The organism is Algoriphagus sp. CAU 1675 (assembly GCF_029222925.1).
Lineage (GTDB): Bacteria > Bacteroidota > Bacteroidia > Cytophagales > Cyclobacteriaceae > Algoriphagus.
Map to the genome: position 1 here is coordinate 288,358 of NZ_JARHUI010000002.1, position 57,671 is coordinate 346,028.

41 protein-coding genes (2 of these 41 only partly in view) are annotated in these 57,671 nt (G+C 43.7%); 24 read left to right on the forward strand and 17 right to left on the reverse strand.

Going from position 1 to position 57,671, the window contains the following annotated elements:
• From P2G54_RS05265 to P2G54_RS05295, 7 genes are all read right to left on the reverse strand, one after another.
• Positions 1-946, reverse strand: partial view of a SulP family inorganic anion transporter gene (locus P2G54_RS05265; protein WP_275868935.1) — the 5' portion only. 650 nt of this gene lie to the left of the window's left edge; 946 of the gene's 1,596 nt are visible here — the first part of the coding sequence; it begins with the start codon at positions 944-946; its stop codon lies off the left edge, out of view.
• 216 nt (positions 947-1,162) lie between these two features.
• Complete coding sequence (locus tag P2G54_RS05270; protein WP_275868937.1) at positions 1,163-1,426, reverse strand: hypothetical protein; 264 nt, start codon at positions 1,424-1,426, stop codon at positions 1,163-1,165.
• Between the two features lie 198 nt (positions 1,427-1,624).
• Positions 1,625-2,314: a class I SAM-dependent methyltransferase gene (locus P2G54_RS05275; RefSeq protein WP_275868939.1), complete on the reverse strand. Its 690-nt coding sequence runs from the start codon at positions 2,312-2,314 to the stop codon at positions 1,625-1,627.
• Between the two features lie 107 nt (positions 2,315-2,421).
• A complete protein-coding gene (locus P2G54_RS05280) occupies positions 2,422-2,994 on the reverse strand; it encodes an XRE family transcriptional regulator (protein ID WP_275868941.1) in 573 nt (190 codons plus the stop codon).
• Positions 2,995-3,167: 173 nt separating this feature from the next.
• Positions 3,168-4,304, reverse strand: a complete 1,137-nt coding sequence (locus P2G54_RS05285) for a TIGR03364 family FAD-dependent oxidoreductase (RefSeq protein WP_275868944.1) — start codon at positions 4,302-4,304, stop codon at positions 3,168-3,170.
• A gap of 1 nt (position 4,305) precedes the next feature.
• Positions 4,306-5,622 (reverse strand): DUF5690 family protein, encoded by a 1,317-nt coding sequence (locus tag P2G54_RS05290; RefSeq protein WP_275868946.1) that lies wholly within the window; start codon positions 5,620-5,622, stop codon positions 4,306-4,308.
• A 1-nt stretch (position 5,623) separates the two neighbouring features.
• Positions 5,624-6,334, reverse strand: coding sequence for an HAD hydrolase-like protein (locus tag P2G54_RS05295; protein WP_275868948.1), 711 nt, complete (start codon positions 6,332-6,334; stop codon positions 5,624-5,626).
• Between the two features lie 312 nt (positions 6,335-6,646).
• On the opposite strand from P2G54_RS05295, the gene P2G54_RS05300 reads away from it, so the two are divergent.
• A complete protein-coding gene (locus tag P2G54_RS05300) occupies positions 6,647-7,225 on the forward strand; it encodes a phosphonate degradation HD-domain oxygenase (protein WP_275868951.1) in 579 nt (192 codons plus the stop codon).
• 131 nt (positions 7,226-7,356) lie between these two features.
• On the opposite strand, the gene P2G54_RS05305 is transcribed toward P2G54_RS05300, so the two are convergent.
• Positions 7,357-10,113 carry a carboxypeptidase-like regulatory domain-containing protein gene (locus tag P2G54_RS05305; RefSeq protein WP_275868953.1) on the reverse strand — a complete coding sequence of 919 codons (2,757 nt, stop codon included), beginning with the start codon at positions 10,111-10,113 and terminating at the stop codon, positions 7,357-7,359.
• Positions 10,114-10,865: 752 nt separating this feature from the next.
• Here P2G54_RS05305 and ssb point away from each other — a divergent pair.
• Positions 10,866-11,216, forward strand: a complete 351-nt coding sequence (gene ssb / locus P2G54_RS05310) for a single-stranded DNA-binding protein (RefSeq protein ID WP_275868956.1) — start codon at positions 10,866-10,868, stop codon at positions 11,214-11,216.
• Between the two features lie 81 nt (positions 11,217-11,297).
• On the opposite strand, the gene P2G54_RS05315 is transcribed toward ssb, so the two are convergent.
• From P2G54_RS05315 to P2G54_RS05335, 5 genes are all read right to left on the reverse strand, one after another.
• Positions 11,298-12,980 (reverse strand): metallophosphoesterase, encoded by a 1,683-nt coding sequence (locus P2G54_RS05315; RefSeq protein WP_275868957.1) that lies wholly within the window; start codon positions 12,978-12,980, stop codon positions 11,298-11,300.
• Entirely contained in the window at positions 12,977-14,068 is a 1,092-nt protein-coding gene (locus P2G54_RS05320; RefSeq protein ID WP_275868958.1) for an alkaline phosphatase family protein, read from the reverse strand. Before P2G54_RS05320 ends, P2G54_RS05315 begins: the two co-directional genes overlap by 4 nt.
• A gap of 79 nt (positions 14,069-14,147) precedes the next feature.
• A complete protein-coding gene (locus tag P2G54_RS05325) occupies positions 14,148-15,698 on the reverse strand; it encodes a SusD/RagB family nutrient-binding outer membrane lipoprotein (RefSeq protein WP_275868959.1) in 1,551 nt (516 codons plus the stop codon).
• 35 nt (positions 15,699-15,733) lie between these two features.
• Entirely contained in the window at positions 15,734-18,949 is a 3,216-nt protein-coding gene (locus P2G54_RS05330; protein ID WP_275868960.1) for a SusC/RagA family TonB-linked outer membrane protein, read from the reverse strand.
• Positions 18,950-19,626: 677 nt separating this feature from the next.
• Complete coding sequence (locus tag P2G54_RS05335) at positions 19,627-21,315, reverse strand: sulfatase (protein ID WP_275868961.1); 1,689 nt, start codon at positions 21,313-21,315, stop codon at positions 19,627-19,629.
• Between the two features lie 149 nt (positions 21,316-21,464).
• Here P2G54_RS05335 and P2G54_RS05340 point away from each other — a divergent pair, with 149 nt between their 5' ends.
• From P2G54_RS05340 to P2G54_RS05360, 5 genes are all read left to right on the forward strand, one after another.
• Complete coding sequence (locus tag P2G54_RS05340) at positions 21,465-22,925, forward strand: sulfatase-like hydrolase/transferase (protein ID WP_275868962.1); 1,461 nt, start codon at positions 21,465-21,467, stop codon at positions 22,923-22,925.
• An 11-nt stretch (positions 22,926-22,936) separates the two neighbouring features.
• Complete coding sequence (locus tag P2G54_RS05345) at positions 22,937-24,106, forward strand: sialidase family protein (protein WP_275868963.1); 1,170 nt, start codon at positions 22,937-22,939, stop codon at positions 24,104-24,106.
• Between the two features lie 236 nt (positions 24,107-24,342).
• Positions 24,343-25,008 (forward strand): alpha/beta fold hydrolase, encoded by a 666-nt coding sequence (locus P2G54_RS05350; protein ID WP_275868964.1) that lies wholly within the window; start codon positions 24,343-24,345, stop codon positions 25,006-25,008.
• 14 nt (positions 25,009-25,022) lie between these two features.
• Entirely contained in the window at positions 25,023-25,682 is a 660-nt protein-coding gene (locus tag P2G54_RS05355; RefSeq protein WP_275868965.1) for a phosphoribosyltransferase, read from the forward strand.
• A gap of 7 nt (positions 25,683-25,689) precedes the next feature.
• Complete coding sequence (locus P2G54_RS05360; protein ID WP_275868966.1) at positions 25,690-26,112, forward strand: hypothetical protein; 423 nt, start codon at positions 25,690-25,692, stop codon at positions 26,110-26,112.
• Between the two features lie 24 nt (positions 26,113-26,136).
• On the opposite strand, the gene P2G54_RS05365 is transcribed toward P2G54_RS05360, so the two are convergent.
• Positions 26,137-27,879 carry an adenosylcobalamin-dependent ribonucleoside-diphosphate reductase gene (locus P2G54_RS05365; protein ID WP_275868967.1) on the reverse strand — a complete coding sequence of 581 codons (1,743 nt, stop codon included), beginning with the start codon at positions 27,877-27,879 and terminating at the stop codon, positions 26,137-26,139.
• Positions 27,880-28,089: 210 nt separating this feature from the next.
• On the opposite strand from P2G54_RS05365, the gene P2G54_RS05370 reads away from it, so the two are divergent.
• The 4 genes from P2G54_RS05370 to dapA all read left to right on the forward strand — a co-directional run bounded on the left by P2G54_RS05370 (position 28,090) and on the right by dapA (position 32,752).
• Positions 28,090-29,538, forward strand: coding sequence for a PhoPQ-activated pathogenicity-related family protein (locus tag P2G54_RS05370; protein WP_275868968.1), 1,449 nt, complete (start codon positions 28,090-28,092; stop codon positions 29,536-29,538).
• A 9-nt stretch (positions 29,539-29,547) separates the two neighbouring features.
• A complete protein-coding gene (locus P2G54_RS05375) occupies positions 29,548-30,735 on the forward strand; it encodes an acetylxylan esterase (RefSeq protein WP_275868970.1) in 1,188 nt (395 codons plus the stop codon).
• Between the two features lie 83 nt (positions 30,736-30,818).
• On the forward strand, positions 30,819-31,820 hold the full coding sequence (locus P2G54_RS05380; protein WP_275868971.1) for a sialidase family protein: 1,002 nt from the start codon (positions 30,819-30,821) through the stop codon (positions 31,818-31,820).
• A 5-nt stretch (positions 31,821-31,825) separates the two neighbouring features.
• The gene (dapA, locus tag P2G54_RS05385) at positions 31,826-32,752 is read left to right on the forward strand and encodes a 4-hydroxy-tetrahydrodipicolinate synthase (RefSeq protein ID WP_275868973.1); all 927 of its coding nucleotides are present in this window, start codon (positions 31,826-31,828) and stop codon (positions 32,750-32,752) included.
• 84 nt (positions 32,753-32,836) lie between these two features.
• Here dapA and P2G54_RS05390 read toward each other — a convergent pair whose 3' ends face one another.
• The 3 genes from P2G54_RS05390 to P2G54_RS05400 are packed head-to-tail and all read right to left on the reverse strand — an operon-like array spanning position 32,837 to position 35,649.
• Positions 32,837-34,222 carry an NAD(P)(+) transhydrogenase (Re/Si-specific) subunit beta gene (locus tag P2G54_RS05390; protein ID WP_275868975.1) on the reverse strand — a complete coding sequence of 462 codons (1,386 nt, stop codon included), beginning with the start codon at positions 34,220-34,222 and terminating at the stop codon, positions 32,837-32,839.
• On the reverse strand, positions 34,219-34,506 hold the full coding sequence (locus tag P2G54_RS05395; protein ID WP_275868977.1) for an NAD(P) transhydrogenase subunit alpha: 288 nt from the start codon (positions 34,504-34,506) through the stop codon (positions 34,219-34,221). The genes P2G54_RS05390 and P2G54_RS05395 overlap by 4 nt, the downstream gene beginning before the upstream one ends.
• A gap of 12 nt (positions 34,507-34,518) precedes the next feature.
• Entirely contained in the window at positions 34,519-35,649 is a 1,131-nt protein-coding gene (locus tag P2G54_RS05400) for a Re/Si-specific NAD(P)(+) transhydrogenase subunit alpha (RefSeq protein ID WP_275868979.1), read from the reverse strand.
• 278 nt (positions 35,650-35,927) lie between these two features.
• Here P2G54_RS05400 and P2G54_RS05405 point away from each other — a divergent pair, with 278 nt between their 5' ends.
• The 13 genes from P2G54_RS05405 to P2G54_RS05465 form a co-directional block, all read left to right on the forward strand.
• Entirely contained in the window at positions 35,928-37,394 is a 1,467-nt protein-coding gene (locus P2G54_RS05405; protein WP_275868981.1) for a Gfo/Idh/MocA family oxidoreductase, read from the forward strand.
• Positions 37,395-37,587: 193 nt separating this feature from the next.
• The gene (locus P2G54_RS05410) at positions 37,588-38,361 is read left to right on the forward strand and encodes a hypothetical protein (RefSeq protein WP_275868982.1); all 774 of its coding nucleotides are present in this window, start codon (positions 37,588-37,590) and stop codon (positions 38,359-38,361) included.
• Between the two features lie 112 nt (positions 38,362-38,473).
• Positions 38,474-38,980, forward strand: a complete 507-nt coding sequence (locus P2G54_RS05415; RefSeq protein ID WP_275868984.1) for a heme-binding domain-containing protein — start codon at positions 38,474-38,476, stop codon at positions 38,978-38,980.
• A 70-nt stretch (positions 38,981-39,050) separates the two neighbouring features.
• Positions 39,051-40,055, forward strand: a complete 1,005-nt coding sequence (locus P2G54_RS05420) for a Gfo/Idh/MocA family oxidoreductase (protein ID WP_275868986.1) — start codon at positions 39,051-39,053, stop codon at positions 40,053-40,055.
• Positions 40,056-40,196: 141 nt separating this feature from the next.
• Complete coding sequence (locus P2G54_RS05425; RefSeq protein ID WP_275868988.1) at positions 40,197-41,960, forward strand: APC family permease; 1,764 nt, start codon at positions 40,197-40,199, stop codon at positions 41,958-41,960.
• 244 nt (positions 41,961-42,204) lie between these two features.
• On the forward strand, positions 42,205-45,009 hold the full coding sequence (locus P2G54_RS05430; RefSeq protein WP_275868990.1) for a PQQ-dependent sugar dehydrogenase: 2,805 nt from the start codon (positions 42,205-42,207) through the stop codon (positions 45,007-45,009).
• 130 nt (positions 45,010-45,139) lie between these two features.
• A complete protein-coding gene (locus tag P2G54_RS05435) occupies positions 45,140-45,892 on the forward strand; it encodes a DUF1080 domain-containing protein (protein WP_275868992.1) in 753 nt (250 codons plus the stop codon).
• 443 nt (positions 45,893-46,335) lie between these two features.
• Entirely contained in the window at positions 46,336-48,663 is a 2,328-nt protein-coding gene (locus tag P2G54_RS05440; RefSeq protein WP_275869654.1) for a DUF1549 domain-containing protein, read from the forward strand.
• Between the two features lie 9 nt (positions 48,664-48,672).
• A complete protein-coding gene (locus P2G54_RS05445; RefSeq protein WP_275868994.1) occupies positions 48,673-50,103 on the forward strand; it encodes a DUF1501 domain-containing protein in 1,431 nt (476 codons plus the stop codon).
• A 430-nt stretch (positions 50,104-50,533) separates the two neighbouring features.
• Positions 50,534-51,967, forward strand: a complete 1,434-nt coding sequence (locus P2G54_RS05450) for a DUF6600 domain-containing protein (RefSeq protein WP_275868996.1) — start codon at positions 50,534-50,536, stop codon at positions 51,965-51,967.
• Positions 51,968-52,100: 133 nt separating this feature from the next.
• Complete coding sequence (locus P2G54_RS05455; protein ID WP_275868999.1) at positions 52,101-55,241, forward strand: glycosyl hydrolase; 3,141 nt, start codon at positions 52,101-52,103, stop codon at positions 55,239-55,241.
• Between the two features lie 362 nt (positions 55,242-55,603).
• Positions 55,604-57,388 (forward strand): restriction endonuclease, encoded by a 1,785-nt coding sequence (locus P2G54_RS05460; protein ID WP_275869001.1) that lies wholly within the window; start codon positions 55,604-55,606, stop codon positions 57,386-57,388.
• 32 nt (positions 57,389-57,420) lie between these two features.
• Positions 57,421-57,671: the 5' portion of a hypothetical protein gene (locus P2G54_RS05465; protein ID WP_275869003.1), read on the forward strand. It continues 439 nt past the right edge of the window; the window shows 251 of its 690 coding nt (coding positions 1-251); its start codon is at positions 57,421-57,423; its stop codon lies off the right edge, out of view.

Here is a 57,671-nt window from a genome sequence, read left to right on the forward strand (position 1 = left end):
GAGTTACTGGAAGTCCTCCTATCAATCCTGAGAGCACATTTCCCACTCCCTGGGCAAAAAGTTCACGGTTGGTTGGTGTCACCCTTTTTTCGGGGTCCAACTTATCTGCTGCCTCCACCGAAAGCAGGGTTTCCAAACTTGCCACCACGGCAAGGGTAAATGCCACCGTCCAAACATTGATGTCGGTGATGGCCTCAAAATTCGGCATTGAAAACTGTCCTATGAACATGCTCACATTCTCCGGAATGGGAACATTAACAAGTTTGGAAGAATCGATGAACAAGAAAGAGCTTTCCGGAATTAGGCTCTGGAAGAGCAATCCAAAGATCACAACTGCCAAAGGCCCAGGAAACAATTGGAACACCTTACTTTTTTTAGTAAGTACCTTGTCCCAAAGAATCAAAATCGCAAGTGAGATTAGGGACAGGAAAATGGCTCCGGGAGTAAGGGATTCCATCATGGCAGTCAATGCCGATAAGGTATTTTCTCCATCTGGCTGAAGAAAATTAAGGTCTCCCTCATAATCCGAATCATGACCCAAAGCATGTGGAATCTGCTTCAGGACAATGATGATCCCAATCGCTGCCAACATTCCCTTAATCACGGCACTGGGGAAATAATATCCGATGACCCCGGCTTTTAATACAGCAAAGAGCAACTGGATTATCCCCGCAATAACAACAGCTAGCAGGAAGTTTTCGAAGGTACCCAATGTACCGATAGCTGTCAGAACAATGACAGCCAAACCAGCGGCCGGACCACTGACGCCCAAGGAGGATCCACTGAGATACCCTACCACTATACCGCCGACAATTCCAGCAATCAGCCCTGAAAACAAAGGAGCCCCACTGGCAAGTGCAATACCCAAACAAAGGGGTAAAGCCACAAAAAACACTACAATAGATGCCGACAAATCTTTGCCAGCATGTTTGAATAAGGATTTCATAGATAATGGTTTAGAGTAATTGAGCCTATTTTCCAGACACATCCATCAATGGACAGAAATAGTCCTATATGGCTACCTAATGAAGCAGCTTACCTTCATCACAAACCAAACAATCACACAGGACTAGTTCCAATCCGAATCGGAGAGGATTGTGCATTCGATTTTCTGGGAAATCAGACTTGAGAAATAAATCCAGGCAAACCCCGGATCTGAAAATCAAAGAAAAAAGGAAAGGGAATTAGGAGGCGGTACGTGAATTTCCTGGGTGTATGTAGAAAAAAGTTCAGCATCCCTTCCAAAGTATTTGCTCTCTTGGGATTCAATCCCCAAAGGCTGAAAAAAACTAAAGGAAAGGACATAATAACTCTTATTAGAAGAATGATCCTCAAGAATTTCCTGCAAAGGATTGGTCTCCACCAATTCTTCTGCATTCAATTGGATCAGCCCGTAATACGTACAGGAGACCAAATTGACTGCCATAAGAAAACTTAATAAGATCAGAATCCTCCTCATGTAGCTATTCGCTTCAAATCAATGATTTAGGGTAAATCCGGAGATGAACAGTTCCATATTTCTACCGGATCAGGATTCAAATAAAAAGAAAAAATTTAAATCATAAAAAATTTTTATAAAACCAATTCCCTGAAAAAACATAGCCAACTGCCTTCGAAAGGCCATTTACCCTTTCCTAAAAAGGGCATAAACATAGGGCCTTTCCTCCCCATTGGGCATGGTATAGGTATAGTTGAAACTATCCAGCAATTCAAAATCCTCTCCCAGTCTTTCCTCAAACATTTCCCTGCTATACCTAACTACCGGAAGACCGGAGCATTTATCTGCACCCTCCAGGTTGAATTGGGCCAGCATTACAAAACCACCGGGTTTCACCTTGTTCTTCAGCAAATCAAAGTATACAGATTGCTCATTTGGATCCGTAAAAAAATGAAGAACAGCACGGTCTATCCACAAATCCACGGGTTCGATATGAAGCAAGGACTCAGGCCGGGTCAAATCATCCACAATGAACTCAACCATCTTTTCTCCAACTCTAGCTTTAAGTCGCTGCAAAGCCACTTCACTCAGATCAGTAGCAATCAGCTTGGAATAGCCCCTCTGAAGCAAGGCATCTATGAGATTGGTACTCCCTGAACCCACATTCAAAATCCTGCTCCCAAACCCGAGGTTACTTTTCGAAACGAGACCCAAAGTCGGGCTGAGATCAGTCTCATACCAACCCAATTGCTCATCCGGACTATTTCTATAAGCCTGGTTCCAATGTGCTTTCAAATCCATTGGTACAGAATTCTCTATAGGCTTGGAGCAACAACTTTTCCCCTTGTCACTGATATCGCAAAATTCCTGATTCATGGGTGAGATTTGGTTTAAACACAGGTTTGAGTTAGAGAAGCGTCCCAAATAGGGACAGCCTTTTGCCATAAAGCAATTGAAAGAGGAATAAGGTTCAATAAATGGAGCTAAGCCTCAAAAAAATAAACCACCAACATGCGGGCAGTTTCATCTCCTATATTAAAGGGATTGTGCTCCAATCTTCCATCAAAAAGCATAGAATCCCCTGCTTCCAAAACAAGCTCCTGATCTCTAAATATATATTTTACCCGACCGGAAATCATGTATTTGTACTCGTAGGCCTCGGTTTGAACGAAATCACGGGAGGATCCCGGCTGAATCTCCAACAACACAATATCGATGGTGCTTTCCTTCACCTTTTTGGTAAAAATCCGAAAATACTCATACCCACTCGCAGTTTCCTTTTCAAAATGCTCATAATCTGCTTTTCGCTGTACCACAATGGAAGCTTCCTTGGAGTGTAGGCTGAGTTCATTGAAAAACTCATCCAGATCCACTTCCAATGCCTTAATCAGTTGAATCAATACCAATAAGGATGGAATAGTCCGACCATTTTCAATCTGAGAGATCAAACCCTTGGTCACTCCTGCCCGATCTGCCACCTCCTGAAGGGTCAAACCTTTTTCCTTTCTGATACTTTTAATTTTATTACTGATCTGTACGATCACCTCATGTTCCATGAATCAGCTTTGCTATATTTTTTGGAAACTACAAAAAAGATGGGGTTTGAACAGGGGATTGAAAATTAAAAGTTGGGACGTCGAGAGTTATAGGTTGTAGGTTTTAGGCTGTTAATGTCTAAAGAAGAGACCCAGAAAAAGCCCTGTTTTTAGGAAAGTTTAAAAAACGAAACCTAAACTTTTTCCAATTGATCAACTACTTCCTCTCCCAAGCCAAATGAAAGGGTCATTCCAGCTCCTCCCAAACCATTGACAATGGTCACATACTCATCCAATTGATGAACAAATTCAGTTGCACCATTCGTCATTTTAGGATATATACCGTTCCAAGTGGAATCAATCTTCCAATCCCTGAATTGCGCGAATTTTTTCAAGTATTCAAGAATCAATTCATTGACATGGCTTTGATCAAAAGGAGAAAGATTCAAACCGTATTCATGACTGTCCCCAACCGTCAATTCCCCAAGACCGTTTTGGGACACCATCACATGGACCCCCATTTCTACCAATTCAGGAAACTCTTTCTTATAGTGTTCCTTTAAAATTTGAAGTGAGGGAGCGACTTCAAAACCTTTGTAATGGGTAAAGCTCAGCCCTGCACATAGCGGAGGCCCAATCCTCCAAGCCTCCGGTTGCCTCACCAAACGTATCATTTGCAATTTGCATTTTGTAATTGGGGAAGCTTCAAACAATTCCGGATAGAGGGTTTCAAAATCTGCTCCTGAAGCCACAAAAATCCGATCGGCTGACCAACTCTTCATTCCGGAGTAAACCTTATTTCCCTCAATTCGGGAAATTGCCCTATTCCAAATAAATTCTACACCTTCGAGATCTTCCAGATAGCTGGCAGTTTTATAAATGGCCTCCCGTGGATCCACGATCACTTCATCAGCTGACCAAACTCCTCCTTTTAGTCCTTCCAAAACCGCCGCAGGGCTTTTTTCCCCAACCTCTTCCGCATCCAGCCATTGGGCTGATTTGATCCCGGTCATGGCCCCTACATATTCTTTGGCAACTTGCCTTTCAAGATCAGAGTAAACCAAATGAAGGGAACCGGTCTGTTCGGCGAAAAACCCAGCCTTTTGACTGAGTTCCAGCCAAATTTCACGGGATCGCATAGCCCTCATAAAAGTCGGACCCTGTGCCTGGCCTATGGGCCAAACCATCCCGAAGTTCCGCACCGAAGCTCCCTGAGCCTGGGGGTGCCTCTCTATCACTGTGACTTGCCAGCCTTTAGCCTGCAAGGCCCGGGTAAGCGCCAAGCCAACTATACCGGCACCGATGACGATTGCTTTCTGAGATGTATTCATATCAATTGATCAGGGAAAGGGAGACAGGGGCTTCCTTCTCCCGTTTTTTTAGTTTGCGTTGAAAGTAGAAAAGGGAAACCCCCATCAAAAGGGAGGATATACTTAGAAAAACCAGGATGCTACTGAGATAAAAGTTGAGCCAACTGAGGTTTTGAGTACCTCCAACCTGTTTAAAAACCAATACTAGACTGGAGCCTAAGTATCCAAAACTGTCGACCAAATACATGAGAAAACCTACATTTCCAGCATATTTAAAAGTGGCGATCAGTCGGTCGAAGAGAAGTGAATTGAAGGGAATATAGGCCATGTAAATACCCGTTCCGGTCAATACCATCCAATAAAAAGGAGATAGTATTCCTGCTTGCAATCCCAAAGTTGAAAGGATGGTAATGGCAAAGCCCCCAAGAATTATCCAATGATTCAGAAAGAGGACCCGTTGATTGTCTCTCACCAAAACCAGGAGAGACATCAGCCCGAGCAGGATAAGCGTGATAGGCACCTCTGTCTTAGTCAGGAGTTCTGGCGCTACTTCCATTTGCAACCCACTCCAAATTTCAACAACAAAATTATCCCTCAAATCCCGAAGTCCCGTCAGCATCATATATACCAAAATCAAAAGCATGATTCCTATTCGAAACTCCCTAAAAAAGACTTTTCTGGAAGCTGAGTCCATAGAAGACCGGGGAGACCTCATCCTTTGATCCTCTAATGAAGGAGACGGGATATGATCCAATAAAACTACCGCAACCAGTAACAGAGGAAAAAAAACTGCACCTGTCAAGAAAGGCATCCAATATTCTGTCACTCCCCAGTCCAACAAAAGATAACGTCCTATAGACTTGACAAAACCTGATGAAAAAACAAAGCTGGCAGCCAACATGCTTCCCATCATTTCTGTAAATCTCCTCCCCTCCATATAATGAAAAACTATTCCCCAAATTAATCCCAGTGGAAAGCCATTGAGGACAAAAAACAAAATCCCCGCAGGACCGGGAACCAAGGCAAAACCCAACAATGCCATCCAGGATAATGTAATCAGCGTCAGGATCAAACGGGCTCTTCCCCTATCTCCGAGTTCGGAAATCATTTTGATCCCATAAAACTTGGAGGCCATATACCCAAGGGTCTGTGCAAGAATCAGCCAGATTTTCAGGTTCAATCCCAAAAACTCCTCTCCCTCAAAAGCTGCTACGGCAAAAGGCTTTCGAAAAGCATACATACTGGAATACACCAAGAAACCCATTAAAGCTGCAAACACACTCATTTGGAAGGAATTAGCCTCCTGAAGCTTTTTGGAAAGGAGTGCACTTCGAAGCATTTCAGGAAAGTGATTTTTCGTATGCTTCAACCAATCCAATCAATTCACTCAGGGAGGCTATCAGATGAGTAGGATGATGGGGAAGCAATTCCTCGGCGGAATACGCCCCTGAAGTCACGCCTATACTCATCAGGCAACCTGAATTGTGACCTTCATTGATATCTACCTCTGTATCACCGATTTTGATCACCGATTTGGGATTTTCTATTCCCAGCTCCTGCATGATCTTTTGGATCATAAAGGGATAAGGTCTTCCCATTTCCACTTCATCACTCGCTGCCGAAGCATCTATATACTTTCCCTGGGTCCATCCCACTCTTTGGAGGATGATATCTGTGATATCCCTGCTAAAACCAGTATCCAAGGCCACCTTGATCCCCATTGCATGCAAGACTTCAAAGACCTTCTCCGCATCCGCAACAGGACGGATGGAAGGGTCAGTGGCATAATGCTCCAGCATTCCCTTGACAAAATCCTCATGGATTTCACCAATCAGATCTTCAGTGATTTTTTCCGCATTTGGCTCATGGATTTCCAGCAATTCACGAATAGCTTGGGGCTTGGAATAGCCCATTTTTTCATTGGCTTCCTGCAAGGAGACTCCTGGGTACCCTCTTTTATTAAGGGCGGCCTGGAAAGCTTTGGCTACATTGTTTTCATCATAAATAGTGGTACCGGCCATATCAAAGACCGCCAACTTAATCTGAGGCATGGAAATCTAATTTTACTGTAAAGGCTTTAGGGTTCCGGGGGAGAAGCCATTCAAAACCCTCCCCCTACTCTTGCAAAACCAACTCAATATTTGTTTAGCAAAATTAAACTTTCAGAAATTTTTGGTCTTTCCAAAATCCATTATCATTTCATTAAGGTATTGTTTCGACTCAATTCCCTTATTCTTAAAAAACAACCTAAATTGACATAAAATTGAAAATACATTGGTAACTAAAGCTTCATCTAAAATTCATATTGAAAAATTCCTTTGAATTTATTTAATGATGAATTTAGTATTTATAAACAAATAGCTATGGAACCCCATCTACTTACTACTTCGGAAAAACTGGACTTACTTTTTGGATTTTATACACGATTTGGCTCAGAGGATTACATTGGAGAGCCTGTCTCCCAGATTGAGCATATGTGTCAGTCTGCCCAACTAGCAGAGAAAGCAGGGTTTGAGGAAGAAGTGATTTTAGCCGCCTTTTTCCATGACCTTGGGCATTTGTTAAGCCACTTGGAAACTGCAGAGTCCATGGGAGGATTTGGGGCAAAAAGACATGAACAAATCGGTGCGCAGTTTTTAAGGATGTTGGGTTTTCCCGAGAAAATAGCTCAGTTGGTTGAAAACCACGTTCAGGCGAAACGCTACCTCACCTGCCGAAACCCGGATTATTTCGCCCTGCTTTCTGAAGCGAGCAAGAATACCTTGGAGTACCAAGGTGGCCCCATGAACGAGCAAGAAGCAATTGCATTTGAAAAAGATCCTTTGTTCGAGGCCTCGCTCCAAATGAGAAAATGGGATGAGGAAGCAAAGCTGGAAGACATCCCACTACCCGAACTGAAAAAATACAGAGACATGGCTGAATTGGTTTTGGAAAGGAATTGAAGGGTTGTGGATTGTCAGTTGCAGGTTAAAAGTGGTGAGTTATAAGTTGTAGGTTGTGAGTTGTTTGTTACAGTCGAATTTCAGGAGACGCAGGACAACAGGACAACAAGGAAAACCTGAAAATCACAACCTTACAACTCCATTTCCATCACCTGATAAAAGACCTCCCCATCCACGGATACTCCTTCCACTTTAAGGCGAATAGCCCGAACTCCATAAGGGATTTTGATCGTGCTTTTGTAAAGACCTTCAGTAGTTTTCGCATTGGGCTCCCAATAGAGGGTTGGCTTTTTCCTCAAATACCGGTCAGCCGGGGGATTTTTAGGAAATTCGGGAAATTCGGTAAAGCCCGAAACAGGGAATAGCTGAAAACCTGATGAGTTGAATTTTCGGTCACTCTCAGGCCCGGTACGGAATCCTTTTTTGGTCTCTATCATGATCACCCCGGCATAGCCTGCCATTCCGAATATGGATTTATCTATGTTATCCGAATACACTTTGATGGATTCAAGCTGGGAAGGTTCATACTGAATTAAAATTTCTTCAAACTCACGCTCTGTTAAATAAGGAAGAGATTGGCCATTAATGATCAGCAAGGGCATTCCAGTTTTTTCTCCGAAATTATAGTTGCCAAACTGACCTCCTCTAAATCGGAGTTTTCCCCATATGTCAATAAAGGTAAGCTTCTCCAAGTCCTCCGGTCCAATCTCCTGGGTAGGCTCCCCGTATCCATAATTGCGGTCGGCCATGGTTTCCCTGGTTTTCTCCTCCTCTTTGACAAATTCCTCCAAAAGGATAAAGTCCCCAGACAGGTCCAAACTATGATCCTCCACAGGAATAGGTTCAATTTTATAGGAATACTTAGGCAAGTCATTTGGGAGTACCGGACTGTCCCGGAAAAAAAGCTCCACTGATCCGTAGGGATTCATTTTCTCGTCCAGGGCTGCGATTGCAATCTGGGCCGTATCAGCATAATACAAGCCGGAAGCCCAAAAAATTCCGGTAGAGTCGGTCAGCACCCGACCATAGTCTTCCAGATCCCCCCGCACTATGGTAATGGGATTGACCGGAGGACGGCGTTTGTTGTCCGGAATGAACTTCCCGCTTAGGGATATGCCATATTCTATTGGGAAAGTAAGTTCGCTCCGGAAGGTTTCCGCCAAGCCCCGGTCCAACCAGTTCATGGCCTGCTCCAGACGAATCCCCTGATCCATGTCTACCACTGCATCCACGTCGGTAAGGGACAGGACAAAGTCCCCGTCTATTGGATTATCGAATTGATCTCTGAATTCAAGATTCAGGTCCATGACCCGGTAGGTCAGAGAATCGGTAATGCTGAATTCAGGATCTACTAGAATCTCCCCGAAGTAGGATTCCTGTTCTTTAGTTTCCACCTCGGGTCTAAAACCCGGTTTTAGGACTGGGAAAGGAAGTACAAACTGATCCCCTTCCGAAAAATTCCTGTTCCAATGGGTATAGGCCCTCAGGACATAATCTCCGGGAAGCAGATCCTGGGAAAGCTCCAGGCCTCCGTTGATTTTACCCTGCTCAACCGAGAAGGTGGCAGACTGGATGATTTCAGAATCTTTGTCCACTAAATCCACATAGACTACCCGACTCAGGGTGTCCCCTAAAGAAGGCTCCTGATACAGCATTTTCCCTCCTAGCCAGACCGTTTCTCCCGGATAGAAATACTCCTTGTTTGAAGTCAGCCAGACCTTTTCCCGAAGCCGGTTTAGGCGGGCAGCCGGACTGCTGACTACTTCAGCCACGGTTTCAGAGATTTCGAATTTCTTATCCGGCACAAAATCCAGTGGTAGAATACGGGCGAGACGCTGCCTTCCCAGATAACCTGACAACAATAATTGGGTAGGATTGACAGGTATTCCCTTTCTGTCCACATCGTAGTACCCCTCCGGAGCCTGGATCCAGCTGATGGCATGGGAAACGTTGATGTAGTAGTCATTTCTCCAAGGTTTGTCCAAATGATGGACTTCCATTCTGCCGGGTAGAAAAATGCGGTAATTCCCATTGCCCAAAGGTCTTTTCAAGATCGAGTCCACTGCCACAGGTTTAAGGGATTTATTGATTTCCACGGTAAAATCATTGGTTCTTTTCCGGTCTTCTTTATCCGGAAGAACATAATAAACCGCCAATTCCAGGGAATCCATAGTATTGAGCAGGGTGGACATATTCAAATTGCGGACAGAGCTTCGATAAACCCCCTCCCTACCGCTTTCCCACCGGGCTCCGGTAAGGGAGTCTATCGGATCCATTTCTCTGTAAAACACCTGCCCATAAAAGCGGGAGGCATTCCGAAGCATCCTGAAATCCTGAAGGTAAAAGACAATCTCATACCCCAGAGCCCGGTTGCTGATCTTCAGGGGTTCCTGAGCGGAAGCTTTGAGGTAGTTAGGACCTTTTTCTACCTTGACTTTTTCAAAATCCACTACCCAGGGATTGTGGATTTCAATCTGGGATCTATAGGGATCATCCGGAAGGGCTAAAAACACTTCCTCAAACCTGCGAAAGTCCCGTTCCCAGGACTTGTCCCGCTTGGATTTGAGCTCCACCTCCGAAAGGCTGGATTCATTGAATGCCAGTTCAAATTCAACACGGACTTCGTTTTTTCCCTGAAAAGAAACTACTTGGACTCCGGTCACATAGCCTACAAAGGAGGCAACTACCTCAATTTCCGAAGGAAAATCTCCCGTCAGTTTAAATTCCCCGTTTTCATCACTGGCAGCCCCATAGGTGGTATTGTTGACAAAGACATTGGCAAAGGGAAGGGGAAGTCCGGTTCCTTTCTCCCGAACTACACCGGTGACCGTCTGGGCCAATGTAGCCTCAACCGAAAAGAACAGCAGTATCAAAAAAAAGTGTCTCATAAAAAATTGATTTCTATCCATTTAAGGATACGGATTTTTTAATTCATATTCAAACTAGATTTTCTTGAAGAGGTTGTCAGTTGCAGGTTATTGAGTTGAAGCCTATCGGTTATCGTCACTGCAAGGAGGCCATAAGCCGACGTGGCAGTCTCATAAATAAGTTGGAGGGTATGGATTTTTAGTAGTGCCAATTGCTAACTACAGACTCCATTCTACATAAAAGAAAAGCCCCGTAGGGGCGCAAGATGGTAGCCATGGGTGTAGCGCTAGTGGAACCCATGGTATAAAAATCAAAAGGCCACATCCTCCGGTGCAGGATCGTATTGAGAACAGATCAACAAAATACCGGAGGACGGGGACGGGTGGGGAGATTGCAGCATGAAATGGAATTGCAAATTCCAAGAATTCCAGGAAAAGAGTCCCGCTTCCCGAGAAGCAGGACAACAAGGAAGAAGCCCCATGGCGATAGACGGAATCGCAAATCACTGGAATCCAAGGACTAGCCAACTTCCGTAAAGCCTTCATTTACCCCTGAGTCCGCCCCATTTTAAAGCACTTCAGCCAGAGCTACAGATGGATGGACTGGGCAGCGAGTTGCTAATCGCTGATTTGTACCTTTCAACCGACAACAATCGACTACTTTCGGATACAAGTGATTGTTTCCCGACTACTGAATTCCCATTCTCTCAACTTTGACTCATCGATTTCCTCTGGCGAAACGAAATCTTTTTTCTCACTTAAATCACAATCTTATGAATGCGCTAAGAAACAGAGTTCAACTCATCGGCCACCTAGGTGGCAAAGTGGAAGTAAAAACCCTTGACTCCGGCAAAAAAGTCGGCAAAGTCAGCCTCGCAACCCACGAAACCTACAAAAACCAAAAAGGTGAAAAAGTAACAGAAACCACCTGGCACAATCTTGTAATATGGGGCAAACAGGTTGAAATCCTGGAAAAATATACTGACAAAGGTTCCGAAATTGCAGTGGAAGGCAAATTGACCAATAGAGATTATACCGATAAGGAAGGAATCAAGCGTAATATTACAGAAGTCGTGGTCAGCGACCTGTTGCTTATGGGAAATAAAACTGACCAGAATGCCTGATCCGAGATTTATCAAAACAAAGAGGGAGGTCATTTTTGTAGGCCTCCCTCTTAATTTTTACTCTCTAACAAATCAACCTGATCATTTCTTATTTATTCTAAATTCATCCAAAACCTCTCCCCCTAAACCAAATACCTGAAGTTGAATGGCGTCTTCTTTCAGGTTCATGATTCCATAATGGTGTTTTTTCACCAAAAGATCCATTTCAGGGTAAGCCGAACTCATCCCTTCTTTTTCTAAGCCTCCACCAGCTCCCCCCACTATCAGAAAATGAACCCTGTTACCTGAGAATTCCCCGGTCCAACGTTCATAGTCATGGGTATGCCCGGCTTGTACAATATCAATCAAACCCTTGTGAAAGTAGGGTTCCAGTAGTTCGCGAATGGACTCTTCTCCATGGTAATCCGGCCAACCTTGTGAATAAGGAGGCTGATGAAGTACGACCATCTTCCAAGGACTGGAAGCCCACTTTTCTGAATTCAACTGTTTATCCATCCATTCCCTTTGCTCACTACCTTCAGGAAGAGAAACAGGAAAAAACGTATTCGGATCCAAAGTCATGACTGCTAGTGGTCCAAAAAACTGCAGCCCATAGGTTTTCTGTTTCTCCTTAAAAAGATAAGCGTGCATTGGTTTGGGCTTTAGATCCTCATAAAACCCATCGTAGTCATGATTGCCCGGGACCAAAAGCTGCAGTGTTTTCATTTCGCCCAGTACCTGTAAAAGTCTAGGGTACGCCAATTCCTCCGAACCATTATTGACCAGGTCCCCTGCCCCTACACTTAAATCCACTTGATGCTTTTCGATCTCTTCGGATATTTTTCGGAAAGTTTCCCAACCTCCCTGAGAGTCTCCCCAAATAGCAATTTTTACTGAATCCTTGGCGACTGGAAGTTCAAATTCGAAGCTGCCTTGATGGGATTTTCCCTGAAACAGTTCAAAACTAAGGGAAGACTCCTTACTCAAATCATAATTAAAAATTCCGTCCTGAGACTGAACCTTTACCTCCTTTCCACCCTGAAAAACAAGCCTCGCCTCGCCTCCTTGTTCACTGACCCAACGGAGAAAAGGAATGCCATCAGTACCAAGCAAAAGCAAGGGGCTGGTAAATACGATGGGATAGGATTTTAGAATTTCTCCTCGTTCTTCGAAGGACAATTTCTCCAATTGATCCTTCAGAGACTCGTCCTCCAAAAGATCCAGTTTGCGCCGGGTAAGAACAGAATCTCTTCTTACCTGAAGAGAATTCTTCCACTTCCAATAATTTTCCTCTTTCATCCAGTGGATTTTCCTCAATCCACCCGCCATCGCATTGTTGACTACCCGTAGTATTAAACTTCTTTTGCCAGCTCCCTTGACCTCAAATAGTTCTCTTTCCGGGGATCTTTTTACTCTTTCGCCATCCAACCAGACCTGCACCCCATCATCCGCGTCAACAATTAAAACCCCCTGATCCAAAAATCCTTCCCAGTGATACCACATAGAATGATTGGGAAGACTAAGCCGATGTGGAAGCAAAATATGCTCACCAGTATCCATCACACCCGGAAATTCCCTTTCAATCCCGGGGATAGAATCCGAGCCTAAATACCTCCAACCGGAATCCAAAAGGAAAAGATTTTCTCCAGAAAATCCATCATCCAGATATTCCCCAATCTGAAAACCATCCGAAAAAAATACCTCTCCGAAAGTCGGAGAGGTAGATTTTGGCTGACAGGCCTGAATCAACAACAGCGCACAACAGCCTATCCAAAATGTTCTCATTGAATCATTTCTTCAATTACGGCTCCTGCTTTTTCATCCGGATACTCCAAACCCAGCAAAGTAAAAATGGTTCGTGCGATTCGGGCTGAATACCACTGCCCCTCTACCTTCATTTCACCACCTGCGGGCGTATCCGGTCCGATCGCTGCCATCCAGATTTGTCCAGCCACAGGAATGGAAGCTCCATGGCTTCTCCAGCTCGTCTTGCTGGTTCCACGACCATGGTCTGTAGTGATGATCATGGTAGTTTTATCCTTGTATTGTGGATCTGACTGGATCATTTCCCAAATTTCCCGAATGTAGTCATCAGTCTGACGAGCTGACCAGAGGTATTCGTCGTAATGATTGCCATGGGCCCAATCGTCGGTTTCTCCATAGGCAATGTAAAGCACCTTAGGTTTGTGCTTCTTGATGGCTTCCAATGCGTAATGATGGGTAAAGGGATCCAAACGAACTCCGCCCCAAGGCCCGCGGATTTCATCCTGCATTCGATTGATCAATAGCTCTCTATCCGTCAGGTTATTTCCTTCTGCCTTGTCAAAACCGGCATTTACCGGAACCCCGCTACGCTCTTCATTTACGATGTAAGGAAACACATCCCAGCTTCCAAAGGCCATTACCTTCCCCTGGTACTCAGGTCTCTGATTGAGGTATTCCAAAAAAGTCACGTTTGGATTGTTGATTTTTGAATTGGAATTGATTCGCTCATCATCCGCAAATCCACTCAACACCTCATTGTAGCCTGGGTAGGAAAACCACATGGAATTGCTGTTGTTGACAAAATTTCCATACGCCCGGTTTCCATAGATTTGCCCTTCTTTCGCAAGAGTGTTCCAGAAGAAGGGAAGCAATTTTTCCCTTCGGATTTGGGAGTTTTCATCCCAAAAATCCTCCAGCAAAGAGCCGGCTGTTTTGATCATACCGGTATCATCCACCAACAGCGAGTCGGCTCCCTTGAAGACTTCCTGCCAGCGCATCCCATCCAAGGTGATCAGGACGATGTTTTCTGTTTTATAATTCGTTTGGGAAAATGCCTGAGCAGCTCCCAGAAACAGAGCCAAGGTCAGTAGCAAATTGCGTTTAATCATGGTAAAAGTTTTTTTAGAAAAGAATCCTGTACCAGTTTCCCGGTACAGGATAGATTGATTTAAGATAATGGTTTTTTGATTAATCTACATCCCACCATACACGGGTTGTCAGGTTGTCTGCACCCTGACGGGCAATGGCAGCCTTATAATTCTCTCCATTCAGAGACTGAACAGAAGATGGATACATATAGCGAACGGGGACCGTGTTGATATAAGCCGCAGGACCAGGTAGGATTTTCGGATAGTCAGTTCTTCTCCAGTCATACCAGCCTTCCAGACCATTAAAGAAAAGAGCCAACCACTTTTGAGTGCCTATTTTAGCAAGTTTTTCAGTTGCTGTCCCGGTATAGGCCACATCTGCCTGGGCAAAATAGGATTCATCAACCACCAATTTTTCAGAAATCTGGCTTAAGCCAATCGCCTCATAGCGTTCTTTGTAATAGTCAATGGAAGCCTGGATTCCGTTTCTGTAGTATTCTTCTGCAGAACCTGTGGAAATATAACCTCTTTCCCTAGCCTCTGCCAATACAAACTGCAGCTCGGCATAGCTCATCAAAATCGCTTGGTATCCTGTTGGGTTAGCCAATGAAGTACAGGCAGAACAAGACCAAAGAAGACCGACTCTGGAAATAAAATTCGAACCTCCTTTAGCAGGATCTCCTGCAGGAGAATACTGCAAAGCCTCCTCATCAGCCAGTCCATTGGGCACTCCTTGGTAATCATCAACTTCACCGATAATACCGGCTCCGGAATCATTGGTCGGCTGGGCATAAGCAAACAGGCGAGGATCATTCAAATCCTTCAATACACCTTCCATTTTTTCGCTCAGTCTATATTCATCAAATGAACCTGAACGCGTGGTGTAAAGTGGATGCTGATTGGGTACATCCTGTAGATACTGCAATGCAGCCTGCTCCTCATTGGAGATGAAGATGGGAGTTTGTGCCGGGTTATTCAAAATTGCCTGCATGGCAGCCGATGGGTCCTGACGATCCGAAAGTCTCATCAAGATTCTCAAGCGAAGTGAGTTGGCAAACTTCTTCCATCTCAAAACATCACCTTCAAACAAAATATCTCCTTCTACTGATTCGTAGGAAGAACCCAACAAATCATTTGCCTCCTGCAGTTCTGCCAGGATACCGCTGTAGATTTCTTCCTGGGTATCAAACTTTGGATAGTTGATGGCTTCTTTGGCTTGGGTTGCTTCAGAATAAGGCAACTCCCCGTAAGCATCTGTCATAAATGCGAACATATGGGCTCTCATCACCTTTGCGATTCCTACATAGTTATTTTGTCCGGCCTCAGATGAAATCCGGATCACATTGTTGAGGTCACGAAGCGAATTATAGAAGTTATTATAAGGATTGCCTGCAGGCCCCCAATTGTATCGGTCTTCATTGGTAAACTGGATTTTTGCGGTTTGTTGCACGACCACATTTCCGATTCCCCAAGCTGCCCCTGCAATCTCATTGGTGGTGTTTCGAATTATAGTTGGCAATAAAAGGCTGGAAGAAACTGTCTCCGGGCTGTTTGGATTAACATTGATAGTTTCAAAATCCTTGTCGCAGGAACTTAGTCCCATTACGAGGGCAAAACCTAATCCCGCGATGTATTTAGTATTGAATTGCATGATTTCTGTGTGTTTAATTTTTCAGGTTCCGAGAATTAAAACTTGACGTTCAGGTTGAATCCAACACTTCTGGTAGAAGGGAAAGCCATGTTTTCAATACCCGGCTGAAGGGTTCCTCCAGACATGGAAAGTGTTTCAGGGTCGAAGTGAGGGTTTTCAGTCCAAAGAGCCAGATTACGGGCAACAAGGGAAATTTTCACATCTTGTACTGGCAATTTGCCTAATACAGATCTTGGCACGGTGTATCCAATAGTCACTTCACGAAGTTTCAGGAAGGTAGCGTCATATTTGGCCGCTTCCACGTTGTTTCGCTCGTAATAACGGTTGTGCCAGTTTCTTGAAGAGATCTTGATGGTGTTCGGAGTGTATGAACCGTCTGCATTTTTGATCACACCCGGGCTGACAATTCCGTTTCCGTCAACAGATAGATCATAACCATTTTCACGTCCGTACAAAGTCTCCTCCAACTGACCGGAAGTACTTCCGATGGTTTTGGTTCGGGAAACTACAATCCCACCGTATCTGAAATCAAACAAGAAGCCCAGGGAAAGTCCTTTGTAGCTGAAGTTATTTTGCAAGCCCAGCATCCAATCCGGGTTGTAATTCCCCTGAAGTTTCAAGGTAGGATCAGTAATTGGTGTACCTGATGTGGTATGGACGATCTGTCCGTAGTAAGGAGAAGCTGGATCTTCTACTCTCAAGAAACCAGAGCCGTAAATATTACCCATTCTTTCACCGATTCGGGCCTGGATATTGGCACCGTTTCTTCCGGTCAAGGTATACGTATCCAAACCTTCAGTCAACTCCAACACCTTACCTCTGGTTCGGGTAAAATTGGCAGTGAAATTCCAGTTCAATCCATCTTGAGAAACAACGGGAGCTCCATTGAGAACTATTTCAATCCCTTTGTTCTGGATCTCTCCGGCATTGATGATTCTGGAAGCATAACCGGTCGCAATATCCAATTCAATTGGGATGATCTGGTTTCTTGTTCTGTTGTCAAAATAGGTGAAGTCCAGTCCCAGTCTTCCGCTTAGAAAACGGATATCCAAACCTGTTTCGAAGGCTGCAGTTCTTTCCGGTTTCAAGTCTGCATTGGAAAGTCTGGAAGATTCGGATTTGGCCTGGATAGAACCCCAAGCTGTCTGTGAATTGTAGACATTGCTCAGGCTGTATGGATCTGTATCATTCCCCACTTCTGCATAAGCCACTCTGCCTTTCAGGAAAGAAATGGTTTCCGGAAAGGTAATCATGTCTGAAATCACGGCGCTGAAAGTAGCGGAAGGATAGAAATAGCTGTTGTTTCCTACTGGAAGTGTACTGGACCAGTCATTTCTTCCGGTGACATCCAGGAAAAGGATATTCTTGTATCCGATTTGACCGAATCCATATAGTGAGTTGATTCTCTTTTCAGAATTGTACTGGCTCACCTGAAGGTTCACCGCAGTATTGGTAAAGTTGTAGATTCCCGGAATCAACAACTGAGGAGCCACGGTCTGCAAGTAGCGGTTTTCCTGACGCATTTGGTTACCACCCACGGCAACACTGTATGACCAAACCGGCTTGGTATGCTCAGAATAGGTTAAAAGGAAATCAGAGTTTTGCTCCGTAAAGTAAACATTATCTTCTCTGTAGTTTCCTTTAGGGAATCGCTGCGTACTGAAAGCACGCTTTCTGTCTCTCAGTTCATTGTAGGTATCCAAACCGGTACGCACCATCAAGTTCAGCTTGTCTGTGAACTTGTAGTTCAGGGAAACATTCCCAAAAATTCTATCCTTTGACTGCCCGTTGGTATTTTCATACACGTTGAAATAGGGGTTGTCGTGGTAGTTGTAATTGTAGTTGAACTGCTGCACGCCTTCCCTACCCTTCATCCAATAATTTCTCAGATTGGAAGTATTGATCTGACGACCATACCAGATCCAGAGGTACATCAGGTTTTCTGTACCATAACTGATATTTGGACGGTTTCCGCTATTGCTTCTTTGGAAATTAACTGCTGAATTTACTGTCAACTTATCCGTTACATTGATTCCACCGTTCATTGCGATGGTATTTCTTTTCAGGTCTGTATTTGGTACAATTCCCTTCTGATCCAGATTGGTCCAGGAAAGTCTGATGTTTGCATTTTCGCTGGACCCCGCCAAAGCAACGTTATTGGAAAGCGTTACTCCCGTTTCGAAGAAGTTGTTGATGTTGTCGGGTTGTGAAGCCCAGGGAGTTGGAGTGATGGTACTTCCAGCTGGAGCATTTAAGTCTCCGCCTCTGTAACCTGCCACTGATCTTGGAGAATCAAATTGAGGAAGCAGCAATCCGGCATCCAATTCAGGACCCCAGCTTTCATCCACCCCATCAGCGATACCGGCACCCGCACCGTTCACAAATTCAAATTGTCCATTATTACCCTGTCCATATTTATTCTGCCATTGAGGCAAAACCAAAGGATTGTCAAAGGTGGTATTGGAGTTGATGGTCACTCCCAGTCCTTTCTTTCCTTTTCCTGATTTGGTAGTGATCAAAATAGCTCCGTTGGCTGCTCTTGAGCCATACAAGGCTGCGGCAGCCGGGCCTTTAAGGACTGTCATCGAGGCAATGTCATCCGGGTTGATTTCACCGGCAGCATTTCCGTAATCCACTTCCTGATTTCCAGAACCGGTAGATCCTACCACATTATTGGAAATAGGCACACCATCCACCACAAATAGCGGTTGGTTGGCGTTGATATTGAGAGAAGATTCCCCTCTAATTGTCACTCGGGTGGAGCCCCCTATTCCAGAGGTTCCACTGGTAATCTGCACCCCTGCCACACGGCCGCTCAAGGAGTTGATGACATTGGTTTCCCTGGCTTCTGTAAACCGGTCTCCACTTACTGCTTGCACAGAATAACCCAAGGCTTTGGTTTCCCGCTCAACTCCCAATGCCGTTACCACTACTTCATTAAGGGCTACACCCTCGTTCAAGGTCACGTGGATCACTGAGGAATTCCCTACGATTCTCTCGACAGTTTCGAATCCCACAAATGAAAAAACAAGCGTTTCCGAAGGAGATGCCTGAATAAAATACGAACCGTCACCATTCGTAACGGTGCCTCTGGTAGTTCCTTTTACCATCACCGTAGCTCCTGGAAGGGGCTCGTTGGATGAGTCACTTACTTTTCCTTCCACCCTCATTTGTTGGGCCTGGGAGAAGTTGAGGATGAAGAGCATGCATGCCACTATCATTCCTTGCCAAATGCTTTTTTTAGCAGTCATTGTAAGTAAATGTTTTGAATACGTGATTTTTTTGGTTAAAAATTTTACCAAAGCTATACCCGCATTATTCGCTGGGAGTTAAATCACCTTTATCAAAAAATGAATTATCCAAATGTTAAAACTCTAAATTCAGGCTATAAAAGGCAATAATTGAAAAAAGAGCATATTAAGTGCACTTAACAGGAAGAGGGATATTTCCTGATTTTTATCTTTTTATTATCAAGAAATATATAGAAACATTAAACAAATTACCTTTTAGATAAAATACTTGGCGAACTCGGAGCCATTAAAAGAATCTACCCCTGTCCAAAATTGAATTTTGGGTGTCCGATAGTAGGACAATTACACAGAAATCAGAATTATAAAATATTGATTATCAAATAGTTTTTTAATAAGGCACTGAACTTGTGTTTTATTTTATAACCAAATAAAACATCCCATGTTGACCTTTCTTGCTTGGCTGATTCTGTTAATCTTATGTTGGCCAATTGCTATTTTGGCACTCATTCTCTACCCCATCGTTTGGTTGCTGTTGCTTCCATTCAGGTTGCTGGGGTTTGCGATAGACCTTTCTTTTGACCTAATCCGGAATATTTTCAGTCTTCCTTTTAGGATTCTATCGGGAAGATAAGCCGGAAGAAAAATAAAAAAAGCCCGGGTTCAATCCGGGCTTCAATTTATTGACTTTCTACTTTTTTCCTTCTCTCCTTGATTTCATCCACTCGCTCCTTGGAAACACCAAAGACTTTTCCTGCCGAGGCATCCTCAAGCAGCATATCTATATACCTCTGACTAAGCTGGGAATTGTCCTTGTATTTCTCCCTCAGTTTATCCAGTCGCTCATGCAGGTCTTTTCTGATTTCGGAATAAGCAGGATCGTCATAGACATTTTTCAGTTCCATTGGATCATTTTTCCTGTCAATCAATTCCCATTGATCTTCTACATAATAATAGTGGATCAACTTGTAGTCCTTGGTCACAATGGCATAATGGCGATTGACCATATGCTCAGCGGGATATTCATAGTAATGGTAATACACCTCATCCCGGGTCCATTTATCCTCATTTCCTGTCAACAAAGGGATCATGCTTTCACCCTGCATATCGCTAGGTGCTTCCACTCCTGCCGCTTCTAAAAAAGTCTGGGCAAAATCAAGGTTTTGAACCATCTCATCCGAACGGGTTCCTGCTTTGGTTTTTCCCGGCCAAGCCACCAAAAGCGGAGTCTTGAAAGACTGATCGTATACAAATCGCTTGTCAAACCAACCATGCTCTCCAAGATAGAAGCCCTGATCAGAAGTATAAACGATTATGGTATTTTCCATCAGGTTATTGGCTTCCAAATAATCCAGCAACCTACCTACGTTTTCATCTACAGCCTGGATAGTACCCAGATAATCCTGCATGTAGCGCTGGTATTTCCACTTCATAATTTCCTCCTCAGTCATGCTGGGATATGCCTTTTTGAATTCCTCGTTGATCTTGGAATAGGCATTTAAGAAATGTTCCCGCTGTGAAGGAGTCAGGCGCTTCATTTCATTCTCATAGCGAATCTTGTCGTATCCAATTTCAGCGATACCCAATTCATCCATTACCTCAGGAAACACTTTATTGTCCCCAGCCCAACTCATGTGCTTCAGAATACTCATTTCGGCCTCGGCTACAGGGGAAGTTCTTCCTGAATAATCATCAAAAAGGGTTGCAGGCTCAGGAAAACTCCTATTGGTAAAATCTTCCAGATGACGCTCAGCCATCAACCAGGACCTATGAGGAGCTTTATGCAAATACATCAGCATAAAAGGCTGGTCAGCTTTGCGCTCATTGCTCAGCCAATCCAAAGTCATGTCTGTAATAATATCTGTGACATATCCTTCCACCCGGATATTCCCTTCATTCTTGGTGATAAAGTCGGGATTGTAATAGGCCCCTTGTCCAGGTAAAATCTTGAACTGGTCAAAGCCCTTTGGATTGTTCCCAAAATGCAATTTCCCGAACATGGCAGTCTGATATCCTGCCTGCTGAAGGATCTGGGGAAAGGTAATATTGGTCGTATCAAAAGGAAAATGGTTGTCAATTTTCCCGTTGAGATGGGAATGCTTTCCGGTCAGAATAGTCGCTCTGGATGGGGCACAAATGGAATTGGTCACACTTGCATTAGTAAATAGAATTCCCATATCGGCAATCCTATCGATATTTGGGGTCTCAATCAGACTGTTATCATAAGCTGATATTGCCTGGTAAGCGTGATCATCAGACATGATGAAGATGATATTGGGTCTGTCCGAAACCTTTTTTTCTTCCTGGGAACAGGAAAAAAGAAGCGAAGTTGCCAAGACTCCCAAGATAAATACAGTAATTTTCCTCATTGGATCTAGGGTAGAAGGGATTAGGGTTTGAAAGAGTCCAAACCTAAGCAAAAAATAAATCCTTCCGAAGTTTTTATGAAAAACGGATGGAAAAATCAAAATTTTACCAAATATTATTTTTATTAAATCCGAAATACCAGCATTTTAACATGAAGCTCCTAAACTTTCTATTTGTTCTCGCTTTTCTTTTGGGTTCCTGTACAGAACCCAAAAAATCACCTCCCAATGTGCTATTCCTTTTTGCCGATGATCAACGGGCTGACGCCTTGGGCATATATGGAAACACCTATATCGAAACGCCAAATATTGACCAATTGGCAAGAGAAGGGAGTCGCTTCACCAATGCTTATGTCATGGGAGGCCATCATGGGGCAATCTGTGCTCCCAGTCGGGCCATGCTCTTGAGCGGAAAAAGCCTGTTTCATGTTTATGACCGACTAAAAGGAGTCAATACCATGCCCATGGACTTCGAAAAGGCAGGATATTCCACCTTTGGAACAGGAAAATGGCATAATGAAAAGGAGGCTTTTGAGGCAAATTTCCAACAGGCAAAAAATGTCTATTTAGGCGGAATGGCCAATCACTACAGCATCGCTTTGAGAGATAAGGGTCCCGATGGAAAGTTGGGAGAAGCAGTCCAAACAGGATTTTCTACCGAGATATTCGCTCAGTCTGCGGTTGATTTTATTCAGGACCATGTAGCTTCGGGCAATCCCAATCCCTTCTTTTGCTACGTAGCCTTTACGGTTCCTCACGACCCCTATTCCCCAGCTCCGGATTTTATCAATCACTACCCGGATGGCACAATCCCCCTGCCCGGAAATTACATGCCTTTTCATCCATTCCAGTTTGACCAATTGACTGTAAGAGATGAAAACCTGACCGGGTGGCCAAGGAAGCCCGAAGTGATCCAAATGATACTTTCTGACTATTATGGATTGATCACTCACTTGGACCAACAAATTGGAAGGATCATTTCCACCCTCAAAGAGCAGGGGCTTTATGAAAACACCATCATCGTCTATGCAGCCGACAACGGCTTGGCAGCCGGAAGCCACGGTCTTTTAGGCAAGCAAAATCTTTACGAGCACAGCACGAAAGTCCCTTTGATTCTAAAAGGCCCTGGAATACCGGAGAACTCAGAATTCGATGCACTCTCCTATCTCTATGACCTCTATCCTACCCTTTCTGAACTGGCCGGACTGCCCAAACCTGAAAATATCGATGGACATAGCCTTGTACCTGTACTGAACAAAACCCAAGAGGAAATCCGGTCTTCCCTGTTTACAGCCTACCGAAATACCGTCCGAGCAGTTCGCACCAAGGAATGGAAACTGATCCGGTACCCGGAGAGAGATTATACCCAGCTTTTCAATTTGGAAAAAGACCCCTTGGAACTAAACAATCTGGCAGAGCAAACCCAATATTCTTCCCAAATAAGCGAGCTGACCAAACTCTTGGAAGAATGGCAAAATCAAACCGATGATACCGTAGCCTGGACTGCCAATGTCATTAAACCTATGGAATATGATCCTGATACTCTGGTCAGAAAACCAGATCAATGGCAGCCAACCTATACTTTGGAGCGGTACTTTTCAAAACAGCCTTAAACCCTAAAAAAATGAAGAAATTTAGTACAGTATTCCTTTTTAGCTTTTTGAGTTTTTTCGCCTTTGCACAGGAATCCTTGGTATTCAAAGGAGGAACTGAGGGACATGCGATTTATCGTATTCCGGCAATTATTTCTCTTCCCTCAGGAGAACTTTTGGCTTTTGCTGAAGGCCGGGTGAACGGAAGCGATGACTTTGGAGATGTGAACCTGGTCATGAAAAAAAGCGAGGATCAAGGTCTTACTTGGTCACCTCTCCAAACCCTGATTGACTATGATACATTGCAGGCAGGAAACCCGGCTCCTGTTGTGGACCTCCATGATCCCAACTACCCTAATGGAGTGGTTTATCTTTTTTACAATACCGGCAACAATCATGAATACGACATCAGAATGAACCGGGGTGTAAGAGAAGTTTGGATGCTCAAGTCCTTCGATTTGGGAAAATCCTGGGAAGCCCCCGTGAATATTACTAAACAGGTCCACCTTCCAAATAATCCTGAATTCAACCCTTCCTATACAAACCCGCAAGACTGGAGACACTATGCCAATACCCCGGGACATGCGTTCCAGTTTCAAGGTGGAAAGTTTAAGGGTAGAATCTATGTTGCCGCAAACCATTCATCCGGAAACCCTCAGGATCAATTCGCGGAATATCAGGCCCATGGATTTTATAGTGACGATCATGGAAAAACCTTTCACCTTTCTGAATCCATAGAAATCCCGGGGTCCAATGAATCCATAGCAGCAGAGCTTTCCCAAGACAGGATGATTATGAGCATCCGAAATCAAAAAGGAGACATTCGGAGCAGAATTTTAGCCTACTCATCCGATGGAGGCCAAACTTGGGACGAGGCCTATTTTGAAGAGCAATTACCGGATCCGGTTTGCCAGGCTTCGATTCTGAACATAGGCGAAAGAAAAGGCAAAACCATACTTGCACATTCAAACGCTTCCCATCCAGATCAGAGAAACAATCTTTGCATCAAAATAAGCTTTGATGAAGGCAAAACTTGGGATAGGACCATAGCCATTGATAAGACTGAAAACCCGGAGCAAAAAGCCTGGACAGCCTATTCAGACCTAGTACAATTGGAAAGTGATACTCTTGGAATCCTCTACGAAAGAAACAATTATTCCGAAATTGTATTCAAGCAAATTAGATGGGACAACCTTCCCTAAAAGAGAAAGTGGCTTCCCTAAAGAAATTCATGAAACCGCTCCTGGACTGAGCTAATATTCAACCCTAACTGACGAATATCATTTTTTCCGAGATAGAAATTACCGTCATTTAAGTATGACAATACAGCTGTATTTGGCTGTATTCAGAAGGGGAAGCCCAGAATAAAAGCGACACATTTTGGAATGGAAGTTTGCAAGTCGGGGCTTCAATTCTCCAAACAAAAACCTCTACGGAGATGAAGGAAAGCCTGAAAATTGAAATCGGCAAAGTCATCTTGGAAGGTGACCTGACCGTCCCCAACCTACCCAAAGGTTTGGTACTTTTTGCTCATGGAAGCGGAAGTGGAAGAAATAGCCCCCGAAACCATTTTGTAGCAGAGTACCTGAATAAGTTGGGCTATGCGACTTTTCTGATGGATTTGTTTGCAAACACCGAATCCGAATTGAGTACTGGGGATTTTGACCTCAAATTTCTCTCAGAACGAATGCGGGAAGTCACCGTAAAGCTCAAGAGTTTCCCCTTCCTTTCCAAGCTCCCTGTGGGCCTTTATGGATCCAGCACAGGAGCTGCAGTAGCTTTAGTTGCAGCCAGTTATTTACCAAAACAAGTCCATGCTGTCGTTTGTCGTGGTGGAAGAGTGGACTTGGCTACCGGGTTTCTAGGATTGGTCCAAGCACCTACTCTTCTCGTCGTGGGAGGGAATGACGACTATGTCCTGGAATTAAACAGAGAATCCTTTGAATTACTGGAATCACCAAAAAAAATTAAAGTGATTCCGGGGGCAGGACATCTTTTTGAAGAGCCCGGGACTCTGGAGGAAGTGGCAAAGGAAACTGGGGATTGGTTTGAAACTCATCTTTCCCCAATCCCTAAAAACGAGGAAATTGATCAGGTCAACTAACAAAATAAAGAGCCATGTTCAGGGACAGGAAAGATGCAGGAACCAAATTAGGGGAAGCTCTTCTGAAATATAAAGATGAAAATCCCTTGGTTGTTGGAATTCCAAGAGGTGGAATGGAAACGGCATACTATGTGGCCCAGAAACTGGATGCTGAAATGATCCCGATTATTTCAAGGAAACTGGGATACCCCTTCAATCCGGAATTTGCTATGGGAGCGGTAGCCGAGGATGGGAGCCTTTATATTTCCTCTTTGGCCAGATCCAGAGTAAGTGAAGAACAAATAGAGGAAATCCTTCAGCAACAAAAAAATGAGATCAAACGAAGAGTTGATTTGCTGCGAAAGGGCCAACCTGTTCCAGAAATGAAAAACCGGACTGTCATCGTAGTGGATGACGGAATTGCCACAGGTGCCACGCTCTTCGCAACCCTGGAAATGTGTAAAAAACTCCAGCCGAAAAAACTAATCGTCGCCGCACCTATTGGAGCACCTGAAACCATAGTGAAATTGAAATCCATGTCAGATAAAACACTGATCCTGGAAAGTCCGGAAGATTTTTATGCTGTCTCACAGGGATATGAATATTTCACCAACCTCACTGATGAAGAAGCCCTTGAATTTATCAACAAGCATCAAGAAGCCCGAAAAAATCAAACTCAAACAAACCATAACTAACAACAAGATGGAATCTCAGGATAATAAAAAACTAGGACTCTGGATGAACATGGGAAAGGCCCTTTTGGTCAATTACCAAAACAAAGAAGCTTCCCTGGTGGAAACCATTGACTCTCCAGTAGAAAGCATGGTCCGGTATGAAGGAGAAACTGATCAGAAAACCAAATTTAGTGGACAATCCCCTTCATCAAATGAAAACAAGCAAAACAACATCCACCAGGAACAGGTCAAAAAATACTTTTCCCTTTTGGAGGGAAAGCTATCAGGATATGATGAAGTTTTGCTGTTCGGACCCGGTACTGCCAAAAAGCAGTTTCTCAATCAACTGGCTTCTAACAAAGCCTTTGCAGATGTAAAAATTCATACCGAAGACGCAGACAACTTAACTCCAAACCAGTTGTTGAGCTTCGTTAGAAATCACTTTTCTTGAAATTTTCTTTTGATATAAAAGGGATTACCGAATACAGGTTTTGAACTCAGGTCCCGTGGATTTGATGCCCCGGTAAAGCAATTGCTGATCCCCTGATTCATTCCGAAAAACGGTAATCCCTTTTGCTTTTTCTCTCCAGGCTTTTTTGTAAAGATCCTCCACTTCCTCCACATTTGCCGTGGACGGGAGATTCACAGTTTTAGACACTGCATTATCGGTATAATTTTGAAAAGCCACCTGATGGCGGAGATGCCATTCCGGGGACACTTCGAGAGCAGTCCGAAAAACTTCCTGCAGATTTTTCGGGATTTCTTGAATATCCAAACAGCTCCCTTTTTCAAACACCTTTTCGAGAATGGAATCATTCAATAGGTTTTCATCCTGAAGCATCTCCATAAACAGCGGATTGATGCTTTTCAATGTCTCACCCTGCAGGACGTTTTTTCTCTGAAAAGCCAACGCAAAGAGCGGTTCAATGGAGGAAGAGGTATCTGCCAAAATCGAAATCGTCCCAGTGGGAGCCACACTGGTTTGGGTAGCGTTCCGCATGGGATGATCTGGAAAATACTTGCTTTTCTCCCAGTTGGGAAAGCATCCCCTTTCCTTTGCCAATTCGGAAGAAGTCTCAAAACTTTGATCTTGGATGAATTTCATCAGTTTTGCTCCTAACTCCACCGCCTCTTCCGATGCATAGGGAATCCTGAGTTGGATCAAAAGTTCTGCCCATCCCATTACTCCCAAGCCTATTTTTCGATTTGCCAAGGTTGCTTTTTTGATGGAACTGGAAGGAAATTTATTGATCTCCAACACATCGTCGAGAAACCGAACAGCTAGCTTCACGGTAGTCTTCAGCCTCTCCCAGTCAATTTTTCGGGATTCCCTATTCCCATAATGTGACAAATTGATGGAACCCAGATTGCAGGATTCATATGGCAACAAGGGCACCTCTCCACAAGGGTTGGTTGCTTCGATTTTCCCCAAAGAAGGAACTGGATTAGCCTGCTGGATGGTATCGGTAAAAATCAGTCCCGGATTTCCGGAAAGCCAGGCTTGATAGACTATCTCCTTCCAAATCATCGAGGCCGAAACTTTCCTGGCGACTTTTTGAGTCCGGGGATTGATCAACTCCCATTCTTCACCTTTTTCCAGAGCATGCATAAAAGCATCAGAAACCGCCACCGATAGATTGAAATTCCTCAGCCGCTTGCCATTGGATCTTAAGCCGATAAACTCAAAAATATCCGGATGGTCAATATTCAAAATTCCCATATTGGCTCCTCTTCGCCTTCCTCCTTGCTTGATATGTTCCGTTGCAAAATCAAAAAGTTTGATAAAGGAAACCGGGCCGGAGGATTGTCCACCATGGCCGCTCACAAAGTCTCCGGCGGGTCGCAGTTTTGAAAAGTTAAAACCGGTCCCTCCTCCTTTTTGCTGCACCATGGCCGCCAACTTGAGCGTTTCGAATATCCCGTTTAAACTATCCTCCACGGGAAGTACAAAGCAAGCGCTCAACTGTCCATAGCCAGTCCCTGCATTCATCAGGGTGGTGGAATTGGGAAGGAAATCCAACTCAGCCATCATTTCGAAAAATTCCTCTTCCCTCAGCAAGGCAGCTTCTTTTCCAGCATAGTTCTCTTCCGCTTTTGCTACGGCTTTTGCCACCCTTCGAAACATCCCCTCGGGTGACTCTAAGGTTTTACCTTGGGCATTTCTGAGGAGATATCTTTCCCGCAGGATTTTCAGGGCATTCTCGGAAAGTGATTTCATGGCAAGTGATTTCCCGGAGAAAATGATTTTTCAAAAACTAATTACCTGAATTTACTAAAAAACCTCCATCAATTTTGATTTCAGCTGTTCAAAACACTTGCGATTCTCATGCTTAAGTCCCATTGGCTTTCTTGGATTTTTCTTCAAAGGCCTTTTGTTGCCTAGAATTTAAATCATTAGATTTTGAAGCACTAACAAAAGTCCAAAACCATGAAAATCCACCACTTAGGGGTTTACAAACTCGCGTTATATTCCCTTTTTTTCAGCCTTGTCCTAACAGGCTGTTCAAAACCGGTAGAAACTACCGAAACCACTACTTCTCATTCAAAGAATTTACTCAGGGATTATGTTCAGGGGCCAGCACCGGATTTTCAATATGAAATCGTTTTGACTAAGCAGGAAGAGGGCTATGATTTTTACGTACTTAAGATGATTTCCCAAAAATGGCTCAGCCCAGACTTGGTTGACCAAAATGAATGGTGGCACTGGGTAAGCATGATCGTACCCAAAGACAGCCCTTTTGAAACCGGCATGATGTGGATAGGCGGAGGCAGTACCAATTCGGCTATGCCGACCGAACCGGATGCACTGATTCTGGAGGCTGCAAAACAGACCAACTCCATAGTGGCCCAGATCCACAACGTACCCTTCCAACCCATCACCTTTGCCAATGACGAGTTTGGGGAGCGATATGAGGATGCAATCATTGCCTATGGTTGGATGAAATTTCTGGAAGGAGGAGCCAAAGATGAAGATGCAATCTGGCTAGCGAGATTTCCCATGACCAAAGCAGTCAAACTTGCCATGGATGCTGTGACTGAGGTGGCTCTCCAAAAGAATCAAAAAGATCTCAAGAAATTCTTTGTAGCGGGAGCTTCCAAAAGAGGATGGACTACCTGGACCACGGCTGCTACTGACGACCGGGTAATCGCTATTGCGCCTGTAGTAATCGACCTACTCAATCTGAAACCCTCTTTTCAGCACCATTGGAAAAATTACGGGTTTTGGGCCCCTGCCGTGACGGACTACGTTCGTGAAGGAGTCATGGATTGGATGGGAACTCCGGAATTTGACCGTTTGCTGGAATTGACAGAGCCCTATTCTTTTGTGGACCAGTTAGACATTCCCAAATTACTTATCAATGCCTCAGGAGATCAGTTTTTCCAGCCTGACAGTTGGGAGTTTTACTGGAATGATCTCAAGGGAGAAAAACATGTGCAATACGTACCCAATTTTGGCCATGACCTGAGCAAATCAGATGCATTTCCCAACCTTATTTCTTTCTATGCCTCCATCCTCAACCAAAGCAAAAGGCCTGAGTACCACTGGGAAATTGAAGGGGATAAAATTCTTATAAAAACCACTCCTTCCAATAAACCTGTTTCCGTCAAACTCTGGTCTGCTTACAACCCCCTATCCAGAGATTTTCGGATCGATGAGTTTGGTCCCAACTGGGTGGCTGAAGAAATCCCCATGAATGAAAGCGGGGAACTGGAAATCCTGATGAAAACTCCCGAAGAAGGGTTCAGAGGCTATTTCGTGGAACTGACTTTTGTGGGAGAAACACCCCTAAAGGTTACCTCTGGGATAGAAGTACTACCGAGAGATTACCCTTACGGTGAATTTGTTCCCCAACGGGCTGCAGTTGCCTCCCACTAAACTACTTATATGAAAACCTTATTTTCAGCCCTATTCACCCTATTGTTCAGTCAATTCGCTATGTCCCAGCCTACTCCCAATTATGATGAAAGTAAAGTACCTGATCTGGTTTTACCTGATCCTTTTGTAAGTGCCAAAGGAAAAATCATTCAGTCTGCCAAGGAATGGGAAGAAATCAGAAGACCTGAAATCTTCAGATTATTTGAAGAGCAGGTATATGGGAAAATCCCTACGGATTTGGATAATATCAGCTTTGAGGAGGTGAAGGAAAGTGAGAACCCCTACCCGGATCAGGCAATTCTGAAAGAAGTCAATATCACCGTATCGAGAAAAGGGCAACACTACACCATGCGTCTGAATGTATTTATTCCTAAATCCGGAAAAGGTCCATTTCCTGTGATTTTATTGATTAATTACTCCCCAAAATACCCCAATGGGCAGATAGTGGAGGAAGGATTCTGGCCTGTTCCCGAGTTGATAGCGCAGGGTTTTGCAACTGCTTCCTTCCACGCTGAGACAGTTGCGCCAGATGACAAAATCAGATTTTCGGAAGGGATAATTTCAAAGCTGTACCCTGAACAACTTGAACAGGCAGATGGAATGCGGGCCTTGGGAGCCTGGGGATGGGGAGCCATGCGTGCCATGGATTACTTCGAAAATAGTGCTCTTTTTGACAGCGAAAAATCTGTCTTAGTAGGACATTCCAGAGCCGGAAAAGCGACCTTGTGGGCATCGGCCAACGATCCCCGATGGGCCGTAACTATTCCAAATGAATCCGGATGCGGAGGTGCTGCCCTTTCGAAAAGAAAATTTGGAGAAACAGTTCAGGTGATCAACACTAGCTTTCCTCACTGGTTCAATGACAATTTCAAATCCTATAACAACAAGGAAGAAGAGCTCCCCATTGACCAGCATCTTTTGGTCTCCCTGATCGCTCCAAGAGCTATTTATTTCTCCAGCGCGCGGGAAGACCGCTGGGCAGATCCAAAAGGTGAATACCTTTCTTTGACTTTGGGTAGCAGAGTTTATCAGGAAATTTTCGGAAAGAAGGCAGTCTTCCCTCTTGAGTTTGAGGAATTACAGGGACCGATTCTGCAGCCTTCCATGGGCTATCATATCCGGGAGGGCGAACATAATCTTACGCCTGAAGACTGGAAGCATTATTTGGAATTCATCAAACTCAACTTCAAAAATTAAAACGAAACCCTAAAGCACGGGACAGAAATCCCATCAGTTTCCAATTCCTTGAAAAACTATACCTTTTAACCAAAGCACTTTCTATGCAAGCCCTGATACTTTTCCTGCTTAGCCTAAGCCTATCAAACCAAACTGAAAAACCGGAAGTCAAAATCCTAAAGTCAGAATTCATTTATGAAACGGCTCCCTTTCCCCAATGTCATGCCTCTACTCTGATTGAAAATGAAGAAGGAATATTGGCAGCCTGGTTTGGAGGCACACATGAACGCCACCCGGATGTCAGCATTTATACTGCCCAACTGAATGGGGAGAAATGGTCAGAACCAAAAAAAGCAGCGGATGGGGTAGAAAATGAACAAACCCGATATCCAACGTGGAATCCGGTTCTTTATCGTTTGGATAATGGAAAAACCGTGCTTTTCTATAAAATCGGCCCCAATCCCAGAGAATGGTGGGGAGCCTATAAATTATCCGATGATTTAGGAAAAACTTGGTCAGAGGAAATCCCTCTCCCTGATGGAATTCTTGGTCCGATCAAGAATAAACCCGTAGCACTTTCGAATGGAAAAATACTGTATCCAAGTAGTTTGGAGACAGAGGAAAAATGGACCATTCATGTAGAAAGCTCAGACTCAAACCTTGAAAACTGGAAAAAAACAGAGATTGAAAACGGGAAATTCAATGCCATCCAGCCAACTGTTTTCTTTCATCCCGATGGCAGACTGCAAATGCTCTGTAGAACCCAGGAAGGGAAGATCGGTGTGACCTGGTCAGATGACCAAGGCGCAACGTGGACTCCCGTTCAGGCTACCAATTTGGTTCACAACAATTCAGGAATAGATGGGGTCACCCTCCAAAACGGATATCACCTTTTGCTCTGCAACCCGATTCCCAAAGGAAGAAACAAACTATCCCTGATGGGCTCCACAGACGGAGTGAATTGGGAAGAATTGTTGGTGATGGAAGATGAGAAAAAGGGAGAATTCAGCTACCCGGCCATCATACAGGCTAGTGACGGCACTGTTCACCTGACCTATACCTATAACCGGGAAAAGGTGAAATATGCTCAGCTCAAAATCAATTAAGGCTCATGGATCTCCCTAAACCTTTCCGGGGCATCATTCCCCCCTTAATTACTCCTCTTCTGGCTGATTTGTCACTGGACCAAACATCACTGGAGAAAATCCTTGAGCATGTAATTGCCGGAGGAGTGGATGGAGTATTTATTTTGGGAACTACCGGTGAGGCCCCCTCCCTTTCCAAACAACTTAAAAAGGAACTGATCCAAGCAACTGGGGAGATGGTCAATGGTAGAATACCTGTTTTGGTTGGGATTACGGATTGTTCTTTTGAGGAAAGTCTTGACTTGGCTGAATATGCCCGAAAGGCCGGCGCAAATGCATTGGTGGCTACTACTCCATTTTACATGAAAATTGGCCAGGATGAATTGGTTAATTACTTTCAAAAATTGGCTGATGCAGTGGATTTACCGCTTTTCCTCTACAACATGCCCTCCCACACGCACTTATCCATTGCTGTGGAAAGGGTCAAGAAATTGAGCCAACATCCCAATATTGTTGGGATCAAGGACAGCTCCGGAGACCTGACCTACTTTCAGGAACTTTGTGATGCTTGCAGAGAAATGCCTGAGTTTACGGTTTTGGTTGGACCAGAAGAAATACTCTTGGAAACCCTTCAAATGGGAGGACATGGAGGAGTAACAGGAGGATCCAATCTCTTTCCAGACCTCTATGTTTCTGTGATGGAAGCCTTTGACAAAAACGATAAAGCCAGGGCATCTGAACTTCAGGAGTCTATCGGTTTTTTAAGCAAAAACCTTTACCATCACGGAGGCTATCCAAATGATTATCTCAAGGGGATCAAAGGAGCAATGGCCTTGGAGGGACTATGCCAGAAATTCACGGCACTTCCCGTTATTCCTTTCAATGAATCTGAAATGAATACCTTATCCGAAAAGCTTGATACGGTGAAGGCCCAGCTCAGAAACATGATCTAAGAAATTTTATGGATTTTCATCCAATAAAAAACCTCCGATTCTGATTGTATCGGAGGTTTTTCTTGAAGTATAAATCTATTTCAATTACATATCCTTCATTTCGGCCACTACCTTGGTAATGGTCTGCTTTGCATCTCCGAATAGCATCAGACAATTCGGATAGCCAAAGAGTTCATTTTCAATCCCAGCATAACCTTTACCCATACTACGCTTACTGACAATGACCGTCTTGGCTTTATCTGCGTTCAGGATTGGCATACCATAGATAGGACTTTGAGGGTTGGTTCTTGCTGCCGGGTTGACCACGTCATTGGCACCAATCACAAACACCAGATCAGTATTTGGAAACTCATCATTGATGGCTTCCATTTCAATGAGTTTATCATAGGAAATATTTGCCTCAGCCAGCAATACATTCATATGTCCAGGCATTCTACCTGCCACCGGGTGGATAGCGAATTTGAAATCAATATTTCTTTTTTCGCACTGTTCCATCAACTCACGTACGGCATGCTGTGCCTGGGCAACTGCCATACCATAACCTGGAACTACGATAACGGAAGAAACAGAGTCAAACAGCATGGCACTTTCCTCCACACCGATTTCCTTTATGACCATGGCTGGACCATCCTCTCCTTGTGTAGCTGCTGTCTGGCCAAAGCCTCCTAAAAGGACATTGGTCAGGGAGCGGTTCATCGCCTTACACATGATCTGAGTAAGGATAATACCGGAAGCTCCAACCAGAGAACCTGCAACGATCAACACGTTATTGTTCAAAATGAAGCCCGTTGCGCAAGCTGCCATACCTGAATAGGAATTGAGCAGGGAAATCACAACCGGCATATCTGCACCGCCGATTGGAATCACGATCAATACCCCAACGAGCAGGGAAAGGACCACCAACAAAGAGATATAAAGCGGATCGGTTTGATACATATAGGTAAACACCGCCGCAATCAGGAATGAAATCAGCAACACCAAATTGAGCGCATGCTGGCCCTTAAAGGTGATGGGTGAGCCGGAAATTTTTCCATTCAGCTTCATCCAGGCCACTACGGATCCGGTAAAGGTTACCCCCCCGATCAGGACACTGAGAATGATACTGACGGAATTGACTGCATCCAGCTGAGTCCCCAAAATCTCGGTTTTGAAGAAGTGGTCAGAAAGGGCCACCCCAAATGAGGCCAGGCCACCAAAGCCGTTGAAAAGGGCCACCATTTCTGGGATTTTGGTCATTTCCACCTTTTTGGCGTAATACAGACCGATAGTCCCACCCAATAGCATACAGATGAAAATTTCGGTCAAAGAGACAACTTCCAGTGTCAGCAGAGTTGCTACAATAGCAATGAGCATACCGACAGAAGAAAGCATATTTCCCTTTCTGGCATCCTTTGTTTTTCCCAAAAATTTAATTCCCAGGATAAATAAAACGGAGGCAACGAGGTAGGCGATTTGTGTGGTTATACTCATTTCTTCTTAAACATTTTAAGCATACGATCTGTAACAGCATATCCTCCTACCACATTGATACTGGCCAGGACAAGGGCACCCATGCCCAACCATTTACTCAGTGTGGTATAACCCATTTCGTTACAGGCCAAAAGGGCTCCGACAATGGTGATTCCTGAAATCGCATTGGATCCGGACATCAAAGGGGTGTGAAGTGTAGGAGGTACTTTGGAAATGAGTTCAAATCCCAAATAACTCGCAAGGACCAGAACATACAGTAAAATCAATAAAGAGTCAGCGTTCATAATCTAGGGGTTTTAGCTTTTTGGGTTTAGAATATTTTTGGTGAACTCATGTACCAGCTCTCCCTCATGGGTGATCAGGACACCTTTGGTGATTTCCTCCTCCCTATCCAGATTCAGCCCAAACTGATTGAAAAGATGGAGTAACAAGGTGCTGATATTGATGGCATACAACTGGCTGGCATTAGTTGAAAGCAGTGAAGGAAGGTTAGACTCTCCTACCAAGGTGACCCCATGTTTCACTACAATTTTGTTGATTTCTGAAAGTTCACAGTTACCTCCGGATTCCACAGCCATATCGACAATTACGGAACCGGCTTTCATACTCTTGACCATTTCCTCAGTGACCAGAATCGGGGATTTCTTGCCCATCACCAATGCTGTGGTAATCACCAAGTCAGCTTCTTTGATTTTTTCCCGAATCAGCTGCTGCTGTTTTTGCAGGAATTCAGCAGAAACCTCCTTGGCATAGCCTCCCTCAATTTTAACCTCTTCCGCACCTTCCACTGTCAGGAATCTTCCGCCCAGGGATTCTACCTGCTCTTTGGTTTCAGGTCTAACATCTGTTACCTCCACAATTGCTCCCAATCGTTTTGCTGTGGCGATGGCCTGAAGACCAGCTACACCTGCTCCAAAGATCAAAACTTTGGCCGGGGTGATCGTTCCGGATGCAGTCATCATCAGCGGAAAGATTTTACCCAAATGGTTAGCTCCCAAAATCACCGATTTGTATCCGGCAAGGTTGGCTTGAGAACTCAGAGCATCCATTTTTTGGGCCCTTGAAATCCTCGGTACGGCATCCATGGAAATGGAAGTAATGGATTTTTCATTGAGGGCCTGAATGATTTCCGGATGCTGATAGGCATACATGAAGGAAATACAGGAAGCCCCATTTTTCATTTGCGAGATTTCCTCTTTGGTAAAAAGGTTTACTTTCAGCAATAAATCGGCGGCAAACACTTCCGCAGATTTGGCAACTTCGGCCCCTGCATTCCGGTAGTCCTGATCCGAATAATACGAACCCTCACCAGCCCCCTCTTCAATGACTACTTCAAACTCCTTTTTCACCAGGAGTTTCACCACATCTGGAGTTATGGCAACTCTCTTTTCGTAGGCTTTTGTCTCTTTTAATACACCAATTTTCATTTCAGAAGGTTTGAATTGAATCTAACATTTAGATCCACGTACATTTTTTCGAATTTAGGTTTTAGCAGGTATTTAACCAGCCTGAAAATAAGAAAATCAAAATAAATATTTGTTTTTGGACGGAATGCATTTCGAAGTTTTTGTTGCGAAATCGATTTAAACTAACGGAGGGGACATTTAAATGAATCTGTAGTCAATCCTCACAATACAGGGTAGATTAGTAAATTTTAATCCTTATTTTAAAGCCGTTTCTATTAAACCTCTTTTAACATTAACCCATGAAAGAATCCAAAAAGGATCAAACCGGACAATCCCGGAGAGATTTTATTAAAAATGCGGCAATCGCCTCCTCCTTTTTTATAGTCCCCCGTCATGTACTCGGCGGAGTAGGATTTATTTCCCCGTCGGACCAATTGAATCTAGCGGCCATAGGAGCCGGCGGCAAAGGAGCCAGTGATATTTTCAATGCTTCGGTAAATGGGCGTGAACGGGTTGTAGCCCTTTGCGACGTTGATTTTTCCGGATCTGCAAAGAGATCGGTAGAGAATTTCCCAAATGCAAAGCTCTACGCAGATTACAGGGAAATGCTTGAAAAAGAAAAGGACATTGATGCAGTAACCATTTCCACTCCAGACCATGTTCACGGCCCTGCTGCCAAATTTGCAATGGAAAGGGGAAAGCACGTCTATGTTCAGAAACCCATGACCCATAACATCCGGGAAGCCAGAATGCTGACCGAAATGGCCAGAACCCAAGAAGTGGTCACTCAAATGGGAAACCAAGGTGGCTCAAACCCTCTTCTGAAACTGGTACAGCAATGGATAGACGAAGACCGTATCGGCGCGGTATCAAAAGTCCAGGTCTGGACCAATAGGCCGGTTTGGCCTCAGGGAGGCGCCTTCCCAGCTGCTGCGCCTGGAGAAAAACCGGATGCCCTTCAATGGGATCTTTGGTTGGGTCCAGCTCCGGAAATTCCTTTCACACCTAACTTGCACCCATTCAACTGGAGAGGTTGGTGGGATTACGGAACTGGAGCATTGGGTGACGTTGGATGCCACCTGATTGATATCCCGTTCCGTACGTTGGGATTACACTATCCAACCGATGCGGAGTGTAGCGTGGGATCCGTATTCAGCAAAATGTGGACTGCCGATTACCATCCAGAGGGATGCCCTGCATCCTCATTTATCACTTTGCACTTTGCCGCTACTGCAAAAAGCAAATCCCCTATTGAAATGACCTGGAGTGACGGAGGCATCAGGCCTTCCCATCCAGACATCATTCCTGCCAACGACGATATCGGAGGTGCAAATTCCGCAAACGGGGTTTTGATAATCGGGGAAAAAGGAATTATATCCACCAATATCAATGATTCCTCTCCATTAATGCCAAAGCTATACCTCAACGATGGAACTGTAGAAATAGGTCCACAAACCGAAGAGGGAATGGAACCTGAATACGGGCACCAAAGGCTTTGGGTAGATGCTTGTAAAGCTGGTTTTGGCAGCAAGGAGCATCAGGGCCTAACCTCCTCTTTTGACTATGCCGGACCTATGACGGAAACCGTATTGATGGGTAATCTTGCCATCCGTAGCTATATGCTCAGAAGAGAGAACAGCAAGGGACAAATGGAGTTCTTTGGACGTAGAAAGTTGCTTTGGGATGGTGAAAACATGAGAATCACCAACCTGGAAGAAGCCAATCAATTTGTTGGCAGAACCTATCGACCAGGATTCGAAGTTTAATGCTTCTTTCCATTCATCAATCAGCCCAGTTCCCAAATGGAATTGGGCTGATTTTTTTTATATCAGTGCATGGACCCTTTGGGTATTCGATTTTTAATACATTAGCTTATTAAAATTCTAACTTCAGACTAATTATCCTGAAATTTTATTTATTACAAACACTTAAAATTCAAATTATTTAAAAAGTAGAATCATGAAAAAACCTTTACTCCTTCTCCTTTTTTCAATCCTGATCAGCTTTCCTTCCTTTTCTCAGGAAGAACCCGAAGCCCCTGCGGACTATGACAAAAACCTCATAAAGGTTAATTTGACCGGCTTTTTACTGAAGAATTATGGATTTCAATATGAGCGGATGTTGTCCAGAAAAACCTCATTTGCCTTAGGAGTCCGAACCATGCCAAAAGGCGACCTTCCGCTTATGGGATTTTTGGAAAACCAAATAGATGACCCGGACACTTTCAAGGAAATCGAACGAGTATCCATGGGGAATTTCGCCGTGACCCCAGAATTCCGTTTTTATTTAGGAAAAAAATCAGGACCCAGAGGGTTTTACATAGCTCCATACCTACGTTATTCTAAATCAGACATAACTGTCAAGGATTTTGAATTCACCTATGAAGTAGAGGAGAATGGGTTCTTTTTTGAGGAAACCCGTACCCTGGATCTCAATGGGGATATAAAAGGAATCACTGGCGGCTTGATGTTTGGAGCTCAGTGGAAGCTTGGTAAAAGTTTGTATTTGGACTGGTGGATCATAGGAGGCTCTTATGGTAGTTCAAATGGAACCATTTCCACTGTAGCTTCCCTGACTCAAGAAGAACAAGATGGCCTTCGCAATGAATTGAACAGCTTGGACATCCCCGTACTGGAATACGATGTAGAGGTCAACAGCAATGGTGCAAAAATGACTTTCGATGGACCATTTGCCAGCTTGAGAGGGGGATTATCCCTAGGAATCAAATTCTAATTTGAATTAAAAAAAGGTTAAAAGGAAGCAAGCTTGTTTTAAAAATAAAATTCTGCGTTAACTTATTAAACCTTTGTATTTTTACTGCATCTAAGCCAAAAAACCCATCAATATGATCAAGAAAATCTCCATAGCAGTTTTAGTCATTCTTGTAGTGATTCAGTTCATTCCCTATGAAAAAAATGACAGCAACGACATGACTTATGACGTCTCCAAAAGCTACAATGTGCCGGAAAATGTGCAGACTCTTTTAAAGGGGGCTTGCAATGACTGTCATTCCAATCAAACCGTATATCCTTGGTATTCCAAAATCGAACCGATTGGTTTTTGGCTGAATAACCATATTGTAGATGGAAAAAGACATCTCAACTTTTCCAACTTTACCCAGCTTCCTCTTGCAGTTCAAAACCACAAATTTGAGGAAACCATAGAAATGGTTGAGGAAAAAGAAATGCCATTGGAATCCTACACAGCCATGGGATTGCATCCTGAAGCCAATCTTAGCGATTCGGATCGTCAAGTCCTGATCGATTGGGCTAAGGATCAAATGGCCTACCTCAAAGCCACCTATCCTGCGGATAGTCTGGTAATGAAAAGAAGAACGCCCCCAGCACAATAATCAGGAGCCCCGAAATAAAATTCGGGGCTTTTTTTCGATCTAAATCAGGCTTTCCTCTGTATTTTTAGGAATGAAGAAAATCAACGATTCGGAAGTCCGATGGGGAGTCATCGGAGTAGGGAATGTCTGTGAAGTCAAATCTGCTCCCGCAATGAACTTGATCCCTCACAGCAAATTGGTCGCAGTCATGAGACGGGATGAGGAAAAGGTTAAGGATTATGCTCAGCGTCACGGAGTCCCTAAATGGTACACCTCAGCTCAGGCACTGATCGATGACCCTGAAGTCAATGCCATATACATTGCCACCCCACCAAATGCGCACCTGGAACTGACCCGGATGGCCGCGGCTGCAGGAAAACCTGTATATGTAGAAAAACCTATGGCGAGAACCTATGCCGAATGTCAAGAAATGATCCAGATCTGCGAGAAGGCACAAGTGCCATTGTATATCGCTTATTACCGTCGTGCTCTCCCCCATTTTTTAAAGATTAAGGAACTGATGGAGCAGGGAGAGATCGGTGAGATCCGAACAGTTCACATCAACATGAAACAAGTGGTTGAGCCAGAAATCATTGCAAAACTGAAAAACAACTGGAGAATAAACCCGGATATTTCCGGCGGCGGGTACTTTTTTGACTTGGCATCTCACCAACTGGATCTCCTGGATTTCTTTTTTGGACCCATCACCCATGCAAGCGGATATGCTTCCAACCAGGCCAAAGCCTATGAAGCGGAAGACATTGTAGTCGGAAGTTTTGCCTTCAAAAACGGGATCCTAGGCACTGGAAACTGGTGCTTTACCAGTTGTCAGTCCGCCGAAAAAGATGAGGTGATTATTGACGGAAGTAAAGGTCAAATACGATTTGAAACATTCGGAAAAGGAGAATTTACGCTAATTCACGACTTTAAAGACACCGAGCATTTCCAAGTCCAACTCCCCCATCATATCCAACAACCTTTGATCTCATCCATTGTCGGAGATTTATTGGGAACTGAAACCTGCCCAAGCACCGGGATCTCTGGAGCCCGTACAAATTGGGTTATGGATGAATTGGTAAAAACCAGAATCGGGTAACAGCGCAGCTAATAGGGGGATGATTAATCCAAAAGGAACAATCCCCTAACAAATACGTACCCCCCAAAATTAAAGGGTAAAACCACTCTTTTTCAGGGATTTTTACGTAAAATAGACTGGAATTAACAGCTATCACCTGCCATGAAAAAGCACGAAAAATTGGGTGAGCTTTCAGCTACTGCAATATGTGGCAATGACATTAGCTCTTCCGTTTTATATGTTTCAGCATTAGCCATAGCCTTTGCCGGACAGTATGCCTGGATCACCTTGTTGATAGTTTCTTTTGTTCTATTCCTCTTTAGAAAAATCTATGGAGAGGTAGTCGGAGCCTTACCATTGAATGGTGGGGCTTACAATGCCCTGCTGAACACTACCAGTAAATCAACAGCTTCCCTCGCAGCAACTTTGACTCTACTTTCCTATATGGCCACAGCGGTTATATCGGCAAATGAAGGAATCCATTACCTTCACCATATTGTCCCATCCATGCCCATTATCCCGGCTACGGTTCTACTTCTGTCCATTTTTGCTTTACTGGTAATTGGAGGAATATCCGAATCGGCCAAGGTCGCCATAGGAATTTTCCTGTTTCACCTTGGCTCATTAGTCATTCTCAGTGGCTTCATCATTTTCTACCTCTTCCAAAATGGTGTGGGAACCTTTTTTGATAACTGGAACCTTCCACTCCAGGATGGGGAAGGCATCAGCAAGGCCATCTTTTTAGGATTTGCTGCTTCCATGTTGGGGGTCTCTGGATTTGAAAGCTCGGCAAACTTTGTAGAGGAACAACAAAGAGGGGTATTTCCAAAGACTCTTCGCAACATGTGGGCGATTGTCAGTGTGATCAATCCCCTAATGGCCGTTTTCGCTCTGGCTCTTTTTGCGATTCCTCTTCTTCAAAGTGATGAATTCCAAAACACCTTACTGACAGAAATGGCTCAGCATGTAGGAGGCCAAGGGGTGGCCGTTCTGATTGCCGTGGATGCATTTTTAGTCTTGAGTGGTGCCGTTTTGACCTCCTTTGTAGGTGTAACCGGTTTACTTGAAAGAATGGCTCTGGACCGCATCATGCCCCCCTTCTTTCTTCAAAAGAACAAAAGAGGTAGTTCTTACCGCATCATTTTGATGTTTTTGATTCTCTCTGTTTCTGTTTTGCTGATAACTAAAGGGAATGTAAAACTTCTTGCAGGGGTATATACCATTTCCTTTTTATCGGTAATGGCCCTGTTTGGGATCGGCAACATTCTACTTAAAACCTACCGAAAAAAACTTCCAAGACCAGAAATCGCACCTTTTATGGGTGTTCTTTTGGCGATTGCAGCGGTACTCATTGCTTTGACCGGAAACATCCTTATGCCAGCCAAGGAAGGATTACCAAGTAACATTACGGTGTTTTTGTATTACTTCATCCCTGCTACACTTTTTGTGGTGGTGATGCTCAACAGAACCTCCTTACTAAAGTTTGTCTTAAATACCATTGAGTATTTATTTGGCCCAATCCGAAGATTTGTAGCCCGAATTGACCGAAACATTCACCGAACCATTGACCATATCAACAACCAGGAATTTGTCTTTTTTACCAAGGGGGATGACATTGCCACACTCAATAAGGTAATGCTTTATGTTTCTAAAAATGAGCATACCAAAAAAATGAAAATCGCCACTGTTTTGGACAAAGGGCAAAAACTCCCGGAAAACTTAAAACAAGAAATTTCATTTCTAGATCGGGAATACCCCGAAATTTCCATAGAATTTGTGGAAATCAATGGGACATTTACCCCTGAACTCATCCAAGAACTCTCAGAAAAGTGGAGCATCCCTGTCAATTTCATGTTTATCGGTTCGCCTGGAAATAAATTCCCATACCGAATTGAGGAACTAGGGGGTGTAAGACTAATCATATGACGGGTCCTTACCACACCCTATTGATTCTAAATGAGATAATACAACAATCACCTACCTATTAAACAGTTACATCCTGGGGAAAATCAATTCCAGTTATTTTTTACCAGAAAGAAGAGATAAACTTTCCATCCCAATTTTCTACCGCACCCGAAAAATCCATTTGTATTTAAGTTGGGATTTCCCCAGCATTGGCAAATTTATTTCCACTTGACCCTTTAAATCTATTTTCACCCCCCAAGAACCTATGACTAAACCTTCTTTACTGGGAACTGCTTTAAGCTTTTCCCTACTTTTGGGCTTTTTTGCCTGTAAAAGCACCGATGATCCTACCGTCAAACCTGAGGACAACCGATTCACAAAAGTCGTCTTAACGGAAGGAATGGACGAGCCCATGGAAATGACTTTTCTTCCCGGAAACCGGGTGCTTTTTGTAGAGCGAAAAGGCGGAGTAAAAATCCTGGATGAAAACACGAGAGAGGTAACACTTGTTGCCACCATTCCTGTCAATACCAAATACACCAATAAAGCCGGAGTTACCCGCGAGGCAGAAGAAGGCCTGATGGGCGTAATCGCTCACCCTGACTACGCCAAAAACAACTGGATCTACATGTACTACGCAGATCCTACAGACACGAAACATGTGTTGGCCAGATGGGAACTCAGGGGGAATGAACTGATTGAATCCTCCAAAAAAATTGTACTTGAAATCCCTACCCAAAGGGAAGAATGCTGCCACACGGGAGGCGGGATGGTTTTTGATGCCGAAGGTAATCTTTACCTGACTGTTGGAAATAACACCGTAAATCCCCGTGTTGGGTCTTCCAACTTGGACGATAGACCTGGCTTCGAAAACAACGATGACCAGCGTGCTCCCGGAAACACCAATGACCTGAGAGGGAAAATCCTGAGAATCCATCCAGAAGATGACGGAACTTACACCATTCCAGAAGGAAACCTTTTCCCGGTAGGCACAGAAAAAACCAGACCTGAAATCTACACTATGGGGCACAGGAATCCCTGGAGACCAACCTTGGATAGCGAAACTGGATACCTCTACTGGGGTGAGGTAGGACCAGATGCCTCGGTCGATTCTATCTGGGGTCCAAAAGGCTATGATGAATTTAATCAGGCAAAAGGCCCCGGATTCTTTGGTTGGCCCTATTTCATCGGGGATAATTTTCCTTACAACAAGCACGACTTCGACGCGGGCACATATGGTGAGCCATTCGATGTCAACCACCCGGTAAATGAATCCAGAAACAACACTGGACTTAGAGAGTTGCCGACACCGGTAATACCTGCCATGATTTACTACCCATATGGAACATCTGAGGTTTTCCCTCAACTGGGTAGCTCAGGAAGAAGTGCGACCGGCGGCCCGGTATTCAGAAAAGCAGATTTCAAAAAAGACGCTCCTTTTGTATTTCCTGCTTATTATGAAGGAAAATGGCTGATCGTAGACTTCATGAGAGGTTGGATTTTCGCAGTTTCCATGGATGAAAACGGGGATTATGCGGGAATGGAACGATTCATTCCCAATGAGACCTTTAGCTCAGCAATTGACATGGATTTTGGACCGGATGGTGCCTTATATATTTTGGAATATGGTTCTGCATGGTTCAGAGGAAATGCCAATTCACGTTTGATCAAAATCGAGTACAACTCAGGTAACCGAAAGCCAAATGTGGCTGCATCCTCAGACAAAACTTCTGGAGCCATTCCTTTGACCGTTGCATTCAGTTCAGAAGGAACCAACGATTACGACGATTATGATCAGGGGAAACTGGATTATTCTTGGGCAATTACTAATGGCTCAGGATTCAGCCAAACACTAACTGAAGCAAACCCAAGCTTTACTTTCAATGAAGCGGGAACCTATCAGGTAACCCTTACTGTCACAGATACAAAAGGTGAAACCAACAGTAGCAGCTTGGAAATCAATGCCGGAAATGAGCCTCCAAAAGTTACCATTGATTTGGGAGGAGTAAACAAATCCTTCTGGTTTGGAGAAAAAGAGCTGGCCTATTCCATCACTGTATCCGACCAGGAAGATGGAAGTACAGCCGATGGATCCATCAAACCGGAGGAAGTTGCCGTGACCTTTGATTATGTACCGGCAGGTTTTGATCCGATTGAAGTTGCTTCCAAGCAAAGCGGTGTGGAAAATGCAGCGATTCTGAATTTGGGTAAAAATCTAATCGAGGCAAGTGACTGTAAGTCCTGCCATCAATATGAAGAAAAGTCCATTGGACCAAGCTATCAGGCTGTAGCTGAGAAATATCCAAATTCAGAAGAAAACACCAAATACCTCATCGGTAAAATCATCAATGGGGGATCTGGTGTTTGGGGAGATCATGGTATGAGTGCGCACCCTTCCTTAAGTGAGGCTGACGCAAGACGAATGGTTGATTACATCCTTTCTATGAATGATGAGCAGGCCAATATCCCATCACTTCCTTTGAGTGGAACAGTCAACCCTGAGATTCCCGAAGGAGAAAACGGTGAAGGAAGCTTCTTGTTGAGAGCAGCTTATTCCGATAAGGGTTCAGGAGCGATGGGTTCGCTCAATGGGATAGACTTTGTAGCATTGAAATCTCCTTTTATCAATCCACAAACCTCTGTAGAAAGAAAAGGGGTACAACTTCTAACCACTCCAAGTGTAAACTTTATGATGGTTGGTGATAATTCCCAGTTTGCTCTGAAAGGCATAGATCTATCTGGGGTAGAGCAAATCGATGTTTTGAGTAGCATCACCCAGAGAAATGGAGCAATTGGTGGATCTGTAGAAATCCGCCTAGGTTCTCCTACAGGTGAGCTATTGGGCCAGTCCGAAAAAATCGGCAGAAAAGAAGGAGGAGGATTCCGACCACCACAAGGAGTAAGCATGATCGATTGGAGGAGACAAAATGCGAATCGCGCTGTGGTGAAGATCAAGCCGGCCTCAGGCCAACAGGATCTCTACTTTATCTTCAAAAATCCTGAGGCAACTAGTGATCAAATCCTGATGAGTATTTTGGAGATCGAGTTTAAAAATAAGGCCGAACAATAAATTGAACCTGCCCCCGAACTCAAGTATTCGGGGGTTTTGTTTATCCCAATTCACCCTATTTTGTAAATTGACACCTGACTAAAATAATCTGCCGATTACCCAATTTTCAATATCAATCAACCCAGAAAAAATGAATCGATTTACTTTAAACACCCTCTATTTAAGTCTAATTTCCCTCTTGATAGTTTCCTGTCAATCCAAGAACAAGGAGGAAAACAGCTCTGAACCCGAAGCAATTCAAGACAATCAATTGTCTGATTCCGAAAAAGGAGAAGGCTGGAAACTCTTGTTTGACGGAACCACATTGGAAGGATGGCATGTGTATAACCAAGGTGAGGCCCCTTCTGCTTGGGAGGTATTCAATGGGGAATTAAGATGCAATCCCGAAAGGACTTCCGACCCGGCAGATTTACTCACCGACAATCAATATGAAAACTTTGATTTCAGATTTGAATGGAAGATTGAGGAAGAAGGAAACAGCGGTGTGTTTATTAATGTGATTGAAAAGCCGGAAATCATGTTTGCATGGAATACCGGTCCAGAATATCAATTATTATCAAATTCACATTTTGAGGTAGACGTCCCTGTTAAAAAATCAGGATGCCTTTATGGATTCTATGGACAAAAAAATCCTGCAGAAACCAAATCTTCAGAGGAATGGAACCAATCCAGGATTCTTCAAGTAGACGGTAAAACCCAATTTTACCTAAATGGGGTCCTGACTGTTGAAGTAGATTTTAATTCTCAGGCTTGGTCGGACACAGTTGCCAATTCCAATTTCAGCAAATACCCTGATTTTGGCAAATCAACGAAAGGACATATCGCCTTACAGGATTGGGCAAAAGGGATTTCATTTAAAAATTTGAAAATAAAGGAACTATAAAATCATTCTTCCCTCCTATTTAAAAAGGGCATCCAGATTTGGATGCCCTTTCTTTTTTAGAGGTTGATGTACTGTTAATTCAAACTTGGAGAGAAAAAATCGAAAAATCCACCCCACCCTTGTTAATAAAACCGTAAAATTTCGACCTAACCAAATTTCCTCCTGCACATTACCCGTTTTCAGGATAGAAACTTCCACTAAAAACCTTATATTTTTCTGCGAATATCAATAAACCCCAACCCGATTACCCATCGGACAAAACCAAAATCTCACCTTCGCCTATGGCAGCAGGCCAACCGAATCAGATCAAGCGGAAATATGTTTTTAGACCCAGCCTGACTTTTGGCTTACTTCTGACAACCCAGTCCCTGCTTTTCGCCCAAAGCCTAGGTAATGAAACTTCTTCATTCTGGTTATGGGACTTATTGGGCAGGCTTCATCCCATGGCCGTGCATTTCCCAATTGGCTTATTGATTTTTGCAGCATTTTTGGAATTCCACACGCTTCGAAACTTCAATCACCCGCTTCGCCATGGCATCCGATTGCTCACACTCTTTGGTGGATTGGCAGCAATTCTATCAGCAGGTTTCGGGGTCTTATTAGCTTGGACCGAAGACATGGGAGGAGAAACCCTCGATCTGCATAGGTCTTTAGGATTTATCTCGGCAGCCCTGGGAATTGCCTTGCTTTTCTCTCTTCGAAAAGTTTCTGGACCCAACCCGAAACCCATTTCCATTAAACTATTTAGGAGTTTGTTACTGATTTCCGGTTTGGGAGTAGGTCTGGCCGGGCATTATGGAGCCTCCCTTACTCACGGAGAGAATTATTTATCAGAAACCCTACCCTGGAATCAGGAAACTGAAGCCCCGGAATCCTTAACGGTCAATTTAGCGTCTTTTTCCGCTTCCTTAAGTCCTGAACAAGAATTCCAACTCGCTACCAATGTCCGCTCTGTTTTTGCACACAATTGCTACAAATGTCACTCAGGAGCAAAAATTGAAGGGGATTTGCGACTGGACGAAAAAGAATTTGTCTTCGCAGGTGGAGAAAACGGCCCCATAATTTTCCCTGGAGATCCATCCAAAAGTGAGCTGATCCGAAGAATTTCACTTTCCAAAAACCATCGGGATGTCATGCCTTCCAAAGGGAAATTATTGAGAAATGAGGAAATAGAACTCTTGAAACTCTGGGTGGAAAAAGGCGCTCCCTGGCCGGATGGAGTCAATCAGCAATCCGTGTACAGAGTCGCTGAATTAGCTCCAAGAAACCCTGCCCTTCCTTTATCCCAATCTGGACTGGAAAACCCAATAGACCTTTGGGTTGACAACTATTTCCAGAAAGAAGGATTGGATTGGTCGGCACCTGTTGATGACCGGGTTTTTATGAGGAGGGTCTACTTGGACATCATTGGCTTTCTGCCCAAACCGGAGGAACTTGAAGCCTTCCAACTGGATGAAAATCCAAACAAGCGGAAGAACATAATCGAAAATCTGCTTCAACGACAAGATGATTTTGCCCAACACTGGCTAACATTTTGGAACGATGCTTTGAGAAATGATTACACGGGAACGGGGTACATTACCAACGGCCGCTTTGCAATTACAGACTGGCTGTACCAATCCATCCGGGAAAATAAACCCTATGACCAGTTTGTCAAGGAGCTCCTGAACCCCAATGAAAAATCAAAAGGATTTATCGAGGGAATCCGCTGGAGAGGAACTGTCAATGCCAGCCAAAGGACCGAAATGCAGGCAGCGCAAAATGTAGGACAGGTTATTCTCGGACTCAACCTAAAGTGTGCCTCCTGCCATGACAGCTTTATCAGCGATTGGAAACTGGAAGAAGCCTATGCCTTTGCCAATATTTTTGCGGACTCCACGCTGGAGATCAGTCGCTGCGAACAACCAACCGGCCAAATGGCAAAGACCAAGATTCTCTGGGAGGAACTGGGAGAAATAGACAGTGCCGCCTCCAAAGCCGAAAAGCTTCAGCAACTGGCAGAAAAACTCGTTCAACCAGCCAATGGAAGATTGTACCGGACCCTAGTCAACAGAATCTGGAAGCAATTGATGGGAAGAGGGATTGTAGAACCGGTAGATGAAATGGACAATCTCCCCTGGAGTCAGGACTTATTGGACTGGTTGGCTGTGGACTTTGTAGAAAATGGCTACGACCTCAAGCGCCTGATTTTTCAGATTACCACCTCGAGGATTTACCAAAGCCAATCCATAGGATTGAAATCTCAGGAATTGTTGACTGCTGAGGATTTTCAATTCCAGGGGATCGTTAGAAGAAGGATCACCGCAGAGCAGTTTTCCGATGCAGTCAGTGCCCTTGTCCACCCTCTTTTTGAGGAAAAAGAACAAAAATTCAAACCCAACCAATTGCTTACAGAACAGCTCCCTAGCTCTGGCTTTATTAGGGCCTCCTTGGTTGCCAACAATCCTTTCCTTACAGCACTTGGACGCCCCAACCGCGAGATCGTCTCAACTAGCAGGGATTCACAGGCAAGTTTGCTCCAGGCATTGGAGCTCAGTAACGGGGAAAGATTAAGCATTGCCCTGCAAAAAGGTGCCAAAACATGGGCATTCCAGTACGAATCCCCAAGTCAATTAACTGAGGAAATCTTCAAGAGGGCACTCTTGAGGAATCCTTCCGAAAAAGAAATGGAAGTGGCTCTGCAGACATTTGGAGAGAGAGCGGACCCTCCAGAAATTCAGGACTTACTGTGGGCAATCCTTCTCCTTCCAGAATTTCAAATGATTTACTGATTTAATGCTATGCTGCTAAAAACAACAATAAATCGCCGGGATTTCATAAAAAGAACCAGCGCAGCTGCAATCTCCACCATGGGATTGGGGGCGCCATTGGCCGGTTTACTATCTTCCTGCGGTTCCGGTACGCTTCCCTCCACAGCCGATTCAGTAATCCTCCTGTTTATGGCCGGCGGCATGGCACATACCGAAACCTTTGACCCAAAAAAATTCACACCTTTCCGAAAAGGAATGGAGGCAAAAGAAGTGCTCAGCACATTTCCTTCTATTCCCACCAAACTGGATGGCATTCACTTTTCTGAAGGACTGGAAAACATAGCTTCAGTTATGGACAAAGGCACTTTGATCAGATCCTACATTGCAGCTGACCTTGGGCATATTTTACACACCAGACATCAATATCATTTCCATACCTGCTACGAACCCCCTCAATCCGTCATGGTTCCCCACCTTGGAAGTTGGATCGCAAAGGAAAAAGGAGCTCTTAATCCGGTAATCCCCCCTTTTATCAATATAGGACAGCGGTTCACAGTAGGAGAAGGAGAAGAGTTAAAGGCTTTTCATAGTGCGGGTTTTCTGGGATCTGAATATGGACCCTTCCTCATCCCAGACCCATCAGCAGGACTGGACGCTGTAAGACCTCCAATTGGGATGGATTCCAAACGATTTGAATCCCGAAACCAATTATACAAGGATTTGATTTCCGCAGGCCCCATGGGGGAATTCGGTTCGGATTATCAGAAAGAATCCCTGAGCAGGTCTATGGAACAAGCCTATATGCTCCTCAATTCTCCGGAAGCCAAGGCCTTTGATTTGAGTCAGGAACCGAAGGAGAGCTATGACAAATACAATACAGGAAAATTTGGTCTGGGTTGCTTACTTGCCAAGCGTCTGATCGAGCAAGGTGCCCGATACATTACTGTGACTACGGAGTACGAACCTTTTTTTGGCTGGGATACCCATGACAATGGACACACCCGCCTCAAGGACATGAAAAAACTCATTGACTCTCCTATCGCCCAACTGATCAAGGACCTGGATCAAAGCGGAAGGCTGGAACGAACTCTGGTCATTGTAGCCAGCGAATTCAGCAGGGACATGCTGACTGAAGGCAGACCTGACCTGAAAGTAAAAGATCAAGTCGAAGTACCGGACATCATCGAGGATATGAAAAATTACGGAATGCATAGGCATTTCACAGACGGATGTTCAGTACTGATGTTTGGAGGAGGGATCCGGCGTGGACATGTATTTGGAAAAACAGCAGATGAACGTCCCTGCAAAACCATTGAAAATCCTATAAAAATCGACAGCATCCACCAGACCATCTACCATGCCCTGGGAATTCCAGCTGATCTCAAGTATGAAATAGAAAAGCGTCCTTTTTATACCACCCCGGATGGACATGGACGTGTGGAGCACGGACTTTTAGCCTAGAAATCAAAAGAAAAGAAGAGGATTTTCAAGCTTATTGAAATCTTAAGCAGATTTTAAGAATTTTCTAAAACCCCCAAAAAGGCACTTTTCGTATAAGTTTTTAGAAAATCAAAGCTCATGTTTCCCTACAATTTAAAAAAGGGGATATCTTGTTATTTAAATTTTTTATTAAAGTATGTTTTTTTGAATGCTTTATTTTAAATAACATTAAAAATACAATGTAACCTTATTCGTATTTTTTTACGTTAACTCAAACAAAAACAGGTTCTTTAAAATAAGTTTTAAAAATTGGCGCGATTTTCGTTTTAGTATGCATGCAGCCTTTTTAGAAAAACCTGCATCTCTTAATAGAGAAGGGTTCGACAAAAGGAGGCAAAATGAAAACCAACCAACCACAAAAAATGAATATCCACTTCTAAACCACAAAACTATGAACAAGCAACATTTCAATCGATGGGCTTTTGCCCTGGTAGCAGGAATACTCCTGTTGACTGGTTTGGGGGCTCAAAAAGCAAAAGCTGAAAGCTATAACGGCTATATAGGTGTTTCCTTTCAGGTATTCTATGATGAATTGATGCCCTACGGGGACTGGGTAAGAGACGCAAGATATGGATATATCTGGCTTCCTGCCGTAGGACCTGACTTCCATCCTTATGGATCAAATGGACACTGGGCCATGACCGAATACGGTAATACTTGGGTATCTTATTACGATTGGGGCTGGGCTCCTTTCCATTACGGAAGATGGTATTTCGATGACTACTACCAAAGCTGGGCCTGGATTCCTGGATACGACTGGGGACCTGCCTGGGTAAGCTGGAGAAGTGGCGGAGGATACTATGGATGGGCTCCTTTGGGACCGACTGTTTCCGTAAATGTTCGAATAGGAATCCCAAGTTTCCATTGGGTATTTCTTCCCCAGGTTAGGATCTATGACCGATATGCCTACCGTCATTATGCACCTTACAGAAATCGGGTGAAGATCATCAACAGAACGACCATCATCAACAACACTGTAGTGTATAATAACAACACTTACATCAGTGGTCCTAACAGAAGAGAGATCGAACGCGTGACTCGAAGAGCAGTTCCTGTGTACCAGCTTCGCGCAAGTAACAGACCAGGAAGAGCCGCTATGAGCAGAAACGCTGTAGACATGTATCGTCCGGAAATAAATGCATCCAGAGGAAGAACCGCAGATGCCAGACCTTCTAGAGTGGTTGAACCAAATCAGGCTAGATCCAACCGGTCAACTTATGCGACCCCTTCTTCTAGAAATGCAAACCAGGGCTCCAGAACTCAGACTAGATCTGCCACTCCTTCTAGTAGAGGAAATCAGGGAGGTTCAAGAGTCAACTCTGCTCCTTCCAGATCCTCAAATTCAGGAGTAAGATCTGCCAACCCTTCAAGCGGGAGAGGCTCTGAATTCCAGACCAAGCCCTATCAGGACAACAGAAGCAGAACTTCTGCCCCAAGTCAAAGCAGACAGAGATCAGTAGGAACCCAGTCCAGTCCTTCCAGACAGAACAACGTTCGTACCGCTCCTAGCCAGCAAAGACAAAGCAACGTAAGAACTGCCCCTAGTCAGCAGAGACAAAGCAACGTAAGAACTGCCCCTAGTCAGCAGAGACAGAGTAATGTGAGGACTGCTCCTTCTCGTTCAAACTCCCAGGTTCGCTCTTCAAGCAGAACCCAAACTTCAAGACCAGCGGTAAAACAATCCGCCCCTAGCAGACAGAGTGGAGCGAGAGTTTCGAGTCAAAGTTCAAGAAGCAGCGCCCCTAAAGTGAGCAGAACAAGCCCTAGCAGAAGCAGCTCCTCTACAGGAAGCAGAAGTTCAAGAGGAAACAACAGAGGTAATTAATCTGAATTCTAAACCAACTTAAAAGCATAACCAAAATACTGGTTATGCTTTTTTTGTTTCTGGATGTGGATCTTATTCGTTGGCATTACCTCATTTTTCCTAACTTATTAACCTGAAAAAAACCACGAACCCTATGAAGCGATTTATAGCCATTTGCTTATTTATTTTACAATCTTCAGCTTTTGCCCAAACAAGCTTTGATTCAAGTCTTCCCATCAAATACCGAAACATTGGGCCATTCCGAGGTGGAAGGTCTGTGACAGCCACCGGAGTGATGAATGACCCCCTTACCTATTACTTCGGTACTACGGGAGGCGGACTTTGGAAAACCACCGATGCAGGGCAGCATTGGAACAATATTTCCGACGGATTTTTTAAAACAGGTTCTGTGGGAGCCGTAGCCGCATCCGAATCCAACCCCAATATCCTCTACGTGGGTATGGGAGAGCATCCCCCACGCGGAGTGATGAGTTCCTATGGGGATGGAGTCTATAAATCCACCGATGCTGGCAAAACCTGGAAGAAAATAGGCCTGGAGAAAACCCAGCATATCTCAAGAATCCAGATCCACCCTAGCAATCCGGACATCGTCTATGTCGCTGCACAGGGAACCCTGTATTCTCCAAATGAAGAACGAGGCATCTACAAATCCACTGATGGAGGTCTGACTTGGGAGAAAGTCCTTTTTGTAGACAACATGACCGGAGCCGTGGAATTATCCATGGACATGAACTTTCCGGAAATCCTCTATGCCGCCATGTGGGAGCATCAGCGTTTCCCTTGGCAGGTCAAATCTGGAGGCCCGGGATCGAATCTCTACAAATCAACCGATTCAGGAAAGACCTGGAAAAAACTCGAAAATGGACTTCCTGCCGAGAAAGGGAAAATGGCCATTTCAGTCTCAAGAGCCAATTCGAACAAGGTTTATGCCTTGATAGAAAGTGACACCTACAAGGATTTGGGAGGCCTCTTTGTATCCAACGATGGAGGAGAAAACTGGACCTTGGTGAATAAGGACAATCGATTGACGCAAAGAGCCTGGTATTACATCGAGGTATTTGCTGATCCTCAAAATGAAAACAAGGTCTATGTGCAGAGCGCTCCCATGTTGGTATCCATTGATGGAGGAAAGAACTTTGAGAGCATCGATGGTGCACATGGAGATTACCACGATCTCTGGATCAATCCCAACAATCCGAACAACCTGATCCTTGCTGATGACGGTGGTGGATCCATTTCTTTCAACGGTGGTAAAACCTGGTCCACCCAAAACAACATGCCTACCTCCCAATTCTACCGGATCAATGTAGACAATCAATTCCCTTACCGAATCTATGGTGGACAGCAGGACAATACTTCCGTGGTGATTTCCAGCTTGGCTTTGGGACGTGGAAACATTACCCAGGAACACTGGAATTACTCCGCAGGTGGGGAATCTGCCTTTCTGGCCTTCGATCCGGATGATCCAAGATATGTGCTTGGAGGCAGCTACCAAGGCACGATTGAAGTTTTGGACATGCAGACTCAGGGCTCAACCAATATCATGGCGGCTCCCATCCAGTATCTTGGGATGGACGCCAAGGACATGAAATACCGCTTCAACTGGAATGCACCTATCATTTGGTCCCAGCATGAACCGAACACCTTTTACCACGGGGCACAAGTCCTGCTCAAAACCCAGGATTGGGGAAAAACCTGGACAGAGGTTTCTCCTGATCTGACCAGAAACGAAAAAGAAAAGCAGGGAAAAGCTGGGGTTCCATTTACCAATGAAGCTGTGGGAGCGGAAAACTACGGAACACTGGCTTATGTGATAGAATCTCCGCATGAAGCCGGAGTGATCTGGACCGGATCTGATGATGGATTGGTGCAACTGACCCGGGATTTTGGCAAGACCTGGATCAATGTCACTCCAAAGGGCCTACAGGAATGTCTGGTTAATGCCATTGAGGTTTCTCCTCACGATCCTGCCACAGCTTATATCGCTACCACCCGTTACAAGTTCAACGACCATACTCCGGGCATCTACAAAACCACCGACTACGGAAAGACCTGGACCAATATCTCCAAGGGAATTCCTTATGGAGCCTTTACCCGGGTAGTGCGGGAAGACACCGAGAAAAAGGGGCTGCTCTTTGCAGGAACTGAGTTGGGCATGTACATCTCCAAGGACGGCGGTGCCAACTGGACTCCTTTTCAACTCAACTTACCGATCACACCTATTACGGATCTCAAAGTGGCCCACAATGACCTGATCGTGGCAACCTCTGGCCGCTCCTATTGGATTCTGGATGAACTGAATGTAGTCAGAGAACTTCAACCCAAGGTTGAAAACATCACGCTCTACACTCCGGAAGACGCACTTTTGGGCAACTGGTATTCTTCCATGAACGGAGGAAATCTGGACGACTTTACAGGAATGAGTTCCGATGGAGGATTGAACCCTGCCAATGGAATGGTCATTTACTATCACCTGCCGGAAAATATCAGCGATTCCACCGAGCTGACCTTGGAATTCTTGGACGCCAATGGCAATCTGGTAAGAAAGCTATCTTCCAAAAAAGATCCCGAATCCAAAACCTGGGCAGGAGGTCCTCCAGCTGCAGCTACAATTTCTGCACGAAAAGGCCTGAACCGATTTGTCTGGGATTTGCGCTACCCTACCCTGCCGGGAATTCCAGGAGTCTATATAGAATCCAGTTACCGAGGTCACAAGGCCATCCCGGGAACCTATACCGTGAAGCTAAGCGGAGGGGGAATCAGCACGGAAGCAAAAGCGGAAATCAAGGACATCCCTGCCTATAAGCTAACTCAAGCCGATTATCAGGCCTATCATGAGTGGATGAGCCAATTGGAATCCGAGGTGATAACCATGCATACGATGGTCAATACCGCCAAGGACTATCAGGATCAATTGGCAGGTCTCTTGAAAAAACTGGAAGGAAATGAAGCCCTTCAAGGCCTCAAAAGCGAGGGAGAAAAGCTGATCAAAGAACTCAAGGCTTGGGATGAAAACATGGTCCAGAGAAGATCCACAGCTTATGATGATGTAGAAAACTTCCCCAATAAATTCAGCGCCAACTTTATGTTTATGATGAACCATGGAGAAAGCTCCATTCCTAGAGTCAACGAAGGTACCAAAGCCGAATATGCACGGTTAATGGAAGAGTGGGAACCGCTAAAAGCCGAAGGTGATCGATTGATCCAAACTGCTATTCCAGCCTTTAATAAGCTGGCAAATGAAGCTGGAGTTGGGGTATTGTTTGTGAAGTGATTGGATGAATTGACCAATTGTAAATTGGTAAGGATATATGGGTGGGATTGCAAATCCCACCCAGCGTTCAACTGAACTTCAAAAGTGCTTAGGAAATACTTTACCTAGTGGAGTATTGTTTGTGAACTGATATTTCCAATTACAAATTGGTAGGGATATACGGGTGGAATTTCCAATTCCACCCGGCTTTCAACTGAACTTCAAAAGCGCTATGAAGAATTTACGCCTAGAGAGGTGAAAAGCTTCAACCAAATTTAACATATGTTATAATGGAAGGTAAAAAAAGAAAATTTAAATAGAAAATTAAACTATTAAATTAAAGAATCAAATTATAAATTTTTATTAAGATAAAAGGACAGGCGATGATAACTAATATAGAATTTTTAGGAAATGACACAAATGGACTTAAGCGATATTCAATTAAGGTAAGTATTGATAAAGACCTTGATTTGGTAGAGAAATTGACAGGTAAAATCTCTTTTTCAAAAATTCTAGAAATTAGTTTTCACAATCTCGCTTGGAATAACACCTTAAACTTAAGGTCCAATTTTCAAATAGAAATTCCAATTATTGAATTTTCAAAACTAATTCACGATGACACCGAATCCTTTGAGGTAGAAAAAATTTCTTCAAATAGTTTAAAAGGATTAGAAGAGGAACTTGAATTAAAAGTTTTAAAATCGCAATTAAAATGGAATAAAGACTTTATTCTTTATTGTCTTATAAATTTATTTCCAGACTTGAATGAAACAATTAATTTCAATGAGCTAGATAAATATTACTTAAATAATAACAAATACAATAAAGATTATTCCCCAAAAAATCTTAGACCTATTCTTGCTCAAGAAAAACCTAACATAGATTTACTAAAAGAAATTCTTTCTAATCTCGAGATCATTAAATCATTAGAATTCAAACCTCATAATTTTAAAGAAGAAGAATTCATCGGTGAAAAACCTAAAAAAAGCTTTCTAAATAAATTAACAGGTCAATATAAAATTGATCTTAAAAAATATGAGGATTTAAAGAAAAATCATCTCCAAAATCAGCAAGCAAAGAAAGAAGTAAAACTTCAAAAAATAAAGAAATATAAAACTCTGACTAACGAATTTGCAAATGATTACATTGAACTTATCAAGGATAAGATAGAATCAATCCATAGCAAAAGAAATCAGAGTGAAGAGAATTTTGAATCAAAAATTAAAAATTTATTAGACCAAAATATAATAAATTCATATTACAAATTTAAATACGAATTATTTTTAAAAAATGATTCCCTATTATTAGAATTTTTTCTCCCTTCATTTGAGGACTTTTTAGACTCAAGAAATGTAAAAACAACAAAAACTGGAATTAAAAATTCAGAAAAAGAATATAAAGAAATCTGTATTTCGATAATTTTCGGATTAGCTGATTTTATATTCAAAAATGACAATGAGAAAAAGATTAAGCAATTATATTTTAATTGCTTCATTTCATTCATAGACAAATCAATAGGCAAACTAAAAGAAAATTGCATAATTTCTATATCTTTTTCTAGGGATGAGTTTTATGGAATAGATCTAAATCATATTGACCTATCTGAAGCATTTAAGAAGTTTAATGGTCTTGCAGCTTCAAATATTTCAGAAAGTATTTCGGTAAGGCCGATAATGACTATAAATAGAGAGGATAAAAGATTTGTTGAAAATAAGGATATTATTCAGTCCATTGATGAAAGAACAAATTTAGCAATAATGGACTGGGAAGATTTCGAGCATCTAATTAGAGATTTATTTGAGAAAGAGTTCAGTTCATCAGGAGGCGAAGTAAAAATTACTCAATCTAGTAGAGATGGAGGGATTGATGCTATTGCCTTTGACCCCGACCCAATTCGAGGAGGGAAAATTGTTATTCAGTCCAAAAGATATACAAATGTTGTTGGAGTCTCTGCCGTTCGAGACCTTTATGGAACAATGATTAATGAAGGAGCAAATAAAGGTATTCTAGTGACTACTTCCCACTTTGGTAGTGATGCGTATCAATTTTCAAAAAATAAACCCCTAAGCTTAATTGATGGAGACAATCTTTTACAGCTATTGATAAAACATAATTTTAAAGCAAAAATTGATATTAAAGAAGCAAGGGAAATAAGGAAAAACGGTTAACATAAGAAGTTTCAAATAAATAATTTTTAAAAATGGATTTTTGCCAATCACTTATAAGCAACTCTAATATAATAACAACTTGGATTCAATCCTTTGCTGCTTTGGCAAGTGTTACACTACTCTTTAAGGGGTATTTAATCGCTAAAAATTTTCGCAACGAACATAAGGAGAAAATAAGAATCGAAAGAGAGCATCGATTTGCAGAAAAGATTCTTGAATTGATGAAAAAAATTGATTTAGAGATGAACTCATTATTTGACACTAAAATTCTAGAAACTCAAGA

Bases quoted from the DNA above. Each gene is read 5' to 3' on its own strand.
- P2G54_RS05450 (WP_275868996.1), top strand. From the start codon at position 50,534: ATGAACAAGCAACATTTCAATCGATGGGCTTTTGCCCTGGTAGCAGGA.
- P2G54_RS05375 (WP_275868970.1), top strand. From the start codon at position 29,548: ATGAAAACCTTATTTTCAGCCCTATTCACCCTATTGTTCAGTCAATTC.
- P2G54_RS05360 (WP_275868966.1), top strand. From the start codon at position 25,690: ATGGAATCTCAGGATAATAAAAAACTAGGACTCTGGATGAACATGGGA.
- P2G54_RS05395 (WP_275868977.1), bottom strand. From the start codon at position 34,506: ATGAACGCTGACTCTTTATTGATTTTACTGTATGTTCTGGTCCTTGCG.
- P2G54_RS05355 (WP_275868965.1), top strand. From the start codon at position 25,023: ATGTTCAGGGACAGGAAAGATGCAGGAACCAAATTAGGGGAAGCTCTT.
- P2G54_RS05345 (WP_275868963.1), top strand. From the start codon at position 22,937: ATGAAGAAATTTAGTACAGTATTCCTTTTTAGCTTTTTGAGTTTTTTC.
- P2G54_RS05300 (WP_275868951.1), top strand. From the start codon at position 6,647: ATGGAACCCCATCTACTTACTACTTCGGAAAAACTGGACTTACTTTTT.
- ssb (WP_275868956.1), top strand. From the start codon at position 10,866: ATGAATGCGCTAAGAAACAGAGTTCAACTCATCGGCCACCTAGGTGGC.
- P2G54_RS05415 (WP_275868984.1), top strand. From the start codon at position 38,474: ATGATCAAGAAAATCTCCATAGCAGTTTTAGTCATTCTTGTAGTGATT.
- P2G54_RS05335 (WP_275868961.1), bottom strand. From the start codon at position 21,315: ATGAGGAAAATTACTGTATTTATCTTGGGAGTCTTGGCAACTTCGCTT.
- P2G54_RS05275 (WP_275868939.1), bottom strand. From the start codon at position 2,314: ATGAATCAGGAATTTTGCGATATCAGTGACAAGGGGAAAAGTTGTTGC.
- P2G54_RS05350 (WP_275868964.1), top strand. From the start codon at position 24,343: ATGAAGGAAAGCCTGAAAATTGAAATCGGCAAAGTCATCTTGGAAGGT.
- P2G54_RS05435 (WP_275868992.1), top strand. From the start codon at position 45,140: ATGAATCGATTTACTTTAAACACCCTCTATTTAAGTCTAATTTCCCTC.
- P2G54_RS05430 (WP_275868990.1), top strand. From the start codon at position 42,205: ATGACTAAACCTTCTTTACTGGGAACTGCTTTAAGCTTTTCCCTACTT.
- P2G54_RS05330 (WP_275868960.1), bottom strand. From the start codon at position 18,949: ATGACTGCTAAAAAAAGCATTTGGCAAGGAATGATAGTGGCATGCATG.
- P2G54_RS05365 (WP_275868967.1), bottom strand. From the start codon at position 27,879: ATGAAATCACTTTCCGAGAATGCCCTGAAAATCCTGCGGGAAAGATAT.
- P2G54_RS05410 (WP_275868982.1), top strand. From the start codon at position 37,588: ATGAAAAAACCTTTACTCCTTCTCCTTTTTTCAATCCTGATCAGCTTT.
- P2G54_RS05405 (WP_275868981.1), top strand. From the start codon at position 35,928: ATGAAAGAATCCAAAAAGGATCAAACCGGACAATCCCGGAGAGATTTT.
- P2G54_RS05380 (WP_275868971.1), top strand. From the start codon at position 30,819: ATGCAAGCCCTGATACTTTTCCTGCTTAGCCTAAGCCTATCAAACCAA.
- P2G54_RS05420 (WP_275868986.1), top strand. From the start codon at position 39,051: ATGAAGAAAATCAACGATTCGGAAGTCCGATGGGGAGTCATCGGAGTA.
- P2G54_RS05425 (WP_275868988.1), top strand. From the start codon at position 40,197: ATGAAAAAGCACGAAAAATTGGGTGAGCTTTCAGCTACTGCAATATGT.
- P2G54_RS05280 (WP_275868941.1), bottom strand. From the start codon at position 2,994: ATGGAACATGAGGTGATCGTACAGATCAGTAATAAAATTAAAAGTATC.
- P2G54_RS05460 (WP_275869001.1), top strand. From the start codon at position 55,604: ATGATAACTAATATAGAATTTTTAGGAAATGACACAAATGGACTTAAG.
- P2G54_RS05400 (WP_275868979.1), bottom strand. From the start codon at position 35,649: ATGAAAATTGGTGTATTAAAAGAGACAAAAGCCTACGAAAAGAGAGTT.
- P2G54_RS05295 (WP_275868948.1), bottom strand. From the start codon at position 6,334: ATGCCTCAGATTAAGTTGGCGGTCTTTGATATGGCCGGTACCACTATT.
- P2G54_RS05455 (WP_275868999.1), top strand. From the start codon at position 52,101: ATGAAGCGATTTATAGCCATTTGCTTATTTATTTTACAATCTTCAGCT.
- P2G54_RS05325 (WP_275868959.1), bottom strand. From the start codon at position 15,698: ATGCAATTCAATACTAAATACATCGCGGGATTAGGTTTTGCCCTCGTA.
- P2G54_RS05285 (WP_275868944.1), bottom strand. From the start codon at position 4,304: ATGAATACATCTCAGAAAGCAATCGTCATCGGTGCCGGTATAGTTGGC.
- P2G54_RS05305 (WP_275868953.1), bottom strand. From the start codon at position 10,113: ATGAGACACTTTTTTTTGATACTGCTGTTCTTTTCGGTTGAGGCTACA.
- P2G54_RS05340 (WP_275868962.1), top strand. From the start codon at position 21,465: ATGAAGCTCCTAAACTTTCTATTTGTTCTCGCTTTTCTTTTGGGTTCC.
- P2G54_RS05315 (WP_275868957.1), bottom strand. From the start codon at position 12,980: ATGAGAACATTTTGGATAGGCTGTTGTGCGCTGTTGTTGATTCAGGCC.
- P2G54_RS05270 (WP_275868937.1), bottom strand. From the start codon at position 1,426: ATGGCAGTCAATTTGGTCTCCTGTACGTATTACGGGCTGATCCAATTG.
- P2G54_RS05320 (WP_275868958.1), bottom strand. From the start codon at position 14,068: ATGATTAAACGCAATTTGCTACTGACCTTGGCTCTGTTTCTGGGAGCT.
- dapA (WP_275868973.1), top strand. From the start codon at position 31,826: ATGGATCTCCCTAAACCTTTCCGGGGCATCATTCCCCCCTTAATTACT.
- P2G54_RS05370 (WP_275868968.1), top strand. From the start codon at position 28,090: ATGAAAATCCACCACTTAGGGGTTTACAAACTCGCGTTATATTCCCTT.
- P2G54_RS05440 (WP_275869654.1), top strand. From the start codon at position 46,336: ATGGCCGTGCATTTCCCAATTGGCTTATTGATTTTTGCAGCATTTTTG.
- P2G54_RS05290 (WP_275868946.1), bottom strand. From the start codon at position 5,622: ATGCTTCGAAGTGCACTCCTTTCCAAAAAGCTTCAGGAGGCTAATTCC.
- P2G54_RS05390 (WP_275868975.1), bottom strand. From the start codon at position 34,222: ATGAGTATAACCACACAAATCGCCTACCTCGTTGCCTCCGTTTTATTT.
- P2G54_RS05445 (WP_275868994.1), top strand. From the start codon at position 48,673: ATGCTGCTAAAAACAACAATAAATCGCCGGGATTTCATAAAAAGAACC.